We start from the raw sequence: 56,114 nt of genomic DNA, 5'->3' as shown, positions 1-56,114 counted from the left end.
CGGCGTTCGCATCGTTGGGCGGCGCTGTCCGCCGTCATGCTGGCTGGAAGTGCAAATGCGGCCGTCGCGGCCGATAGTGTGAACCTGGTTCGCGAACTTGCCGGCCGTGTCGGTCCGATCCTTGGTTCGTCCCAAGCCTGCACGAGCATCCCGTCACGTCGCGTTCAGATCATCCTGGTCAAGTTTCAACAGGCGATCCGCGAAGCCTCGACCAATCCGAACGAGCTCAACGAACTGGCCCGGGACTTCGAACGCAACCTCGCCGAAGGTCGCGCTGCGGTGAACGGCGGTCGGGCCGACTGCAGGCTGGTCGAGCGCCAGTTGACGGAGCTCGAGCGTAGCGTCAACGCGCCGCCCGCGGCGGTATCGGCGACCGTCGCGCCGTCGGCGGCCGCTGCCGCGCCAAGCCCGATGAGATCCGCGGCCGCGTCCGGCAGCGTGCGCGGCGTGACGGATCAGGAAATCCGCTTCGGAATGGTGATCCCGTATACCGGCAGCGCCAAGGAGAACGGGCAGAGCTACAAGCGCGGCATCGAGGTCGCGTTCGCGCGCGTCAACGCCGCCGGCGGCGTTCATGGACGGATGCTCAAGCTGATCGCGGCCGATGACGGCTTCGAACCGACGCGAACGCCGGACGCGATGAAGCTGCTCTGGGAGCGGGAGCAGGTGTTCGGATTCGTCGGCAATCTGGGCACGCCGACCGCAGCCGTCGCCGTGCCGTTCGCGCTCGAACGCAGGGTGCTGTTCTTCGCGCCGTTCACCGGCGGCAGCGTGGTGCGGCACGACCCGCCCGATCGTTACGTCTTCAACTACCGGCCAAGCTTCGTCGAGGAGGCCGACGCCGCGGTGCGCTACCTCCTGAAGATGCGAAAGATCAGGCCGAATCAGATTGCGGTGTTCGGACAGAACGACGATCTCGGCGAGCAGGGCTTTGCCGGCGTCGCCAGGGCCTATCGCGCAGCCGGCCTCAACGACAAGGCGATCGTGCGGCTGCTCTACGCCCGCAACTCGATCGACATGGACGAGGCGGTCAACCAGCTCAAGGCGCAGAAGGTGCCGATCAAGGCCATCGTAATGGTCGGCACGACGCGCCCGGCGGCAAAGTTCATCGAGAAGACGCGCGATCTCTATCCCGGCATGATCTACACCAACATGTCGATCGTCGGCGCGACCGCGCTGGCGCAGGAGTTGATGCTGCTGGGTCCGCGCTTCACCGAGAACGTCATCGTGACCCAGGCGGTGCCGGCCGTGTCGGGCTATTCGAGCACAGTGCTCGAGTTCAAGACGGCGCTGGCGCAAGTCGCGCCTGGCGAGGTTCCGGACTACATCTCGCTCGAGGGCTACATCGCCGCCAACCTGCTGATCGATGCGCTGAAGCGCTGCGGGCCGCAGCTCGACACCGAGCGATTGGTCGAGGCGCTGGAGAACACGCGTAATCTCGACATGGGACTCGGCACCCCGCTCAATCTGAGCCGCGGCGATCATCAGGCGCTGCACAAGGTCTGGGGCACCCAGCTCGACAGGTCCGGTGTCTACCAGCCGATCGATCTGGAATGATGCTCTCGCGCGCCAGCGCGGGAGCGGAGACGGCGCCGGCCGGCATCCGGCCAAGCCGCCGCGCGTTTCGTGTCGGCCGGACTTGATCCAGAACAAGCGCGGGGAGGGGTGCGCTTGTTACACGCTGTTGCAGGTCCCGCGGCATTGATCATCTTCGATCGCGCCGTGGCGCTGCAACGCGAGTGCCCGACATGGAATCCGATCCGAACGCCCGCAAGCAGGCTATTGCCGTCGGCTATATCTTCCTGGCCGGCGTCGGCATGCTGCTGCTGCAATGGCTGCTCACGACCTACAACACCGTCGAGACCATTCCGTACAGCCAGTTCGAGCAACTCGTCGTCGACGGCAAGATCGCAGAAGTGTCGGTCAGCCAGGACACCATCCAGGGCAAGTTCAAGGACAAGCAGGCGGACGGCAAGACAGCCTTCGTCACGGCGCGGGTCGATCCGTCTCTGTCGGAGAAGCTGGCGGCCAAGGGCGTCACGGTCACCGGTGTTCCGTCGGGCGGCGTGATCCAGACCTTGCTGTCCTGGGTCGTGCCGGCGCTGATGTTCTATCTGATCTGGGTCTTTCTCGGCCGCAAGGTCATGGACAAGCAAGGCTTTGGCGGCCTGATGTCGATCGGCAAGTCGCGCGCCAAGGTCTATGTCGAGACCGATACCAAGGTGACCTTCGCCGATGTCGCCGGCGTCGACGAGGCAAAGTTTGAGCTGCAGGAGGTCGTGCAGTTCCTGAAGGACCCGAAGAGCTATGGCCGGCTCGGCGCGCACGTGCCGAAGGGGATCCTGCTCGTCGGCCCGCCCGGCACCGGCAAGACGCTGCTTGCGCGCGCCGTGGCGGGCGAGGCCGGTGTAGCCTTCTTCTCGATCTCGGGCTCCGAGTTCGTCGAGATGTTCGTCGGCGTCGGTGCGGCGCGCGTGCGTGATCTGTTCGAGCAGGCGCGCAAGGCTGCGCCCTGTATCATCTTCATCGATGAGCTCGATGCGCTCGGGCGCAGCCGTTCTGCCGGAGCGCAGTTCGGCGGCTATGACGAGAAGGAGCAGACGCTCAATCAACTGCTGGCCGAGCTCGACGGCTTTGATCCCAGCGCGGGCGTGATCCTGCTCGCCGCCACCAACCGTCCGGAGATCCTCGATCCCGCGCTGCTGCGTGCCGGCCGCTTCGATCGCCAGGTGCTGGTCGACCGGCCCGATCGAAGCGGACGGCTCGCGATCCTCAAGGTCCATGTCCGCAAGATCACGATGGCCGGCAATGTCGATCTCGACAAGGTCGCGGCGCTCACCGCAGGCTTCACCGGCGCCGATCTCGCCAACCTGATCAACGAGGCCGCGATCGCCGCGACGCGCCGCAAGGGGCACGAGGTGACGTTCGACGATTTCACCGTCGCGATCGAACGCATCGTCGCCGGCATCGAGAAGAAGAGCCGCGTGCTCAGCCCGGCCGAGCGCCGCCGCGTCGCCTATCACGAGATGGGGCATGCGCTGGTCGCGGCCAATCTCGCCGGCGTCGATCCGGTGCAGAAGGTCTCGATCATTCCGCGCGGCGTCGGCGCGCTCGGCTACACCATGCAGCGGCCGACCGAGGACCGCTTCCTGCTCGCGGTCAGCGAGCTTAAGAGCCGCATCGCCGTGCTGATGGGCGGCCGGGCCTCGGAGCAGTTGATCTTCGACGGCGACGTTTCCACCGGCGCCGCCGACGACCTGCAGCGCGCCACCGAAATCGCCATCGAGATGGTCACGAAGTACGGCATGGACGCGACCGTTGGCCAGCGCACCTACGCGCCGCGGCCGCAGGCGTCGTTCCTGCAGCCGCAGGACCAGATCGTCTCGGCGGCCGAGGTGACCGGGCGCGAGATCGATCTCGCCGTGCGCGACCTGATCGCGGAGGGCGGCGCCCGTGCGCGCGCGATCCTCGAAGGCCACCGCGAGGACCTCGAACGTGGCGTCACGCTGCTGATCGCGAAGGAGACGCTGACCGCCGAGGAGTTCGCGCCGCTGCGATCGGCAGCCTCTGCGATTCCTGCGCCGGAGGCCGCGGCCGCGAGCTGATCCGGGTTTCTACGGGGCCCGTTCGCAACCGAACCCTAACCATGCCCTGCTCAATTCATCGGCAGTCAATCTTGACAAACGATGACAATGATCAGGGTGGAGTTCGCTGCGTGCTGCTGAATAACATGAAGATTGCGCCCAAGCTCGCCATCGTGGTTGGCGTCGCGCTCCTGGGCCTCGCCGCAGCCGGAACCTTCGCCGCCAATCTGATGCATCGGGAGATGGTCAACGCCCGCATCGAGCAGTGCCGGGCGATCGTCGAGACGGCGCGTAACATGGCGCTGGGCCTGATCAAGGAGGTCGACGCCGGCAAGATGACGAAGGAAGCCGCGCTCGACGAGTTCGTCAATCGCGGCCGGAGCATGACCTTCGACAAGGGCATGGGCTATCTGTTCGCCTACACGATGGACGGCACCGTCGTGATCTCGCAGGACATGAAGCAGCGCGGCTCGAACGTGATCGACTTCGAGCTCAACGGGCGCAAGCTCGTCGTCGAATTGCGCGACGGCGTTGCCAAAGACGGCGAGGTCACGCTGCGTTACGAATATCTCCGCCCGGGTCAGGAGCAGCCGACCCGCAAGATCTCCTACGCGATGGCGATCCCCGGCTGGAATATGTTCGTCGGCACCGGCGTCTATGTCGACGATCTCGACGCCAAGCTGCAGCCGTTGAAGTGGATGATGTGGCTGGCCTGCGCCGGCATCGCGGTCATCGCCGGCGCCATCGCCTGGCTGATCAGCCGCAGCATCAGCATTCCGCTCAATCGTCTCGGCAACCGCATGCAGGAGATCGCCGACGGCCGGCTCGACGGCGAGATCCCCGGCGTCGGCCGCGGCGACGAGGTCGGCGCCATGGCGGCCACGGTGCAGATCTTCAAGGACAACGCGCTGCGGATGCGCGAGCTCGAGCAGGCGGAGGCTGCGACCAAGCAGCGGACGGAAGCCGAGCGGCGCGCCGCGATGCAGAACCTTGCGGCCGATTTCGAGCGCAGCGTGAACGGCATCGTCCGCTCTGTGGCCTCTGCGGCCGAGGGCATGCAGCACACCGCGCAGTCGATGACGGCCACGGCGAGCGACGCCAGCGTCCGCGCCTCGACCGTCAGCAACGCCACCCAGAGCGCGAACGACAACGTCGGAACGGTCGCGGCCGCGGCGGAGGAGCTGTCGAGCTCCGTCAGCGAGATCTCGCGCCAGGTCGCCCGCTCGACCGAGATCGCGAGCAAGGCTGTCGGCGATGCCGAGCGCACCAATGCCACGGTGCAGGTTCTCTCGACCGGCGCCGAGAAGATCGGCGAGGTCGTCAAGCTGATCCACTCGATCGCCGCGCAGACCAACCTGCTGGCGCTGAACGCCACGATCGAAGCGGCGCGCGCCGGCGAGTCCGGCAAGGGCTTTGCGGTCGTCGCCTCCGAGGTGAAGGCGCTGGCCAACCAGACGGCCAAGGCGACCGAGGAGATCTCCGCGCAGGTCGCGGCGATGCAGACCTCGACCCAGGATGCTGTCGCGGCCATCACCGGCATCACCCAGACGATCGCGCAGATGAGCGAGATCACCAACTCGATCTCGACCTCGATCGCGCAGCAGGGCGATGCAACGCGCGAGATCGCCCGCAACATCCAGTCGGTCGCGGCCGGCTCCAACGAGATCAGCGCGCATATCGGTGGCGTCACCAAGGCCGCTGAAGCGACCGGCACCGCTGCGTCCGAGGTGCTGTCGAGTGCCCGCGAGCTCGACAGCCAGTCGGGCCTGCTGCAGCAGGCCGTCGACGGCTTCATGGCCAAGGTGCGGACGGCCTGATCGAACCGTCGCCGTTGCCCTCGGGGACAACGGCGACGCTCACGATGGTGAGGCGTTTACTTCGCCTTCAGGAAGTCGCCCACCTCGAGCAGCACGAACTCGTTGTCGTCGGCCTTGTTGGGATCGCGGCTCGACGAGAACGGCAGGTTGTTGTCGTTGCCGACGATGATGTGGGTGTCGTCGACGCGATCGACATTCTCGATCGTGAAGAACGGGAAGGCGAGCACGCCGTCATTCAGCGGCTTGCGCGCCTTCTTGTCCGGATCCCTGATCTTCATCAGGTCGATATAGGCGATCTTGCGGACCGGCTTGCCGACATTGGCGTCCGACAGCTCGATCTTGTAGACGCGCTTGAACTTGGCCAGGTCAGGGAAGCAGTTGTCGCCGCGGGTGCCCTGCGGGCAGGCCTTGTCAGCGGTGCCCTCGCCATTGTCACGCTCGATGATCAGGCCCTGTGTCGGGTCGATCATGTTGAAGTCGCCGATTGCGTTGCCGTTCTGCTCGAACACATATTGCCAATAGCGGCCAGTGAACTTTTCCGCGGCGACGTCGAATTCGAGGATGCGCGAGGCTTCCTTGCCGTCGACCTTCTCCCAATCCTTCTTCTCGGCGTCCCACAGCGGCCCTTCCAGCAGGCCATAGATGAACTTGCCGTCGGTGGATGCCGCGAAGCCCTCATAGCCCTTCGAGCGCCGCAGATTGACGTTGGTGTAGCTCGCGCCGGGCGCGCCGGGGGACTGGACCGCCCAATGGTCGGGCGAGCGCACCGGCTTGCCGTCAGCAACCGTCTCGAATACGGCGAGCACCTTGCCGCTCTTGTCCGCCTTGATAAGGTAGGGGCCGAACTCGTCGCCGATCCAGATGTGATCGCCGATGATCTGGAAGCCCTCGGTGTCGAAATCGGCACCGGTCAGATAGCGCTTGGCCGTATTCTCGTGGACGATGCGGAACGGCACCTTCCTGTCGGGATCGTGCAGGAAGATGGTCTCGAGCCGCTCCACCTTGCCGGCGGCCCAGTCGATCTTGTGATGATTGAGATAGAGCATCGAATCCGGCGAGTTGTAGCGCGAGCCCATGCCGTTGTCGGTCAGCACCCAGAACGTGCCGTCGGCCATAGTCTTGATGCCGGAATGCCCCTGCAGCGGCTGTCCCTTGAACGGCAGCGATACGCCGGTCGGCCGCTCATAAGACTTGCCCATCACGCTGCCGATCGCCTCGACGCGCTTGCCAGTGGTGTATTTGCCGGAGGTCTTGAGATCGTCCGGAGCGTCGGCGGGCGCGTCGATGAAGGACTCGGCTGGCAGCACGGCGTGGCCAGCGAGCTTGGCGGGGAATTCGCCTTCGCCCTGGGCGAGCGCGGCGCCGGTGCTGAGGGCCAGAGCGGCCACGGTGGTCAGAAAAAATCGATGCATGGAAAGCCTCCTGAGCTTGAACCACGCGTGGTTCTGAACAGGCGCCCTGACGCTCCGTTGACAGTTCCATGACAGCCGGATGATGCGCGCTGTTCGCCCTGGGGCGTGTTGCCGCACGCTTAGTTCTTGGGCGCCTCTCCGGCGGTGCGGGGCTGCTTGAGCGGCACGCGCGAAGCAATGATCACACCGACGATGACCAGCGCGTAGCCCGCGAGATGGAACAGCTTCAACTCTTCGCCGAGCAGCAGGATCGCCAGCACCGAGCCGAACAGTGGCACCAGATGCAGGAACGGTGCGGCGCGGTTCGGTCCGATCAGGCTGATGCCGCGATTGAAGAACAGATAGGCGAGCGTCGAGGCGAACACGATCACGTAGCCGAGCGTCAGCATGGAGAGCAAGTCCAGCCTCAGCACGAATCCAGAGCTGTACTCCCAGGCCGCGAGCGGCAGCAGCAGCACGGCGCCGGCCGCCGTGCAGGATGAGATCAGCGACAACTGGTGCACGGCGGGCTTGCGGGTCATGGCCGCCGAGTAGAGCCCGAACACCCAGAGCGCGCCGGCGAACATCAGGTCACCCCGATTGAATTGGATGCCCGCGAGCGCACCGAGATCGCCACGCAGCAGGATCACCAGCACGCCGACAAGCGACATCGCGATGCCCGCGAGTTGCCCCCAGGTCAGCCGCACGCCGAACAGCAGCAGCGACCACAGCGCCACGAATAGCGGCGTCGACGATTGGATCAGCAGCCCGTTGAGCGCCTGAGTATATTGCATCGCCCAGTAGGACAGCGCGTTGTTGATCGCAAAGCCGGTGAGCGCGAACAGCAGGATCAGCGGCCAATGCGCGAGCAGGGTACGCCAGTCCTTCGCCAGATGCTCCCGCGCGAACGGCCATAGCATCAGGAAGGTTCCGATCCAACGAATGCACGACAAGGTCAGCGGCGGCACGTGGCCGGCGACATAGCGCGCCAGCACGATGTTGCCCGCCCAGAACAGCGAGGCCAGCGTGAGCAGCAGATAAGGCTGGTTGTTGAGCCAGGCGACCGGCGATGTGGACTGGGATGGGGCGGGCAAGGATTCGGCTTCTGTTGCGCGGGCCGAGTTGTGCCCGAAAGCGCGGCGGAGACAAGAGCGCCCGGCGGATTGCCGCCATGCCGAAAGGCGGCAGAACGTCCCCTCTTTACAAAACGAATATTCGTTTTGTATGGTGATTGTGCTCGAAGGCGATTGGTCGCTCGGCCAGGAGGTGCGCATGCCGAAGCTGAAGCCGGCGACGATGGCCGCCCGCCGCGAAGAAATCCTGCGCGCCGCAGCGGCCTGCTTCGCGCGTCAGGGCTTCCACCAGACGACGATTGCCGACGTGATCGCCGAGTCCGGCCTCAGTGCCGGCGGCATCTACGGCCATTTCGCCAGCAAGGAGGAACTGATCCAGGCGATCGGTGAGCATCGCCATGCCCGCGATGCGGCGCTGCTCGCGGCCGCGCGCGACAGTCAGGACCCGCTCGAAGGCCTGCGCGCGATCGCGCGCGCCTCGCTGGCGGACATGCAGAAGGAGGAGGGGCTGCGCAGCCGACGGATTGCCCTGCAGCTCTGGGCCGAGGCGCTGCGCGACGATGCCGTCCGCGATCAGGTCGTGGATGGCGTCCGCAAGCCGATCGCGGTCATCGCCGAGCTTCTGCAGCGCGGCCAGCGGCTCGGCGTGATCGACCGCGCGGTCAACCCGCGCAGTATGGCACGCACCATGGTCGCGATGTTCCAGGGCTTCGTGCTGCAGCGGCTGTGGGGCGAGCCGTTTTCGCCGGCCGAGGCGCTGGCCAGCTTCGAGGTGTTGCTGGCCGGGCTCGCGCCGAAACGATGATGCCCGCGACGTTGCCGAAGTCTCCCGGGAGGACGAGATGATGAGCGAACTCGATCTCCTGGGCGGCCTCGGCACCGGCTTGGTGGGCGGATTCACGTCCGGCCTGCTCGGCGTCAGCCCCGGCGGCGGTCTCGTGGTTTTCGCCGTGCTGCTGCTCGGCGCCGAGCAGCACGTCGCGCAGGGACTCTCGCTGGTCGCGCAGGTTCCGCCGACCAGTGCCGCCGGCCTCAAGCGCTATTGGGACGAAGGCAGCCGGGCGCCGCTGCGCGTGCTGCTGTGGCTCGGGCTTGGATTTGTCCTCGGCGGTGCGATCGGCGCGCTCCTGGCCAACGGCACGGCGTCGGCGATCCTGCGATGGGCCTACGTCATCTATCTGCTGCTGCTCGATGTCCTGCTCCTGCGCCGCTCATCGAAGCGAGGTGCCGTCGAGACCACGGTTTGCGCAGTCGATCCGAGCGGATTTGCGCTGCTTGCGGTCGGCAGCGCAGCGGGTGTGTCGTCCGGCTTTCTCGGCATCGGCGGCGGACTGGCGACAGTCGTCGGCTTGAGCGCGGTCCTTGGCATGGCGCAGCACCGCGCGCAGATGATCAGCCTGGCGCTGACGCTGGTGCCGACGACGATTCCGTCAGCCTGGATCTATTGGCAGCACGGTGCCTTGCCGTCCTGGCCCACCTTAGTCGCCGTGATCGTCGGACTGGCCGCCGGCACCGATCTCGGCGCGCGGCTCGCGACCCGCGTTTCGCCCGAGCGGCTGCGGATCGTGCTGATCGGCTTCGTCTCGCTGATGACCATCGCCATGGCGCTCAAGGCCATCGGATAGCGCGCCTCCGGCAATGCCTCAGGTCGCCTGCTTGCGCGAGGCGACGTAGACACCGCCGAGCACCAGGACGAAGCCGATCAAATGAAAGATCTGCGGCTGCTCGCTGAGGAAGACGAACGCCATGATCGAGCCGAACACCGGAACTACGTGAAAGAATGGCGCGGCACGGTTGGCGCCAATCAGCAGTACGCCGCGATTGAAGCAGAGATAGGCGATGGTCGAGGGGAAGATCGCGACGTAGAGCAGCGACAACAAATTCTGCGTATCGAATGCCATCACCGGGCGGGCATTGAGCTCCCAGATCAAGAGTGGGATCAGGCTGGCCGCGCCGCAGCCGAAGGTGAAGGCGACCATCGACAGGCCGTGGATCTGCGGACGCTTGATCGTCAGCACCGAATAGAATCCGAACACCGCCATCGCCAGCAGGAAGATCAGGTCGCCCTTGTTGAAGCTGATGCTGGCGAGCGCGGTGGGATGGCCGCGCGTCAGGATCAGCAGCACGCCGACGAGCGACAGCACGATGCCGATCGCCTGCGCCAGTGTCAGGTGGACGCGCAGCAGCAGCATCGACCACACCGCTACGATCAGCGGTCCCGCGGATTGCAGCAGCAGCGTGTTGAGCGCCTGGGTGTATTCGAGCGACCAATATTGCAGCGTGTTGAAGGCGCCGATGCCCGTCACCGACAGCGCGATCATGATGCCGAGCTTGGAGCGGATCGCCGGCCAGTCCTGGCGCAACTGTTTCCAGGCGAGCGGCAGGATCAGCAGGAACGCCAGCGACCAGCGCAGGAACGACAAGGTCACCGGCGGGATGTGGCCGGCAGCGAGCCGGCCGACGATCGAATTGCCGGCCCAGCACAGCGCGGTGATGCTGAGCAGCACATAGGGCTGGTTCGCGATCCAGGCCCGCGCGGGCGCGGCGGATGCTGGGGGATCGGCGGCGGACATCAGCGGTGTTAGACCCGGTTCGGTGCGCCGCGGCATTCGACCCGGTGTGTCCGGGCCGCGGTTTCCTCCCCGGCCCGGTCGACAGACACCAATTGGTGCTGCCTATCAAGAGGGCAGATGCATCGCGACTATGCAATGATGACCGTCATCGGGGCCTCGCGCGGCGATGAGGGTTCCGAGGATCGCCTTGGATCGCGAACGCCTTGAGTCGTTCCGCGCTGATCAGATAGGCGACGACGAGCGCGGCAATCGTGGCCAGCAACGGCACGGGCGGCGCCACGAAGCCGAACCAGGCGCCGATCGGCGTGAACGGGATGATGAGCGCGGCGGCCAACGCGATCAGCGACGAGGCCGTCAGCATCGGATCGGCGCGGTTGCTCCACGGCCGTCCATTGGTGCGGATGATGAAGATCACGAGGATCTGCGTCGCCATCGACTCCAGGAACCAGGCGGTCCGGAACTCGTCCGGCGTCGCGTGGAAAAGATAGAGCAGGGCGCCGAAGGTGAGGAAATCGAACAGCGACGAGAGCGGTCCCATGATCGCTGCGAAACGCAATAGCCGTTTCATGTCCCAGCGCTGCGGTCGTGCGGTCGCTTGCGGGCTGACGCGATCGAAGGGGATACCGAGCTCGGACAGATCATAGAGCAGGTTGTTGAGCAGGATCTGCGTCGGCAGCATGGGCAGGAACGGCAGCATGATCGAAGCGACCGCCATCGACAGCATGTTGCCGAAGTTCGAGCTCGCGCCCATCCGCACGTATTTCAGGATGTTGGCAAAGGTGCGCCGTCCTTCCTCGACGCCATCGGCGACGACCTCGAGATCGGAGGCCAGCAGGATCATGTCGGCCGCGGATTGCGCCACACCGGTGGCGCCATCGACGGACAGCCCGATGTCCGCGACCTTCAGCGCCGGCGCATCATTAATGCCGTCGCCGAGGAACCCCACCACCTCGCCCGAGGCCTGCAGCGCCTTGACGATGCGCGATTTCTGATCGGGCGCGAGCCGGCCGAAGGCGTCGGCCGAACGGACCTGCACCGCCAGCGCATCGTCGCTGAGCTGGGCAATATCGTTGCCGGACAGCACGCGGTCGGCCTTTAATCCGACCAGACCCGCAAGCCGCTTGACCACGACAGGATCGTCGCCGGAGAGGATCTTCAGCGCGATGCCGGCGCGCGCCAATTGAGCGATCGCGGCTGCCGCCGTCGGCTTGGGCGGATCGGCGAAGGCGCACAGGCCCTCGAAGATCAGGTCCTTCTCATCCTCGGTCTCGATCTCGCGCGGCGCGCCGCTCCACGGCTTCGAGGCGATCGCGACCGTGCGCAAGCCGTCCTGCGCCAGCGCGTGAACGCGCGCGCGCATCTCGGCGCGAGCATCCTCGTCGATCGCCGCGATCGTGCTGCCTTGCCGCCGCTGGGTACAGAGCTCGATCACAGCTTCCGGCGCACCTTTCACGATCAGGAGCTGATCCAGTCCTTTGATGGCCAGCACCGAGCCAAGCCGGCGCGAGAAGTCGAAGGTCTGCTGCCCGCCCAGGATCCAGCCCGCCGCGGCATGATCGGCGCCTGCGATCAGCGCCGTATCGAGCGCGCCGCGATCGCCTCCCAGCGCTGCGGCGATGGCGCCGAGCTCCGCCGCGCGCGGATCGTCGCGTCCATCGGGCGCGATGCTGCGCGCGAGCGTGATCTCGGCGGACGTCAACGTTCCCGTCTTGTCGGTGCACAGCACGGACATCGCGCCGAGATCGTGAATGGCCGCGAGCCGTTTCACGATCACCTTTCGCTTGGCCATGCGCAGCGCGCCGCGTGACAAGGTCACTGTCGTGATCATCGGCAGCAGTTCCGGCGTCAGTCCGACCGCGAGCGCCACCGAGAACAACAAGGAGTCGAGCACGTCACGCCCGAACACGACGCGCACCGCGAGCACGATGACCACGAGCGCCAGCGTCAGCCGCGCGATGACCAGGCCGAACTCATGCAGGTCGCGCTCGAACGGCGTGCGCCTCTGCGCTTCCGCCAGAGCCGATGCGGCTGCGCCGAACATCGTGTTCGCGCCGGTATTGATGACGAGGGCCGTGGCCTCGCCGGTCTGTGCCACCGAGCCCCGGAACAGCGCATTCGACGTGTCGTCTGCATCGGTCGGAAGGGCAGCCTGCTTGGTCACGGGGTAGGGCTCGCCCGTGAGCGCGGCCTCGCCGGCCGTGAAGGCCTTGCTCTCGATGATCAACGCATCGGCAGGAACGATGTCGCCGGCGCGCACGCGCAGGACGTCGCCGGGCACGACCAGGTCGACGTCGATCTCGCGATAGGCCCCGTCGCGCCTGACCTCGGCCGTCAAGGCCACCGAGCGCCGGAGCTCCTCGGCGGCCCTCACGGCATGTCCTTCCTGAACGGTATCGAGTCCGATCGACAGCGTCAGGATCAGCACGATGATCGCGCCGCCGATCACGTCGCCGGTCGCCATCGAGATGATGCCCGCGACGAGCAGGATCAGCGACAGCGGCTCGAGTAGCCGGCGCAGGACAGCGCGCAGGGGACCTACGATGTGTGACGGCGAGTCGGTATTGCGGCCGTAGCGCTGCAGCCGCTCCGCGGCGCTGGAGTCGCCGAGGCCGTTGAGGTCGCAGTCCAGCGCTTGGGCGGCCTGCGGGGGCGCAAGACGCCAGAACTGATGCAGGCCGGAGGTCGTTTCAGTGGTCACGCGCGTCGGCCGTTATGGCTGATGAGGTCCTTGGCATCGCGCCTCCTTTGCACGACGGCCCGCCGGGCGGTTGACCTGCCGCAATGTCCGCCGCCCGCGGGCATGGCGCCCGGCCGGCTTGGAGTGGTGGCTTGGCCTGAACGCTCATTGAGGTTGTCGATCCCGGGACATCGCGAGACGTTGAGAAATCGCCGATGTGCAGGGTTTGCGGCATTCGATCGTAGATTCGCCGCCGTTGCAGTGCTCAATCCGGCTGCCAGGACCAGGACGCCGCCAGAAGCGCCGGGCCGGGCATCCGGGCCACGGCCGGGGTGGCTTGAAATTTTGGGGCTTATCAAAGGCTTGGTGGCGCTGTTGTGTGCTCCGGGGGCCCGTTCTTGCTTGCCTAGCCCGGCGGCTTCCTTTATCCGGTGGGTCGCCTCGCAAGCGAGCGGTCCCGGCCGCGATTTGGGCTGGGCGCATGGTTGGCCAGGCTGGCCCCTCATCGGAAGCGATATCGACTGAGCCGATCGTGCTGTTTTGGATCTTGGCAGAGGAAAGAGCTGCGAATGGCTAACGTCGTCGTCGTCGGCGCCCAATGGGGCGACGAGGGGAAGGGCAAGATCGTCGATTGGCTGTCGGAGCAGGCCGACATCGTCGTGCGCTTCCAGGGCGGCCACAATGCGGGCCATACGCTTGTCATCAACGGCGCGACCTACAAGCTGGCGCTGCTGCCATCCGGCGTGCTGCGCGCCGGCAAGCTGTCGGTGATCGGCAACGGCGTCGTATTCGATCCGCAAGCCTTCCTCGACGAGGTCAGCAAGCTGCAGTCGCAGGGACTGTCCATCAGCCCGGACAATCTGCGCGTCGCTGAGAACGTCACGCTCATTCTGCCGCTGCACCGTGAGCTCGATGCGTTGCGCGAGTCCGCGAGCGCAGCGACCGCGATCGGCACCACCCGCCGCGGCATCGGCCCGGCCTATGAGGACAAGGTCGGCCGTCGCGCGATCCGCCTGATGGACCTCGCCGATCTCGACACGCTGCCGCACAAGATCGATCGCCTGCTCGCCCACCACAATGCGCTGCGCCGCGGTCTCGGCCTCGAACTGATCGACGGCAAGGTCATCCTGAACGAACTGACTGCGCTGGCGCCGAAGCTGCTGCCTTATGCGGAGACGGTGTGGCGGCTGCTCGACATCAAGCGTCGCGAGGGCAAGCGCCTGCTGTTCGAGGGCGCGCAGGGCGCGCTGCTCGACGTCGACCACGGCACCTATCCTTACGTGACCTCGTCCAACACGGTGGCGGCGCAGGCCGCGACCGGTGCCGGCCTGGGGCCGGGCGCAATCGGCTATGTGCTCGGCCTGTGCAAGGCCTACACGACCCGCGTCGGCCAGGGACCGTTTCCGACCGAGCAGGACAATGAGATCGGCCGCAAGATCGGCGAACGTGGCCGTGAATTCGGAACGAATACCGGCCGGCCGCGTCGTTGCGGCTGGTTCGATGCCGTCCTGGTCCGCCAGGCGGTCCGGACTTGCGGCATTAACGGTCTTGCGCTGACCAAGCTGGACATTCTCGACGGTTTCGACACCATCGAGGTCTGCACCGGCTACAGACTGGACGGCAAGGAGATCGATCACTTCCCGGCCGGCGAAGGCGCCCAGGCCCGGGTCGAGCCGATCTACGAGACCATCGAAGGCTGGAAACAGCCGACGGCGAATGCGCGATCCTGGGCCGATCTTCCTGCCCAGGCCATCAAATACGTTCGGCGCATCGAGGAACTGGTGGGTTGCCCGATCGCGCTGCTTTCCACCAGCCCCGAACGCGAGGATACTATCCTGGTCCAGAATCCCTTCGAGGCGTGACGGGACCTGACAGCGAAGCGCGCGAATTGAGTTGATATGGCCGACTACTACCCGCTGATAGCCCGTGCCATTGCCGGATTGGACCCCAACGCTCCCGGCGAAAGCCGGCGCGCGCTTTACGAGCGGGCTCGCGCGGCGCTGATCGCGCAACTGCGCAGTGTTCAGCCGCCGCTCAGCGAATCCGAGATCACGCGCGAGCGGTTGTCGCTCGAGGAGGCCGTCCGCAAGGTGGAGGCCGAAGCGGCCCAGCGCGCCCGCGAAGCGCAGCGGGCCGCCAGCGGCGCGGGGCGTCCGGGAGATGCGTTGCGGCGTGCCGGGGCGCGCAATCCCGAGGCGCCTCCGGCTCCAGCGGAAAAGCCAGGTCCCGCGTCGGATCAGCCGGCGCCTGCTCCCCCCCGGCCGCGGCCGGCAGCGGCACCCGCGCCGGCCCGGGCGGAGCGCCCGCCGCTCGGCGGCGAACCCCTCGAGCCGCGGCCGCCGCGCAATCCGCGTCCGGATGCCCCGCCGCCTGTCGCCGGCGCGCCGGCTGCTCCGCCGCGGTCGCAGCCGCCCCAGACGCCTCCGCAGGATGCACCGCCGCCCGTGCGTGAGCGCCCGGCCGCGCCCCGTCGCGGCGCCCAGGACAACGGCAATCCGGCAACGCCCCCTGCGATGCGCGGCTTTCGCGATATCACGGCGGATGTCGACGATCTCGGCAAGGCCACGGCCCAGGCCAACCGCGCCGCCCGGAAGACCTACGCCAACGTGCCGGCCACGGATCTCGACCGGCTCGAGGACGATGACGATCGGCCGCCGCTGCCCGAGCCGGCGTACTCCTATGACGAGTCGGTGCAGGAAGCGGAGCGTTACGCGCTGCCGGCCACCTCGACCCGCCAGCGCGGCGGTCCGGCCGAGCGCGAGGCCAAGAAGAAGCCGGAGCGCAGCGGCTCGACCTTCCCGTTCAAGGCCGCGATCGCGGCCGGCATCGTGCTGATCCTGGTCGGCGCCGGAATTCTGTGGGGCCGGCCGCTGGTCGGCGTCGTCTCGGGTCTGTTCAAGTCGAACGCGACAGTCGAGGCGCCGAAGGACAATGGCGCGCCGCTGAGCAAGCCGAAGATCACCGACCGCGTCGGCCAGGCGCCGTCGTCCGATCAGATCGCGCCGGTCGCCCAGCGCGTGGTGCTCTATGACGAGGACCCCGCCGATCCCAAGGGCAAGCAGTATATCGGCTCGGTGGTCTGGCGGACGGAGCAGATCAAGGCGAGCGGCACGCAGAAGGCGGACATCGCCGTGCGCGCCGACATCGAGATTCCTGATCGCAAGTTCAAGATGACGATGTCGTTCCGCCGCAACACCGATACGTCGCTGCCGGCGAGCCACACCGCCGAGCTGACCTTCATCCTGCCGCAGGACTTCTCCGGCGGCGGTGTCGGCAACGTGCCGGGCATCCTGATGAAGTCCAACGAGCAGTCGCGCGGCACGCCGCTGGCGGGTCTTGCGGTGAAGGTCACCGACGGCTTCTTCCTGGTTGGCCTCTCCAATGTCGATGCCGACCGGACCCGCAACGTGCAGCTCCTGAAGGAGCGCTCCTGGTTCGACGTCCCGCTGGTCTACAGCAACCAGCGCCGGGCGATCATCGCCATCGAGAAGGGAGCTCCGGGCGAGCGCGCCTTCAACGATGCTTTCGCAGCGTGGGGTGACTGACCGGGCGGCAATCGCCTCGCGCGCTCGACGGAGCGGCGGGGCAGGAGGTTGGGCATGAAGCGATATCTGATCTTCGTTGCCGTGGGCCCGGCGCTGGGCGGCTTCGCGCTGCTGCTCGTCACCACCTATTTGTCCGGCTATTGGACCGACACCAGCGCCGGCGAGGTGGCCAAGCTGTTCAAGGTCTTCGTCACCTCGCTGCAATACAGCTATCTGTTCGGCTTCCTGCCGGCGCTGATGATGTGCGCGATCGACGACATCCTGTTCCATGTCCGGCGGATTCCCTCGACGGCCCGCATGCTGATCGTCGGGGGCGTCGGCTTTTTGCTCGCCGGCTTCAACTATGCCTCGCATGGCTCCGACTACGGCGCCCTGCAGTGGATTCTCTACGGGCTCGTCGGCTTCATTCCGGCGACGGTGTCGTCCTGGCTGGTGCACAGATTCGTCGATGAAACCCCGCCCGGCACTCCGGCGGCGCAGCCGAGCGAGCACGGCGCGTGACGGCGTGACGCAACTTGCGCCGCGGTGCCGCGTTTCTATGTGATGGGCATGCAAGACCAGGTCTCTCCCTCCCGCCGCGCTTCCGGACGCGCTTCCCAGGCGAATTTCAGCGCCAAGGAGGCGCGCGGGCCGATCATCGACCAGGACGGGCGGGAGATCCCGCAAGGCGGGCCGTTCCAGTCCTCGTTCAACGGCGCTTTCGCCGGCCCCGGCGGCGTCCGCTTCGACTTCCAGGGTGCCAACCCGTTCGGCAACCTCACGCGAGAGCAGCGCATCGCCCGGCTCGAGGCCGTCGCCAAGCTGCTCGACGTCGCCTTCGTCGTGCCCGGCACCAACATCCGCTACGGCATCGACGGCATCATCGGCCTGATCCCGGTGGTCGGCGATCTCATCGCCACCGCGCTGTCGCTGTGGCTGGTGCGCGAGGCCCGGGCGCTCGGCGCGCCCTGGCATGTCATCACCCGCATGCTCGGCAATGTCGCCGTCGAGGGCGTGATCGGCATGGTCCCGGTCGCCGGCGACGCGTTCGACGTGCTGTTCCGCGCCAACATGCGCAACGCTAAGATCCTGCGGCGGTGGTTGGATACCCAGCCGCGGTGAGCCCCGGCAAAAGCGATTAAAAGCACCTCCAGAAAAAAACTGCCCCGCACTGGGCGGGGCAGGGTGTCGTCGGATGGTTGGGCTGCCGTCAGGCCGCATCGGCGTCGGGCGCCTTCTCCTCGACGGCCCGGCGTGGCAACGGGAACGCCTCGCTTTCATACAGGGTGCGGATGCCGTTCTGGTCGAACCGGGCCTCCTCGACCTGCAGATAGGCGCCGTTGAGCGAATCCGCCGGCAACTCCTCCATGGCGAAGCGCACGGCCTCGGCCGCGGTGCCGAACCGCCGATAGGCGAAGCCCGCCCGCTTCTTCTTGCGAATGGCGGCGGGGAACAGTTCGGCAGAGGTGTTGAAGTTGAACGGACGCAGTGGACGCATGGTCTGAGACCTCTTCTTGTCGGCTAAGAGCGCTGACGCGAGCTTTCGAACGATCAAGCTTGGCAATGACGCCAGCGATTGCGGGTGTGGAGGGCGGTATCTTTGCCGCTCCAGGCGGCCCAGCCCTGCATGTCAGTTACAGCCCCTAATATAGGCCGATTTGACAGAAATGCGAATCCTGCCGGCTCACATCGTAAATCCGGCCTGCCCGCAGCTCTCTCGGAAAATCCTCTTTTTTCAATAACTTAATTGCTCTGCAACTTGTGAATGCAAGAGAGCTCCATGCGTCCAGCGAAAATCTGGGCTGTTGTGGCCGATTTCGGTCCCGCGGGACCCCCGAACCGGGGGCTGCCAGCCCCCGGATACCATCAATGCAACGGCACCGAAGGGCCGGCTCGCGATGTCAGCGCGGCTTCAGCTTCAGCGCCGCCGAGTTGATGCAATAGCGCAGGCCGGTCGGCCCCGGACCGTCGGGGAACACGTGGCCGAGATGGCCCGAGCATTTCGAGCACAGCACCTCGGTGCGGACCATGCCGTGGGTATAGTCCGTCTCCTCGTCGATATGGCTCTCTGCCGCCGGCTGGGTGAAGCTCGGCCAGCCGCAGCCGGAATCGAACTTGGCATCGGATTCGAACAGCGTCTGCCCGCAGCCGGCGCAGACATAGGTGCCGGTGCGATGCTCATGCTCGTATTCGCCCGAGAACGGCCGCTCGGTCGCCTTCTCGCGCAGCACGGCGTACTGCATCGGCGTGAGCTCGCGGCGCCACTCCGCCTCGCTCTTGACGACCTTGTCGGTCGTCCGCGGGTCACTCGTCTTCGTGTCGCTCATCCTCTTGATCCTCCGGCGGACCCGTGCGGTCCGCCCCTGTCATTGCGCTGGTCGGGCTGTTGCCAGGCCTCGGTTCGTCGCCTCGGTTCGTCGCCTCAGTTCGTGGCCTTGGCGTCCCTGACGAGCGTCGGCTTGTCGATATAGTTCTCGGCGAAGATCTTCTTCAGATTGTCGATCTTCGGCAGGTCGTTGTAGGCAATATAGGGTTGGTTCGGGTGCAGCGTCAGGTAGTCCTGGTGATAGTCCTCGGCCGGGTAGAACGCCTCGAGCTTGCCGACCTTGGTGACGATCGGCTTGCCGAACACCTTGGCCTTGTCGAGCTGGGCGATATAGGCCTCCGCCACCTTCTTCTGCGCCTCCGAGGTCGTGAAGATCGCCGAGCGATATTGCGGGCCGGTGTCCGGGCCCTGCCGGTTCAACTGGGTCGGATCGTGCACGACCGAGAAGAAGATCTGCAGGATCTTGCCGTAGGAGACCTTCTTCGGGTCGAACTTGATCTGGACGGACTCGGCATGGCCGGTGCTGCCGGTCGACACCATCCGGTAGTCGGCCGTGGCCTTGGTGCCGCCGGCATAGCCGGAGACGGCGCTGACGACGCCCGCGGTGTGCTGATAGACGCCCTGGACGCCCCAGAAGCAGCCGCCGGCGATGACCGCGGTCTCGATGCCATCAGCGGCCGGCTGATCCTGCGTCGGCGGCGGGATCACGACCGCCTCTTCGGCGGCGTGCAGCGGCTGCCACGCCACGATACCGGCCACCGCGAGGGCGCCGAGCACGGCTGTCTTGACGAAATGGGAGCGGGTGAGGCGCATCTGTCGGATCCTCGCTTTGGTGATTGTCTCATGTCGCCGGCCGGAACAGTGGCCCGGCCCGGCCTCTGTCGCAAGATACGTCGGCGGCCTGCGGGCGTTACAAGGGCAGCCACACGACTGCGTGAACGATGCGCCGGCGGATCTGGATGGGTCCCTTGGGCCTCTCCTTGGGCCTTTCTCGTCGCCGCGCTGGTCTCGGCCGAACCGCGGCGATATTCGTTCGACACATGATCGACCCCGCCCGTCACGCGAGATCCGTCCCGGACATGCCGCGCCTCCTGCTGTCGTTCCTCCTGCTGATCGCAACCCATGTCGCCGGCCTTGCCGGCCCCCTGCTGAGCGACGACCTCGCGGTCTGCCGCAGCCGTCAAGGCGAGCTGCCGGCCCGCGCGGAAGCCTGCGAACGGCTGCTCGACGGCGGCAACCTGACCGGCAAGGACCTTGCCCTGGCGCTCGACATTCGCGGCCTCGTCGCGCTCAACAAGCGGCAGGACGACAAGGCGATCGAGGCGCTGACGGCCGCCATCGCCGCCGATCCGGACAATGTCGCCATTCTCAACCGGCGCGGCTACGTCTATGAGCGCAAGGGCAAGGACGAGCTGGCGCTGGCCGATTACGATGCGGCCGTGCAGAAGCGGCCGACCTTCGGGATCGCCTTCAACAATCGCGGCACCATTCATCTGCGCCGCGGTGCGTTGCAAAGCGCGCTCGACGATTTCAACGCGGCCATCCGTGCCGTGCCGACGCTCTATCTCGGCCATGTCAATCGCGGCCGGGTGCGCGCCCTGATGGGCGACTATGATGGGGCGCTTGCAGATCTCGACCAGGCCGAGAAGATCGATGCGGCCGGGCCGCTGACGGCGATCTACCGCAGCGAGACGCTGTCGATGATGGGGCGCAGCGATGAGGCGATCGCAGGCTGGAGCGGCATCATCGAACGATCGCCGAAACATCAGTTTGCCATGGTCGGTCGTGCCGACGCCTATCTGCGCAAGGGCGATCTCGATGCCGCGCTGAAGGATCTCAACGCGGTCCTGGCCATGAATCCGAACAACGTCCACGCCCATGCCAGCCGCGGCCAGCTGTTCGAGAAGCGCGGCAACCTCGCCCAGGCGCGCGCCGATTACCGTGCGGCCGCCTTCGCGCTCACCACCTACGATCCGTTCGATGTCGCCCGGGCGCGCAAGCTTGCCCAGGAGCGGCTCGCGTCGCTGACGCCCCAGACCGCGGGCGCCGCGTCCAACACGCGCCGTGTCGCGCTGGTGATCGGCAATGGCGGCTACAAGTCCGTGCATCCCCTGCCGAACCCGCCGCGCGACGCCAAACTGATCGCGGATACGTTGCGCAATACGGGCTTCCAGTCGGTGACGCTGCTGAATGATCTCTCCCGCGACAGTTTCTTCGAGGCGCTGCGCAACTTCGAAGCCGAGGCCGAGAAGGCGGACTGGGCCGTGATCTACTACGCCGGGCACGGCTTCGAGATCGGCGGCGTCAACTATCTCGTGCCTGTCGATGCCCGGCTCGTCGCCGACAAGGACGCCGAGACGGAAGCCGTCGCGCTCGAGCAGGTGCTGGGCGCGGTCGGTGCCGCGCGCAAGCTGCGCCTGGTCATCCTCGATGCCTGCCGCGACAATCCGTTCGCGCCGGGCATGAAGCAGACCCTGGCGCTGAAGCTGGTCGACAAGGGCTTCTCCAACATCGAACCGGGTGCCGGCATGATGGTGGTCTATGCCGCCAAGCACGGCGCCACCGCGCTCGACGGCGATACCGGCAACAGCCCGTTCGCGACCGCGCTCGCCCGCACCATCAAGGAGCCGCGCCTCGAGGTGCGCAAGCTGTTCGACATCGTCCGTGACGATGTCTGGGCCGCCACCAAGCAGCGCCAGCAGCCCTTCACCTACGGCTCGCCGCCGGGACGAGAGGATTTTTTCTTTGTCGCGGCGAAGTGAGCGCGGTGCGGGTTGCGTGCATCGTATCGGTCGCGAATGGGACGCGTGATGTCTGCTCCGTCGTCCCGGGCTTGACCCGGGACCCATACGCCGCGGCGGGCGTGGTGGAAACGAGATGGCCGCCATTTGCGCGTCAAACCACGGCCGGTGGTTATGGGTCCCGGCGTTCGCCGGGACGACACTGTTAGTTGTAGCGCGACCTCACCAGACATGACAACTGTTTCAGATATGACGACTCGTTCTCGCGGCCTGCTCGGCCCGAGTGATGCTCGATCCTTGTCCCTCCTGAATCGGAGGGCGCAGGGAAGGCCGGGTGCCGACCGACACCCATGGTCCGCGTGCAACACATAAGCACGCGGCAGAACCACAGGTTCAGCCGGATCATCCCGGCCTTCCCTGCGCGATGGTGTTAACGCTTATACGTGCTCTCCCCGGGGACCGGCTGTCTTGCCCCCGTCGCGCGCGGATCATCACCGCCCGTTTGGCCTCAGCGTCGGGAGGCCAGGACCACACGCTTTCGCCGTCCGCGCCATGCTGTTCGTCCGCAGGTCGAGACCCGCTGCAACACGTCGCGTCCATCGCTCCCCAGCCCAACGTTCGTGACGATCGCGAAGCGCCCCTCCTGGCGGGCCGGGATGCGCCAGAAGGTGCCAGTGATTTGCCCGACGACACAAGGCCCGTCGGGTTGCGACAAAGTAACCCGACGGGCAACGGGGTGGCGCTCATCAGCTATCGTCGCGCCGACGCGCGCGACATGCAGGAGAGAAACCGTCCACTTGGCTGCTACGGCTTCATCGCCGTTGCGCCCGGCACGCGGAACAGATCGATCAGCTGCTTCGATTGGCGCGGATAGGCATCGAACAACTGAAAGTCCAGATCCTTCGAGCCTGCGAACTTGCCGTGGCAGTTGATGCAGCCGTTCGGCTGCTGCGGGGTCTGGAGATAGGTCTCCAGCGTGGTGTTGGCGAGGAAGGGCGGCTGGCTCGGCGTACCGATCGGCACGCCCTTGCCGGCCCATTGCGCATTGACTAGCCGGTAGTACTGCCAGACGTTGTCCGACCGCAGTGTCTTCAGCGCCGTCTGATAGAGCGTCGTCTTCTGCGCCGCGACGTCGTCGAGCGGGATCACGCGCATAACCTGGGTCGGCGTCGTCGAGCCCTTGGCCGGCGGCTGATTGACCTTGCAGTCGGTGCAGCTCGGATTGAAGAAATTGTACTTGGCGCCCGTCGGGATCGGCTGGTTCTGCGTCGGCGCGTTGTCGACCTGCTCGAACGTCGCCCATAGCCATTGCGGCAATTGGTCGGTCTTGATGACGATGTGCAGGCCGACGAGCCCGAGCTTCCTGACGTCGCAGCGCTTGGTGTCGGGATCGAACACCAGCGCGTCGGTGGTGTAGAAGCGGGTCGCGTCGTCAGGCTGTTTGCTGCCGGGGCCGCTGATCACCTTCCACGCCGCCTTGACCTTCACGGTCGCTGCACGGTCCGTGGTGTTGGAGGATGCCGGAAACGCGATCTTGGCGCCGCTCTGGTTGCGGCTGTCGTAGAACTTGTTGGTCACTACGTAGTCGTAATAGACGCGGTTGAGCTTGACCTCGTACCAGACGTTCTGGCCATTCTGGTCGACGAGGCGGTTGCCGTCGGCCTGCTTGTCGCCGGCGATCAGGACATCGCTGATCTTGGCGGTGCGCACCAGCGTGCGGCGCGCCGCAGCCGGATTCTCCCTGGCCTGGATCAGGCATTGCGGAGGGACACGCTCAGCGGCGTCGAACGGCGCCGGCTTGACCGGCGGGTTGAGATAGATGTCGTCGGAATCCTTGTAGGTCTCCCACACCACCGGTCCGGTCGGCATCGTCTTGGGGCCGCCCTCGGTCCTGTAGGTGAAGCCGCCGATCACGTTCTCGCGGTCGGGCACGCCGCGCTCGACGATCGGGTTCGGCGCCGGCCAGTTGAGCGCGATGAAGGAATCCCAGGCCATGTTGTCGACATAGACCTGCAGGCCGATGGCGCCGACATTCTGGGTCACAATATCGGCCGGAATGTCCGGGCTGAACACGTAGTAGGGCGGCGTGAACTGGCGGCCGTTGACCGTGGGCCCGGCCGCCATGTCGGTTTGTTGAGCCTGGGCGACCGCGCTGGGCAGCAAGACCAATGCGGTCCATGCAATGAGCTTTTGTCTCAAATTGACCTCCATCGACGGGAGCTTCGTGAATCAACCTAGAGGTTAATATCATAGAATAATCGCGCAAAAGATGATCTGGTTCACATTTGCTCGCATCCTTTCCGCGCGTGCCCCTTGGTGCCCGGGCTGGACAGCAGCGGTCGTGACGATGCGATGTGATCGGCCGCCAGCGCGCAGCGCCATGACGGTCGCGACGGCGAATGGCCGTCGGATCGCGCAGTCGTGATTGGGGAGCTGCTTTCGCCTGCCTACATCATCTCCAGCGCGCTGGTGCGCAGCAGGGGGAGCCTCATCATGATCGCATCCAGGAGCCTGGCGGCCGCGATGCTGATGTCGGCATTGACGGCCAGCGCGGCGTCCGCGCAATTCTCCGAGCCGGCGGCCTATGAGGCCATGCATCCCGACCGCGACGTGCTCAATGGCGGCGCGCTGACGCCGGCGGGGCAGGCGGAGCTCGTCCGCCGTGGCGCGTCCGCTTTTCCGAATGCAAATGCGGCGGTCCCGCCGGCCGATCCCGTGAGGCCGCCTCGGCGCCATCGGCGCTGAGCGCGGCGAATGCGACGAGTGATTGAGTAGGGTGGGCAAAGCAGCCGCCGTCAGGCGGCAGCGTGCCCACCGTCGGGCGGCGTTCGCGGCGAGACCGTGAGCACGGCGCCATCACGATCGTGCGCGTCGAAAGGGCAGTGGCGCGCCTTTGTCCACCCTACACGACTGCGACTTCGCATCAGCTCGCATGCTCCTCGCGCTCGTGAATCACGCTGGCGCGGCCGACGATGAGGTCGTCGACATGGCCGATGCGCGAGACGTCCTTGCCGGCATAGGGCAGGGAGTGCAGCACGCAGCGCATCGCGTTCAGCCGCGCGCGCTTCTTGTCGTCGGACTTGATCACTGTCCACGGGCAGTCGGCGGTGTCGGTGGAGAAAAACATCGCCTCCTTGGCGCGGGTGTAGTCGTCCCATTTGTCGAGCGAGGCGGTGTCGATCGGCGACAGCTTCCACTGCTTCAGCGGATGCGCCTCGCGCTCCTTGAAGCGCCGGCGCTGCTCCTCGCGGCTGACCGAGAACCAGAACTTGATGAGATGCATGCCGCTACGCACCAGGTTGCGCTCGAACTCCGGCACCTGGCGCAGGAACTCGTCATATTCGGCCTGCGAGCAGAAGCCCATCACGCGCTCGACGCCGGCGCGGTTGTACCAGGAGCGGTCGAACAGCACGATCTCGCCGGCTGTCGGCAGGTGCTCGACATAACGCTGGAAGTACCATTGACCGCGCTCGACGTCGCTCGGCTTGTCCAAGGCGACGACGCGCGCGCCGCGCGGGTTGAGATGCTCCATGAAGCGCTTGATGGTGCCGCCCTTGCCGGCGGCGTCGCGGCCTTCGAACAGCAGCACCAGGCGCTGGCGCGCGTCCTTCATCCAGTTCTGCAGCTTGAGCAGCTCCGTTTGCAGGATGAACTTCTGCTCCTCATAGTCCTTGCGGTACATGCGGTATTTGTAGGGGTAGCCGCCCTGGCGCCAATTGTCGGCGAGTTCGTCGGAGGTGTGACGCTTGTCGCGCTTGGCCTTGCCGTCGATCAGCGCCTTCATCAGCTTGGCGTCGTCGGGCGCGGCGCCGTCGAGCATGGCCTTGATCGGCGCGCTATCGGCATCGAGCGCCGGCGGCCCGTTGAGCACGCTCTCGAAGGCCGACAGCGACGTGATCTGCGCCGCCTGCATCGACTCGTCGACCAGCGACTGCGCGACCGGATCGAGCGTCGCGGCGGACTGTCGGCGGGCCACATGCGCCGTGGCACTGGCGCGCCTGGTGCGCTGCCCGTTGGTAGCCTTGCCCTTGGTCGTGTTCTTGGCCATGCGACTCCGCCCCGCCTGTTGGTGATGTACAGACATGTGAATCGTTTTTTATCCGCCAAGCATGCTGCGGCAGGTTGACCTGGATCAATGGGTCGCGGGAACAAGGCAGGGCGATACCGTTCTCGGTTAAATTCGTCTTGAGCGAAGACCGCCGTCATTCCCAGGGCTATCGCATATGGGTAGGACGTCGCGACGAACGAACAAGCAAGTTAGTGACTCGGTCATGCCCGGGCTTGTCCCGGGCATCCACGTGGTTCTCAGCATGCCGAACGACGTGGATGGCCGGGACAAGCCCGGCCATGACGGCGTTGTGAGAGGCGAGAACAAAACTGCGGTCGCCCTATGCAATTGCCCTGCTGTCATTCCGGGGCAAGGCCGTAGGCCTTGAACCCGGAATCTCGAGATTGTCTTGCGTTTTTTGCTAACAAGCTCGGGATTCCGGGTTCAATCGTCAGAGCGCGATCGCGCTCTGACGATTGCCCCGGAATGACGATAGGTGCTGCCTGCGAGGGCGCAGCGGGCTCACACCACGATGCTCAGCCGCTTCGCGGCCCGCGTGATGCCGGTGTAGAGCCAGCGTGCGCGGGCTTCCTGGAACGCAAAGCTCTCGTCGAACAGCACGACGTCGTCCCATTGCGAGCCCTGCGACTTGTGCACGGTCAGCACATAGCCGTAGTCGAACTCGTCATAGGGCTTGCGCTGCTCCCAGGGGATGTCCTCGATGCCGCCGGCGAAGCACTCGCCGCGCACCGAGACCTTGGTGACCTTGCGGCCGAAATCCTCGTCGGGCGCGACCCGCATCGTCACGATCTTGGACTTCGAGGTCGCGCGTGACTTCACCCGCCACAGTCCGCCATTGAACAGGCCCTTCTTGCGGTTGTTGCGCAGGCAGACCAGCTTGTCGCCGGCCACCGGCAGCGCGTCCTCGATGTCCAAGCGCTGGCGAAAGCGGTTGTTGTAGGCGCGGCGGGTGGCGTTGCGGCCGACCAGCACCTGGTCGGCCTCCATCACGCGGGACGGATCGAGCTCGCGGCGCTCCACCACCTCGCTCTCGCCATAGCGGCCGATGTCGAGCGTGTTGCCCTCGCGCACGTCCATCGACATCCGCACGATCGGATCGTCCTGCGCCTGGCGATGCACCTCGGTCAGCATCACATCCGGCTCGCTGTCTGTGAAGAAGCCGCCGCCCTTGACCGGAGGCAATTGCGCGGGATCGCCGAGCACCAGCAGCGGGCAGTCGAAGGAGAGCAGGTCGCGGCCGAGATCGGCGTCGACCATCGAGCATTCGTCGATGATGATCAGCTTGGCCTTGGACGCCGGCGCGTCGTCCCACAATTCGAAGTTCGGCTGCTCCTCGCCGCTTTCCTGGGCGCGGTAGATCAGCGAGTGGATGGTGGAGGCGTTGTCGCAGCCTTTGCTCCGCATCACCAGCGCCGCCTTGCCGGTGAACGCGGCGAACTTCACCTCGCCATCGACCCCCTCGGCGATGTGGCGGGCGAGCGTGGTCTTGCCGGTGCCGGCATAGCCGAACAGCCGGAACACCTGCGGCGTGCCGTTCCGGCCGGGCTTTTCCTTGAGCCAGTCGGCGACGGATTTCAGCGCGGAATCCTGATGCGGGGAAAAGGTGGTCATGGCTCAAAATGAGACATTATAATGTGGTAATCAAGCATCGAAGCGCATCGTGCTCGGCTTAGCTTGGTCAGCGAGTTTCGGTTCTCAGCGAACGATCTTCTTGACGATTGGCCAGCCGTCCGAAAGAGGCGCCTGGGAAAAGTCAGAGAAAATGTTGGGAGCGTCTTGCTTCAATACATCCAAGAGTAAGGCGCTGACGCGTCGCATTTCGACGTCCCCTTCTGTAGCGCCTCTTACTTCGAGGAAATGTCGCCAAGAGCGAGCATTTGCGGTAACAGCTATGACGGCTTCAACACAGTTTGGCAGCACACTTCGTGCCGCGGAACGCATCGACCGAGTTTTTTCTCGCGACTTGAAAGGCGACGGCAATCGATTCAAAGACTCTACAAGCTCAATGTAAGCGCCTCTTTGAGCAAGTACGGTACTCTTCCAGGAAGCGAGCAAATCTGGCTGGTCGAGAATCTCAGCAGGTACTACAAAGCGGATCGCTCGGTGATCGACGTATTGCTGGGATAGCTGGCTGTAAGAAAAGCCGGCGCGGTGCCTCACCAACTGGTGCGTGAACGCTCTAGAGACGCCAGAGAGCAAAAAAGTCCATGACACGTGCTCCAGGACGCTCTCATGGCGTTGATTAACGAGGTTCGCGATGTACTCGCCCGTATCCCGACCAGAGGGGTTCGCGAACGAAAGATAGCAAGTTCGGCCAGCGATCTCGACGACACGTTCAATTGGGTAAGGAACGTTTTCGGCGCGGGGGAAAGATCCGAATCGAGAAAAAATATCCTCGTCCGACAATGAAAGTTGGGATCGCGCCAAAACAGACAGCTCTGGAGTGTATACAAAGCTTGTGTCGTCTGAGAATTGTATCTTCGGGACTCGTGTATTCATCTCTTTTATCTATTTCTTCTGCTCCAACTTTTCAATTCGGGCTGTAAGGTCTTTAACAGAAAGGGATTTTTCGAGTCCCTCAACTTTGGTGCGCAGTTCACTCACGCCACTTAACCACGAGGCAGTGATGCTGGTGATGATGGTCAAGATCACAGCCGAAAGGGCGCCTATAATTGGCAAGCCAAACTGGGCTTTCCACAAACTGGCCGTGACGCGGTCCTGAATTCGCTCGTTGACGTTCAGGAAGTCTTTGGAAAGCGTCGCGAGCAATGATCTTTCCGATGGAGCTTCCGGCTTCTCGGTCGAATCTAACTGGTCGTAGGCAAAATCGGGCGCGTCGATTGCAAAGAAAAGCAGCGTACAAATGGGGTGACCACTGACAAGTTGAATCGGCTTTTTTCCCAGGTTGATGACAGTGAACTTGAGACGCCCCGAGAATCCTGGATCGATATGTCCAGGATTTGTCATTAGTAGGCCTGCGCGAGAGACATTCGCCGGGGGGAAACCGATTGCGGCCAGGGTTCGTGGCATCGAAAGATACTCATGAGTCTCCACAACAGCCGTTTCCCCTTGATCAAGCGACAAGCTTGTCTCCGCATGAACAGCTTCGTCCGAAGTATCGTCGATCGGCAGAAGTATACGACCAATCGTTAGATCAAGAGATGCAGGTTGGATTTTCGAGTTCCACTTGCCGACTTCGATGCTTGTTGCGCTCGCTAGCGGAGCAACTCTGCCTTGTTTCGGATGCACGGCAGGCGCCGCAGCAATAAGTTGTCTCAGGTTTCGATCAACAATAAGCGGCATCGCGGGTCCTTCAGCAAAATTGGCTGGGAACCCTTACATTACAGCTTAAGGTTTACAAGGCCACGTTGCTGCTGTCGCTTAAACAGAGGCAGGAGATTTTCATCTTTAAAGAGATGGGGTGATTCCAGCGGAAGAGGCAACTGGGGAGAAGGAGGCCCTGAGGCCTACTTCCGCCGCCGACGGTCGCTGTCCGATTGCCGCCTGTAGGGTGAGCAAGGCCTACTGCCAGCCCGGCACGCCCCGCATGTCCGGCAGGTGGTGCGCGATGCCCTTGTGGCAGTCGATGCAGGTTTTTTCGCCGGTGAAGAGGAAGCGCTGGTGGGCCTCCACGGCGCGCGGCGACTGCTTGGTGATGTCCATCGACTGCGCGCTGTGGCAGTTGCGGCACTCAAGAGAATCATTCGCCTTGAACCGCGCCCATTCGTGCAGCGCCAGCTCCAGCCTTCGGTCGGTGAACTTCTCGCGGGTGTCGATCGAGCCGAACAGGTGGCCCCAGACCTCCTTCGAGGCCTGCATCTTGCGCGCGATCTTGTCGGTCCAATTGTGCGGCACGTGGCAGTCCGGGCAGGAGGCCCGCACGCCGGAGCGGTTGGAGAAGTGCACGGTCGTCTTCAGCTCGGCGAACACGTTGTCTTTCATCTCGTGACAGCCGGTGCAGAATTTCTCGGTGTTGGTGATCTCGAGCGCGGTGTTGAAGCCGCCCCAGAAGATCACGCCGGCGACGAAGCCGGCGAGCACCAGCACCCCGAGCCCGAAGATCGAGCTCGGCTTCAGCAGCACGTCGATCAGATCGAGCAGGAATTGCCAGGCGCGGCGGACGAGGCCGAGCCGTTTCTCGGGGGCCGGCGTTCCCGTCCCCTGCGGGATGTCGGCGCTGCTCATCGCTTGGCACCCGGTTTGTCGTGCGATAGCACGGTGTCGATGTCGACGAAGTCGTTGCTGACCGGGGGCGTGGCTGTGCTCTGCGGCACATGGCATTGCGTGCAGAAATAGCGCCGCGGCGACACCGAAGCGAGGAACTGGCCGTCGCGATCCATGAAGTGGGTGATCGACAGCATCGGCGCCTTGGATTCAGCGGTGCGCGCGCGGGCGTGGCAGGACAGGCATTTGTTGCCCTGCATGTCGACCTGATAGCCGTCGATGGAATGCGGGATCACCGGCGGCTGCTCCGGATAGTTACGCACCTCCTTCTCGGCGGTGTTCTTGGTCGGCTGCATCGGCGGCGCCGGGCCTTCGTCATTCAGCGGCGTGGGGCCGCGCAGCGACGACGAGACGCTCTGGGCGAGCAGGGCGCTCGAGCCGGCCGCCAGGCTGGCCGCGAGCAGCATCATGGCAAGTTTCCTGATCATGGTGGTCACACCCGCTCGATGCGCACGGCGCATTTCTTGTAGTCGGTCTGCAGCGAGATCGGATCGGTAGCGTCGAGCGTCACCTTGTTGATCAGCTTGGACTCGTCGAACCACGGCACGAACACCAGCCCGCGCGGCGGCTTGTCACGGCCGCGGGTCTCGACGCGGGCGCGAATGAAGCCACGCCGCGAGGCGACCTTCACTTCATCGCCGCGCCTGAGGTTGGCCTCCTGCGCATCATCGGGATGCATGAAGCAGACGGCCTCGGGGAACGCCTTGTAGAGCTCGGGCACGCGGCGGGTCATCGTGCCGGAATGCCAGTGCTCGACGACGCGCCCCGTCGACAGCCAGAACGGATAGTCCTTGTCGGGCGATTCCGCCGGCGGCTCGTAGGGCAGCGCGAAGATGCGGGCCTTGCCGTCCGGGAAGCCGTAGAACTGCACGCCAGTGCCGGCCTTCACGTAAGGGTCGGAGCCTTCGCGGAAACGCCAGCGCGTCTCCTTGCCGTCGACCACCGGCCAGCGCAGGCCGCGTTCCCGGTGATAGGTCTCGAACGGCGCAAGGTCATGGCCATGGCTGCGGCCGAACTCGGCGTATTCCTCGAACAAGCCCTTGTGGACGTAGAAGCCGAACGCCTTGGATTCGTCGTTGGCGTAGCCCGGCTCGATCTGGTCGAGCGGGAACTTGTCGACCTTGCCGTTCTTGTAGAGCACGTCGAACAGCGTCTTGCCGCGGACGTCAGGCTTCTTGGCGATCAGCTCCTCGGTCCAGACTTCCTCGATCTTGAAGCGCTTGGAGAACTCCATCAGCTGCCATAGATCCGAGCGCGCCTCGCCCGGCGCGGCGACGAGCTGATGCCAGAACTGCGTGCGCCGCTCGGCATTGCCATAGGCGCCTTCCTTCTCCACCCACATCGCCGTCGGCAGGATCAGGTCGGCGGCGAGCGCGGTGACTGAGGGATAGGCATCCGAGACGACGATGAAATTGTCGGGGTTGCGGAAGCCGGGATATGTCTCCTCATTGGCGTTGGGACCGGCCTGGAGATTGTTGTTGACCTGCACCCAATAGGCGTTGAGCAGGCCGTCCTTCAGCATCCGGCTCTGCAGCACGGCGTGATAGCCGGGCTTGTCGGGAATGGTGCCTTCCGGCAGTTGCCAGATGTGCTCGGCCTTGGTGCGATGCTCCTTGTTGGTGACGACCATGTCGGCGGGCAGGCGATGCGAGAAGGTGCCGACCTCGCGCGCGGTGCCGCAGGCCGAGGGCTGGCCGGTCAGCGAGAACGGACTGTTGCCGGCCTCGGCGATTTTGCCCGTCAAGAGATGGATGTTGTACACGAGGTTGTTGCACCAGACGCCGCGGGTGTGCTGGTTGAAGCCCATGGTCCAGAACGAGACCACCTTGGTCTTGGGATCGGCATAAAGCTCGGCCAGCGCCTGCAGCCGGTTCAACGGCACGCCGGACATCTCGGCCGCCTTCTCCAGCGTGTAGTCCGAGACGAACTTGGCATACTCGTCGAAGCTGATGTCGGTGGCGTCGTTGGCTTTGGCTGCACCCGTCGCCTTCTTCTGCAGCGGATGCTCGGGCCGCAGGCCGTAGCCGATGTCGGTCTGGCCCTTCTTGAACACGGTGTGCGCCTGGACGAAGTCCTTGTTGACGCGGCCTGTCGTGATGATGTGGTTGGCGATGGCGTTGAGGATGTAGAGGTCGGTCTGCGGCTTGAACACCATGCCGACATCGGCGAGGTCGAACGAGCGGTGCTCGAAGGTCGAGAGCACGGCGACCTTGACATGCGGCGCTGACAGCCGCCGGTCGGTGACGCGGGTCCACAGGATCGGGTGCATCTCCGCCATGTTCGAGCCCCACAGCACGAACGCGTCGGTGGCCTCGATGTCGTCGTAGCAGCCGGCCGGCTCGTCGATGCCGAAGGTGCGCATCATGCCGGCGACGGCGGAGGCCATGCAGTGCCGCGCATTGGGATCGATGTTGTTGGTGCGGAAGCCGGCCTTGAACAGCTTCGACGCCGCATAGCCTTCCCAGATCGTCCACTGGCCCGAGCCGAACATGCCGACGCCCGAGGGGCCGCGCTTCTTCAAGGCGTCCTTGAACTTCAGCGCCATGATGTCGAAGGCTTCATCCCACGACACCGGCGTGAACTCGCCGTTCTTGTCGTATTTGCCGTTCGTCTTGCGCAGCATCGGATGCGTCAGGCGGTCATGGCCGTACATGATCTTGGACAGGAAATAGCCCTTGACGCAGTTGAGGCCGCGATTGACCTCGGCCTTGATGTCGCCATGGGTGGCGACGACGCGATTGTCCTTGGTCGCGACCATGACGCTGCAGCCGGTGCCGCAGAAGCGGCAGGCGGCCTTGTCCCATTTCAATTCGGTGGCCTCGCGCTCGGTGACGAGGTTCGCGGCGCGTGCGGCCGCGGGCATGCCGGCGGCGGCCGCGGCAATCGCGGCGGCTTCCAGCTTCAGCATCTGGCGGCGGTCGATCTTCATGTCGGTCATGGTAGTCCCGTGGTGTTAGCCGGCGTCGATGGCGTGGAAGACGAGGCAGGCGGAATGCACGTGGGGCAGCAGACCGATGCGGTTCATGGTGGCGCCGAGCGCGCCGGCATCGGGCGCATCGACGACGACGATCAGCTTGCCCTTGATATCGCGCGCGTGGATCTCGCAGCCGTCGAGCGCGAGAATGTCCGAGGCGACGCGATCGAGCTGATCGGGCCGGGTCTGCACGATGATGCTGGCGATCTCGCCGGCCGGCGGCGTGACCACGGGCTCGGCTGTCAGGACGCGGCCGGTGATCAGGGCCCGGCGATCGAAGGAGGTGCGGTGATTGAGCATGGGAGACGTCCTTCCGATCAGTGTGCGGCGGGCGGGCCGGGAGGGCCGGCCATCATCTGGTAGACCCACACCGCCAGCCCGTAGGAGCCGACGGTGGCGACCGCCAGCGCGGGCATGATCACGGCGGTGAGGAACAGGAAGGCAAAGACTTCCATGCGTCTGCGACGCGCACGCGCGTTCGCATCGCTGCCGACGAGCGACATGAGAGAATTCTCTGTGATGTGTGCGGGGGGAGGGTTTGCGGCATCCGGGCCGCGCCTGTTGCCAAATTAGCGGATACCGCGGAACCGGCGTTGACGTGGATCAAGGCGGGAACTTGCGCTCCTGACCGGCCACTCGTCACAGCGGATTCGCCAGCTCTCTGTTTGCGATCGTGGTTGATGCCGCGTGAAGATGCGTGATTGCGTCGCAGGCGCCTGAGAAAATATGCTGCTTTGGCTTGCCTGCTTGAAACAAACATCCCCTGGGATTGCGACCGGAGAGGACCGGCATCGCTATTTTTCCGGGGTGCTCGACACCCGTTCGGCCCGCCACCATCATCCCTTGCATCGCATCAACGCGGATGCGCGAGCGGAGCGGAGAGGGCAATGGAGCGTCGTGATTTTCTGAAACTGTCATTGGCATCGGCTGCGGTGATGGCCTGCGCGGCGCCGCTGCGGGCTCAGGACAAGCCGAAGGAAATCCGCATCGGCACCCAGAAGGGCGGCTTCTTCCCGGCCGTGCGGGCACGCGGCACGATCGAAAATGCCTTCAAGGCCGATGGGATCAGCGTCGTTTGGGTCGACTTCCAGTTCGGTCCGCCGCTGCTCGAGGCGATCAATGTCGGCAGCGTCGATTTCGGCTATGTCGGCGACGCACCGCCGATCTTCGCGCAAGCCGCCAATGCCAAGATCCGCTATGCCGCGGCCGTCAAGCAGAACGGCAGCACCCAGGCGATCATCGTGCCGAAGGACTCGCCGATCAAGACGCTGGCCGACCTGAAGGGCAAGCGCATCGCCTTCGGCAAGGGCTCGAGCGCGCACAACCTCCTGGTCGCGGCGCTGGAAAAGGCCGGCATCGCCTGGAGCGACATCACCCCGGCGCCGCTCGCGCCCGCCGATGCGACGGCGGCTTTCGTCAAGGGCTCGGTGGACGCCTGGTCGATCTGGGATCCGTATCTCGCGCTCGCCGAGATCAAGGAGAATGCGCGCGCCGTCGTGTTCGACAAGGACATCCACAAGCCGAACTCGTTCTACATCGTAGGCTCCGACTTCGTCGAAAAGTATCCGGCCGTCGTCGCCAAGCTCAATGCCGCCTTCGCGGCCGAGGGCATCTGGGCCAACAGCCATCACGAGGAGGTCGCCAAGGCGCAGGCCGAGGCCACCGGCGTCGACATTGAGGCTGTCAAGCGCTTCGTCGACCGCTCGGTCTACAGCGTCGTGCCGCTCGACGACGAGATCATCAAGAGCCAGCAGGCGGTGGCGGATCGTTTCGCCCGCGTCGGGCTCATTCCGAAACAAGTCAACGTCGCCGACATCGTCTGGAAGTGGACGCCGTCCACCTGACCCGAGATCGCGACATCAGTTCGAAAGACAATGATATGAGTTCCGCTTCCAAGCCCAACGTCCTCTGGTTCCTGCCGACCCATGGCGACGGCCGCTATCTCGGCACCTCCGAAGGCGGCCGCGAGGTCAATTTCAACTATCTGCGCCAGATCGCGCAGGCCGCCGACCAGCTCGGCTATTATGGCGTGCTGCTGCCCACGGGCCGCAGCTGCGAGGATTCCTGGATCGTGGCTTCCGCGGTGGCGCCGTTCACCGAGAGGCTGCGCTATCTCGTGGCGGTGCGGCCCGGCCTGCAGTCGCCAAGCGTCGCCGCGCGCATGACCGCGACGCTCGACCGCGTCAGCAACGGCCGGCTGCTGATCAACGTCGTCACCGGCGGCGATCCGGTCGAGAACAAGGGCGACGGCATCTTCCTGTCGCATGAGGAGCGCTACGAGGTCACCCGCGAGTTCCTCACCGTCTACAACAAGCTGCTCGAAGGCGAGGCCGTCAACTTCGCCGGCAAGCACATCACGGTCGAGGACGGCCGCCTGCTGTTCCCGCCGGTGCAGTCGCCGCGCCCGCCGCTGTTCTTCGGCGGCTCGTCGGATGCCGGCATCGACGTCGCCGTCGACACGGTCGAGAAATATCTGACCTGGGGCGAGCCGCCGGCCGATGTCGCCGCCAAGGTCGCCAAGGTGAAGGCGGCCGCCGACAAGCGCGGCCGCAAGCTGTCGTTCGGCATCCGGCTCCATGTCATTGTCCGTGAGACCAACGAAGAGGCATGGGCTGCCGCCGATGATCTCATCAAGCATGTCACCGACGACACCATTGCGTCGGCGCAGAAGATCTTCGCGCGGATGGACTCGGTCGGGCAGCAGCGCATGTCGCAGCTGCATGGCGGCCGCCGTGACAAGCTCGAGATCAGCCCGAATCTGTGGGCCGGCGTCGGCCTGGTTCGTGGCGGTGCAGGCACCGCGCTGGTCGGCGATCCCGACACGGTGGCGGCGCGCATCCGCGAGTATCAGGACATCGGCATCGATACCTTCATCCTCTCCGGCTATCCGCATCTCGAGGAAGCCTATCGCTTCGCCGAGCTGGTGTTCCCGAAGCTCGGGCTGAACACGGTGGAGCAGGGCGGCAACGTCACGAAGCTCCGCGCGAATACGGGTCCGTTCGGCGAGACCATCGCTAATGAGCATCGTCCCCTGCAGCGGGCGTCGCAGTCATGAGCCTGATCGACAGCCTTCCCAAAGTCCGCAAGCTGACCGTTCCCAAGGCAGACGGATTGCTGCCCTGGCTCGTCCCGCTCGCGATCCTCCTGGTCTGGCAGGCGGCCTCGGTTGCAGGCTTCGTCTCGCCGCGCGTGCTGCCGGCGCCGAGCGATGTCGCGCGCGCCGGGTGGAAACTGTTGTGGTCGGGCGAGCTCGGCCGCAACATCTGGGTGAGCTTCTGGCGCGCCTCGATCGGCTTCCTGATCGGCGGCAGCATCGGCTTCGCGTTCGGCCTCGCCAACGGCCTGTCGCAGCTGTCCTCGAAGCTCACCGACACCACCTTGCAGATGGTGCGCAACGTGCCGCATCTGGCGCTGATCCCGCTGGTCATCCTGTGGTTCGGCATCGACGAGAGCGCGAAGCTGTTTCTCGTCGCGCTCGGCGTGTTCTTCCCGGTCTATCTCAACACGCTGCACGGGATTCGCACCGTCGATCCGCAACTCATTGAAATGGGCCGCGTCTACGGCATGACGGACGGCGAGCTTTTCCGCCGCGTGATCTTCCCTGGCGCCCTGCCGTCGATCTTCGTCGGCCTGCGCTTCGCGCTCGGCATCATGTGGCTCACCCTGATTGTCGCGGAGACAATCGCGGCGTCCTCAGGGCTTGGCTACATGGCGATGCAGGCGCGCGAGTTCATGCAGATCGACGTCGTCGTCCTCTCCATCCTGATCTACGCCCTGCTGGGCAAGGTCGCCGACAGCGCCTCGCGGCTGCTGGAGCGGCTGACGCTGTCCTGGCATCCGGCGTTCAGCACGCATTGAGGTCTGTAATGCAGCAAGTACTCCGGCTTCCCGTGTCCAATGCCCAGGCGATCGACGCTCCCGAGGTGATCGGGCATGCTGAGGCTTCCCGTCCTTACAGGAAGCCCGGCGTGACCTCAGCCCCATCAGAGACGCGCGGCTTGCCGCTGGTGATCCGCGATCTCCGCAAGGCGTTCGGCGACAACGAGGTGCTGCGTGGCATCGACCTGGAGATTCCGGCCGGTCAGTTCGTCGCCATCGTCGGCCAGAGCGGCTGCGGCAAGAGCACGCTGCTGCGGCTGATCGCCGGCCTGGACAAGCCGACCTCGGGCACGATCAGCTTCGGCGAGACGGAGGCACGCGCGGAGGACGTCCGCGTCATGTTCCAGGAGCCGCGGCTGCTGCCCTGGGCGCGGGTGCTGGCCAATGTCGAAGTCGGCCTCGGCCGGGAGCGCAAGACAGCCGGCGCGCATGAGCGCGCGCGGCAGGCGCTGGAGGAGGTCGGTCTCGCCGAGAAGCGCGACCAATGGCCGGCGGTGTTGTCCGGTGGCCAGAAGCAGCGCGTGGCGCTGGCGCGCGCGCTGGTCAGCGGGCCGCGCCTGCTGGCGTTCGACGAGCCGCTCGGCGCGCTCGACGCGCTGACCCGGATTGCGATGCAGCGGCTGCTGGAGCGGGTCTGGGCCGACCAGATCTTCACCGCAATCCTGGTCACCCATGACGTCGCGGAAGCTGTCGCCCTGGCTGATCGGGTTTTGGTGATCGAAAATGGGCAGATTGCTGAAGATATCATCGTTGACCTGCCGCGCCCGCGCCAGCGCGGCTCTGCCGAGCTTGCCGCGCTGGAAGGTTCGATCCTGGGCCAGTTGCTAGGACCGGGCACGACAGGTTAGGAAAGATCAACGCAATGAACTTCGTCGCCCGTCACATGTCTGATGCCCCGGCGCCTGCGCCTGATTTCCGCTCCGCGATGCGCCAACTGGTCGGCGGCGTCAGCGTCATCACCGTCGGACGGGGTGACGAGGTCACCGGCATGACCGTGAGTTCGCTGTCCTCGCTCGCGGTCGACCCGCCGTCGATCATCGTCAGCCTCAATCGCAACGCCTCGTCGTGGCCGATCCTGCAGCGGGAGCGCGTGTTCGGCGCCAATCTGCTGGCGGCGGACCAGATCGGCGTGGCCGAGCGGTTCGCGGGCAAGGGGGGCTTGCGTGGCGCCGAGCGTTTCGCCGGCGCCGAGTGGCGCAAGCACGTCACCGGCGTGCCGCTCCTGGTCGGGGCACTGGCGACGCTCGACTGCGAGGTCGAGGAGATCATCGAGCGCCATTCCCATGCCATCGTGATCGGCCGCGTGGTGCACGTCGCCGTCGCGCCGCAATCGGCGGCCCTGGCGTATTGGCATGGCAGCTATGTCACCGTCGATCGCGACGACGACGACCTCGGCCGGCTCGCCGCGCTGAGCGTGCCCGATCCGCGGGCAACCCCCTGACGTCTCGAACCGTCGGGCCTGCGCTGGCGTCGGTCGGCCAGGCGCCGTAAAAGCCGTTGTCGACGTCGGCAGCGGATATCATGAAGCGGATCGGAACCTGGGCTCTCTACGTGGTCGGCACGGCCGCGATCCTGTATCTCGCGCTCTATGCCTATGCCGCGTTGACGCAGCGCACGTTCACGCCCGGCGATCCCATCCACATCTTCCGTAATCCCGAGGCGCCAAGCTATTCGTAGAGCTGATGTGTTCTACGGAATCGTATCTGGTCGCCTTGCGCACGTTCCCGCGTCTTCGCCCGGAGCTTGCGGGTCAGCCCGCTGTCCCCCTCCAGGGCAGGGCAATCGCCTATGACCAGTCTGAGTTTGTCGCGAAACTTTAGCCACATCGTCATGGCCGGGACGGAGCCAGGCCATGACGACGTGGAGACAGACGGGCGCAACACTTCGATCGTCAAATGCGATTGCCCTGCCCTCCAGGGGAGGGTGAGAGTGAGATCGCCGCTCGCGACCGTCCTCATCGGCTTTTTGTGATCATCGCGCAGAGCCGTCGCCAAGCCCTGTCCTAATCGTCTGTCAAAGTGCGGGCTGCGCGGCGCCGCTGTTGCGGCGGCTCGCGCACCCAAGGGTCTGTCGCCTGTTCGCAACCCTGCAACTGCATCCAGTCAGCCGACAGAAATTGCACCCGGCAGCGGCGCCAGACGCGCGTCTGCGTCTTGCCGTCCGGCGAGGTCTCGATGTCGGACAGAGACAGATAAGGTGGCCGCCAGCGATAGCGGCGCTCATTGTCCCAGCCGTCGCAGCCGCCTGTCCCGCACGCGAGGGTGCGCGAGATCAGCTTGCCCTTGCTGGCAAAGCACCAGCTGCGCGCGCCCCATTCCTCCCGGGAGGATGGCTTCACCAGCGGCGCGTGCGACGTCTGCTCCCAGCAGCCGGCCGGCACGCCGCGTGTCTCGGCCATGGCCGTTGAAATGAAAAGCGGCGCGCTCGGCGTGAGCGCGCCGCCAACAAGCAGCGAGAGAATGCCGGCCAGGCTACACCGCGCTCGGCATGCGCGGCGTGTCGCCGGCGCCCGGCGGCGGGATCGGCACGCCGCCATCGGCATATTCGTTGAGCTTGTTGCGCAAGGTGCGGATCGAGATTCCCAGAATGTTGGCCGCATGAGTCCGGTTGCCCAGGCAGTGCTTCAGGGTTTCGAGGATCAGGTCGCGTTCGACATCGGCGACGGTGCGGCCGACGAGGGCGCGCGTGACCTGCTCGGCGGCCATCGTAGCATGGGCGACGGCGGGTTGCGTCTTGCCGATGTCGAGCCGGGCGCCATCGGGGGTGAGGATCGCATCCGGCCCGATTTCGTCGCCCTGCGCCATCAGCACGGCGCGGTGCATCGTGTTCTCCAGCTCGCGCACGTTGCCCGGCCAGCGGTTGGTGGTGAGGATGCGCTTGGCTTCCGGCGAGATCGGCCGCAGCGGCACGGCGTTGGCATCGGAGTATTTGCGCGCGAAGTGCTGGGCCAGTTCGAGGATGTCGGCCGGACGCTCCCGCAGCGGCGGGATCTTCAGGTTCACGACGTTGAGCCGGAACAGCAGATCCTCGCGGAAGGTGCCTTCGCGCACGGCGTCCGCCAGGTTGCGGTTCGAGGTCGCGATGATGCGGATGTCGACCGGCACCGGGCGGGTGCCGCCGACGCGATCGATCACGCGCTCCTGGATCGCGCGCAACAGCTTCGACTGCAGCCGCACGTCCATCTCGGAGATTTCGTCGAGCAGAAGCGTGCCGCCATTGGCCTCCTCGAACTTGCCGACGCGGCGCGCGACCGCGCCGGTGAAGGCGCCCTTCTCGTGCCCGAACAGCTCGGATTCCAGGAGATGCTCGGGGATCGCGGCGCAATTGATCGAGATGAAGGGACGCTTGGCGCGGGCCGAGCGGGTGTGGACGTAGCGCGCCAGCACCTCCTTGCCGGTGCCGGATTCACCGGTGATCATCACCGAGGCGTCGGAGCCGGCGATCTGCTGCGCCAGCTTGATCACCTTGGCCATCGCGTCGTCGCGGTAGACGAGGTCGCGGCTGTCATTGGCGACGGCGGCGAGCACGGCGGCGATCAGCTCCGGATCCGGCGGCAGCGGAATGTATTCCTTGGCGCCGGCGTGGATGGCGGCGACCGCGGCGCGGGCGTCGCTGGTGATGCCGCAGGCGACGATCGGCACGTGGATATGCTCGGCGTCGAGCCGCATCACGAGGTCGCGGATGTCGAGCGCGACGTCGACCAGCAGCAGGTCGGCGCCCTTGCCGCCGCGCAGCACGCGCATCGCCTGCTCGTTGTCCTCGGCATGGGTGACGGTGGCGCCATTCTCCATGGCGATCTTGGTGGCCGCGGTCAGCTGACCCTTCAGCGTTCCGACGATGAGAAGCCGCATGGTGGTCTCCTATTCGGTCGCGCCGCTCTCGGTCAGCGCGCGGGGATCGTGTCCGTCAGTTGCGGTCGGATTTGATGATTTCGGTCATGGTTACGCCGAGCTTGTCCTCGACCAGCACGACTTCGCCGCGGGCGACGAGACGGTTGTTGACGTAGATGTCGATGGCTTCGCCGACCTTGCGGTCGAGCTCGAGCACCGTGCCGGGCCCGAGCTTCAAGAGCTCGCCGACATCCATCTTGGAACGGCCGAGCACGGCGGAGACCTGGACGGGAACGTCGAACACGGCTTCCAGGTCGGCCGCGATGCGCGAGGCGTGCTCTTCCTCGTTGTAACCGACGTCGCCGGTGAGCGGCGGAGCGTCGGCCGAATTCAGGTCCGGAAGCGGGATCTCGTTGTCGCTCATGACTTAAACTCCATGGCCATTCGTGGCGGCCTAGTTCTTCCGGGACGCCATGTAGCGTCCGACCAGTTCGTTGATCTTGGCGTCAATCGCGGCGCGCTCCAGCACGACGCCGCCATCCGCCCATTCGATGCGGCAGTCGCCGGTCGCGATCTCCGGCTCGGCGAGAATGACAAGGCGCCCCTCGAAGCCGCTCTGCTTGGCGAGCCTCTCGATCTTCTCGCGGGCGAGCTCGTAGAGGGAGTCGTTGATGCGGAGCACCAGATGCGGCGTGGCCACCAGATGCGCAAAGCAATCGTGCACGAGACCGGTGATCTCGCCGAGCGGCTCCGCGTCGATCAGCGCCGCGCACAGCTTGCGCGCCACGGCCACCGCGACATCCACCGCTTCCGTCTCCATCTTCGATTCGATGCCGGCGAAACGGGCGGAGATGCCCTGCAGCTGGATATTGATCTGCTCCAGCGCCGATGCGACACGGCGGTCGGCCTCGACCTTGGCCTCGCGCTGCGCCGCCTCGTAGCCGTTGCGATAGGCGGCGGCTTCGGCGGCTGCGACCTTCTGTGCGATCTCGGCGGCCGAGGCGCCGCGCTCCCGCGTCTTCTCCGGCGCGGCGAAGTCGGTATCGAACAGGAACTTCGCGGGCTGAGCCATCAATACACCAGTTCGTCGTCAGCGCGGTTCTTGCTGAGCATGATCTCGCCCTTGGCGGCGAGGTCCTTGGCGAGGTTGACGAGCAGGGCCTGCGCCTCGTCGACGTCGCGCAGGCGCACCGGTCCCATCGCGGCCATGTCGTCCTGCAGCATCTTGGCGGCGCGGGACGACATGTTGCCGAAGAAGAAGTTGCGCACCTCCTCGTTGGCGCTCTTGAGCGCCACGCCGAGCTTGTCCTTGTCGACGTTGCGCAGCAGCGTCTGGGCGGAGGCGGAGTCGAGCTTGATCAGGTCGTCGAAGGTGAACATCAGCGCCTTGATGCGCTCGGCGGATTCGCGGTTCTCTTCTTCGAGCGAGGTGATGAAGCGGGTCTCGGTCTGGCGGTCGAAATTGTTGAAGATCTCGGCCATGACCTCGTGGGCGTCGCGGCGGCGGGTCTGCGACAGGTTCGACATGAACTCGACGCGGAGCGTCTGCTCGACCCGCTCGATGACTTCCTTCTGCACCGCTTCCATGCGCAGCATGCGGCCGATGACGTCGAGGGCCATGTCCTCGGGCAGGATCGCGAGCACGCGCGCGGCATGCTCCGGCTTCAGCTTGGACAGCACGACGGCGATGGTCTGCGGATATTCGTTCTTGAGATAGTTCGCCAGCACCTCTTCCTGGACGTTGGAGAGCTTCTCCCACATGTTGCGGCCGGCGGGACCGCGGATCTCGTCCATGATGCCGGAGACGCGCTCCGACGGCAGATATTGCTGCAGCAGCCGCTCGGTGGCGTCGAAATTGCCCATCAGCGCGCCGGAGGCCGACATGCGCGAGACGAACTCGAGCATCAGGTCCTCGACGACGTCGGCTTCGACGGTGCCCAGCGTCGACATCGCCAGTGACAGCTCGCGCACCTCGTCGTCGTCGAGCTGCTGCCAGATCTTGCCGCCATACTGCTCGCCGAGCGCCAGCATCATCACGGCTGCCCGCTTCGGGCCGCTCAGCGGCTCGGTCTTCTCGCGCTGCGCCTGACGGCTTGCCAGCGTCGCGATGACGGTGGAGATGTCGGCGGTGTTGGCGTTGGCGTTCTGGGTCTGCGGAAGCGACATGGCGATCTACGTTCGATTCGGTTGCTACGGTTCAGACGGAGCGGATCATTGCTGCTGCGGCTCGGCGAGCCATTGGCGGATGATGGAGGCGGCTTCGCCCGGGTTGCGGTCGGCAAGTTCGCCGACGCGGTGGACCGACTGGGCGTGGACCTGGCCCTGCACCTGGGCGACGTCGATCATGGTCGCGGTCTGCTGAGCGTGGGCGACCTGGGCCTGGGTCTCGTCGGTGATTGCCGGCACGCCGCTGGTCAGGGCTGCGATCTCCTCCGTGGCGATGATCTTCTTCACCAGCGGCCGCACCACCATGAACACGACCACGATGCCGAGCAGCATCATCACCGCGAGCTCGATGACGTACATCACGTCATCCTTGGTGAAGTGGAGCATGCCGAGGAAGCCGGTGGGCTCGTTGATCTGCGGCACGGCCGGAGCGTCGGCGAATTTCAAATTGACCACTTCGACCTGGTCGCCGCGCTTCTGGTCGAAGCCGATGGCGGAGCGGACCAGGGCCGCGATGCGGTCGAGTTCTTCCTTGCTGCGCTCCTTGTAGACCAGCTCGCCCTTCTCGTTCTTGGAGTAGGCGCCGTCGACCAGCACCGCGACCGAGATGCGGTTGACCCGTCCGGCCTCGGTGACTTCGGTCTTGGTGGTCCGGGAGATCTCGTAATTGTTGGTCTCTTCGGTCTTCTTGCTCTGGTCTTTTGGCTGCTGCGGCGGCTGGTTCTGCTGGTTGCCCGGCAGCTCGTTGTTGACCGAGACCTGACCGTTGCTTTCCGACGTCGCCGACTGCTCTTCGCGGGTCTGGCTGGAGCGGAGCACCCTTCCTTCCGGATCGTAGCGGTCGGAGGTCTGGGTGATGCGGTTGAAGTCGAAATCGGCTGACAGTTGCACCCGGGCGCGGCCGGCGCCGACGACGGAGGACACGATGTCCTCGACCTGCTTGCGCATCCGCTTCTCGAAGCTGTTGCGCCGCTCGTCGCCGACCTGCTGGTCGATGTCGGTCTGGGTGCCGTCGGCGAGCAATTGGCCCGCCTCGTCGACGATCGACACCCGCTGCGGCTTCAGGCCGTTCACGGCCGAGGCGACGAGGTGGCGGATGGCGCGGATCTGGTTGGCTTCGAGGGCGCCGCGCACGCGCACGACGATCGAGGCCGACGGCTCCGGGGTCTCGCGCGAGAACAGCGGCCGCTCCGGCAGGACCAGATGGACGCGCGCCGCCTGGACGCGGTCGATGGCGCGGATGGTGCGGGCGAGCTCGCCCTCCAGGGCGCGCAGATGGTTGATGTTCTGGACGAAGCTCGTGGTGCCCAGCGCGTCCGACTTGTCGAAGATCTCGTAGCCGACGCCGCCGCCCTTGGGCAGGCCGCCCTCGGCGAGCTTCATGCGCAGCCGGGTCACCTTGTCCTTGGGGACCAGGATGACGCTGCCTTCATTGCGGATCTCGAACTGGATGCCCTGCCGCTCCAGATCCTTGATGATGCTGGAGGAGTCGTCCATGCTCAGGTCGGTGAACAGGGTGGTCATCTGCGGCGCCGTCACGCGCATGATGACGAAGCCGAAGAAGCCGACCAATGCAGCCGTGACCGCCACCATCGCGGTGAGCCGCGCGGCGCCCAAACCCTTCAGGAAGTCCAAGAGACCTTGCAAGCAACTGCCCCATAGTTCGGCATTCGACGGGTGGCTGCTGAAGGGTGTGATTGGAGCTTCGCGGGCCTTTACGGCCGGTTGCAGAGATCGCGAAATTCAATCCTTAAACCTTCACCGACACCCGCATTCCAGGTGGTGACCCGATGCCTGCCTCTGCGTTCGCCGTTCGGGACGTGCCGCGGAGGTTGAATCGAACCACTGGGCAATTATTGCCTATGGGAAGGTTTCGATATGGTTAACGATCGTTAAAGGGTCCTAACAAAGTGTCGACATGCAAAAAATCGGCTTGGCGGAGCCAAGCCGATTTTCGAAGAATCCCGTTCGCGTCGTTAACGCTTTATTGGCGATATTGTTGAATTCGGGTGGTGCGCAGCCCGGCGAGACCATGCTGGTCGATCGAGAACTGCCACGACAGGAATTCGTCGACGGTCAGGGTGTAGCGGCTGCACGCCTCTTCCAGGGACAACAATCCGCCGCGGACCGCAGCGACGACTTCGGCCTTGCGGCGAATGACCCACCTCTTGGTGCCTGGCGCAGGCAAATCCGCGATGGTGAGCGGGCTGCCGTCAGGCCCGATGACGTATTTCACCCTCGGGCGATGGGGTTCTGTCATGGCGTACTCACAAACTCTTAACCACTGAACTCACGGTAAGACCCTACGCCGCCTCGCTTAAAATTTGCCTAAGCAAAGGGCGGGAATCCGGCGCTCTTTGCGAACGCCGGCTCGTCCGGCGGCCAAAGGCCCCGGGAACGAGATCGTGGTAAATGATTGGTTAAGAATTTCCGGCGGTTACGCCGGTGTGCCGCCATCGTGGCTGAGCTTGATGTTCAAGCTCAGCTGCAAGCGTATCCGCTGTCTTAACTGTCGGACGAGCCCTTGAGGGCTAGTTAACGATCCGCTGGATCTGGTTCACGGTATAGGTCTGGCCGCCGATCGACAGCATGGGCGGCTGCTGGGTCAGATCGACCGAGGTGACCGTGCCCTTGACCTGGGTCGAGATGGCCACCGGCGCGCCGTTGGTCGCATCGGTGCCGACCACCGTGATCTTGTACTGCCCGTCCGGCCATTGCGTGCCGTCATTGCCCTGGCCGTTCCAATTATACGTCTGGTTGTCGCCGGCGCTGGCCGAATATTTGCCGCTGAAGACGGTCTGCCCGACGCTGTTGGTGATGCTCACCGTCAGGTTGCTGTCCTTCGGGATGCTGAGATCCCAGCTCGCCTTGGCGTCGGTCATGGTCGTCGTCGCGCCGTTCACGACGGCGGTCTTGCCGACGAAAGCCAAGGCCTGGGTCGCCTGCGTCGTCTGCTGCATCGAGATCAGCGACGACAGCTGGTCATTGGTCTTGAGCTGCTGCTCGACGCCGGCGAACTGGACGAGCTGCTGGGTGAACTGGTTCGTATCCAGCGGATCGAGCGGGTTCTGGTTCTGCAGCTGCGTCGTCAGCAGCGTCAGGAAGGTCTGGAAGTTGCCCGCGATGGTCGAGCCCGCGGTCGAGCCGAGGCTGCTGTTGGATCCGGTGGTGGATGTCTTGGTCGTGCCCGAGACTGCCGGGCTTGCCGTGATTGCGTCGCCGATTGCCATGGAAGCCTCCTGTTAGACCCTGATATCCACGCCGCCCTGCGCGCCGAACATCCGTCCATAGGACCGTCCGGCGAGCTGGACCGGGACGTTTTCGTCCTCGGTCACGATGAGGCGGTGGGAATTGGCGTTCTGTTGATTGTCGCCGCCGTTCTGGCCGGACGAGTTCTGGTCGCGCAGCGAGAATTGCAGCCCGCTGTCGTTGCTCTTGAGGCCGGCGTCCTGCAGCGCCTGCTGCAGTTGCGGCGCGGTCTGCTGCAGCATCGCCAGCGTCTCCGGCTTCTCGACCCGCAGATGCGAGGTGACCTGGCCGTTGCGGTCGACGTCGATGCGGACATCGATGCGGCCGAGCTCGGCCGGATCCAGCCGGATCTCGAAGCGGCTCTTGCCGTTGAGCGCGGACGCCGCGATCTCGACCGCGAGCCCGTGCAGCGGCACGCTGGCCGTCGTCTGGGCGGTCGCCGTGAGGTTGGCCGCGGTGAGCTGGGGCGTTGTCGAGGCCGGGGTCGAGAGCTGCGGCTGCAGGACGTTGGCGGCCTGGGCGCTCGGGTCGGGCAGCGGCGCATTGGCCGAGGCGTTGGTTTGGCCCGCGCCGCGCTCATGCGTGGCCGGAGCCGGAGCATTGCCGTTGGCCTTGGCGGAAGCGTCGATCTCGCCACCGTCTGTCTTGGCGCCGGCCGTCGGCTGCTGGGTGAGACCCGCGCCGTGGTTGGGCTGGGGCGCGCCCTGCGCGGCCGGATTGCCCTGGTCGGCAATCTTGCCGGCTTCGCCGGCCGTCAGGCCGGTCTTGGATTGTGCACCGGGCTTGCCGGCTGTCTTGGTGCCGCCGGGCGTGGCGGCCTCGAGCGCCGTCGTGAATGTCTGATCCGTCGCGGCGGCGGCTTCGCCGGCCGGAGTCGTGGTCCCGTCGGATGCGGTGGCCGCCGCGGCCGATCCGTCGGCCGCCTTCGCGCCGCCGTTCACCTTGGCCGTTGCCGCCATCAGGCCGGCAGCGGCATCGACCGCGCCATTCGGCCCCACCCCGGCCACTCCCACCGGTGCCGTTGCGGCGGAAGGCGTGGCTGATCCATCGGTCTCCGGCATGGCCGTGCCAGCCGCGGCGTTGGCGAGCGCGACCTCGGAGCGAATCGCGACCGCCACGGGCGAGGTCGCTGCCGCGGACTGATCGGCGGCGCCGGAGGCGGCGGTCGTCTCCGTGCCGGCGGTGTCGCCGTCCTTCTTGTCGCTGGCGGTGCCGTCGGCATCCGCCGTATCGGCCGCAGCCTTGTCGGTCGTGGTCTTGTCGGACTTGCCGGTCGCGGCGTCGGCCGCCGTATCCGAACCGCTCTTGTCGGTGCGCGGCGTGCTATCGTCGGCCTTGTCCGGTGCTCTGGCCTTGCTGGTGCGATCCATGTCGCTGCGCGCCGAGTCGCGGCTGCTCGTCGCGGCTGTGCTCGCCCGTGGCGCCGGTGTCGAAGCTGGCGACAGCGACGGACTTGGCACGTCCGGCGGAGTCGCGGCATCGACCAGCGCCGAGAAGCTGTCGGACAGCTGCGAGGCGTCCTGGCGGGACGGCTTCGGCGCCGTGGTCTTGAGAGCCGGGCCGGCCTGGATGTCTGACGTGACGCTGAACACCTTGGAACCTCTCGCAATGAAACTCGACGAGGCAGGTCAGCAAGGAGCGGGCCAGAGCGGAATGAATCAAAAAACTAAGTAATATCAATTATTTGAAAGGTAGGTGCGGACGCGCCGTCACGGCGGCGGCCCCGCCATTTCTGCCCGCCCGGCAAGATTTGCCGCTGGCCTCCGCGGCGAGCGCGATTGCTTCGCAGGACATGCGCCTATATTAAAGACCGATGCTTCTCATGTTGTTTCCGACCAGGAGACCGTGTCCGGAGACCGCTGAAAGCAAGCCATCCGCAAAGACGGCGCATGCTGGGCGTTCCCGCGCCGGGAACCTCTTGCCTGACGCCGCGATCGCAGTGACCTGACCATGCTCAACAGTCTCGATCTCGAAGGCCGTCCTGAGGACACCAGGGTCGTCGTCGCCATGTCCGGCGGCGTGGACTCGTCGGTCACGGCTGCGCTGTTGAAGTCGGAAGGCTACGACGTCGTCGGCATCACCCTGCAGCTCTACGATCATGGCGCCGCCACGCATCGCAAGGGCGCCTGCTGCGCCGGCCAGGACATCCACGACGCGCGCAACGTCGCCGAGCGGCTCGGCATTCCGCATTATGTGCTGGACTACGAGGATCGCTTCCGCGAGTCGGTGATCGACAATTTCGCCGCCAGCTACGCCTCGGGCGAGACGCCGGTGCCGTGCATCGAGTGCAACCGCGCCATCAAGTTCGGCGATCTCCTGAAGACCGCGCGCGAGCTCGGCGCCCAGGTGCTGGCGACCGGCCATTACGTCGCCTCGCGCCGCCTGGCGAACGGTTCGCGCGCGCTCGTTTGTGCCGCGGATGCCGATCGCGACCAGAGCTATTTCCTGTTCGCAACCACGCGCGAGCAGCTCGACTATTTGCGCTTTCCGCTCGGCGACATGACCAAGCCGGAGGTGCGCGAGCTCGCGCGCCGCTTCGGCCTGGAGGTTGCCGACAAGCACGACAGCCAGGACATCTGCTTCGTGCCGACCGGCCGCTATACCGATATCATCGGCAAGCTGCGTCCGAACGCGATGGAGCCGGGCGAGATCGTCGATCTCAACGGCCGCGTATTGGGCGCGCATCAGGGCATCGCCAACTACACGATCGGCCAGCGCAAGGGTCTCGGCATCGCCGCCGGCGCGCCGCTCTATGTGGTCAAGCTCGACGTCGCGACCCGTCGCGTCGTGGTCGGCCCGCGCGAGGCGCTGCGCACGCATCGAATCACCTTGCGCGAGGTCAACTGGATCGGCGACGGCGCGCTGGACACCGCCGTGCGTGACGGCATCGAGCTGTTCGTCCGCGTGCGCTCGACCCGTGCACCGCAGCCCGCCTGGCTGCGCGGCGCGGACGGTCATTACGAGGTCGAGCTCGTCGGCGGCGAGGAGGGCGTGTCGCCCGGCCAGGCCTGCGTGTTCTATGACGCAGCTTCGGGACGCGCGCGCGTGCTCGGCGGCGGCTTCATCCAGAGCGCCGAGGCGGAGAGCCGCAGCGCGGGCGGCATGGTTCGGCCGCAGCGCGTGGCCGAGCCGGTTCGCGGCTGATCAGCATCCAAAATTCAGGGCAGGGGCATGGGGGACATCGACCGCGCGGGGGTCGAAAAGGCCTACGAGCGCTGGGCGCCGGTCTACGACCTGGTGTTCGGCAAGGTCTTCGATCAGGGCCGCCAATCGACCATCGCGGAAGCCGATCGCATCGGCGGCCGCATTCTCGATGTCGGCGTCGGCACCGGCCTGTCGCTGTCGGACTATGCCCGCACGACGAAGATCTGCGGTGTCGACATCTCCGAGCCGATGCTGCGCCGGGCGCAGGCGCGTGTGCGCGAACTCAAGCTGTTGAACGTCGAGACGCTCGCGGTGATGGATGCGAAGCATCTCGCCTTCCCGAACGATTTCTTCGATGCGGTGGTCGCGCAATACGTCATCACCGCGGTGCCGGATCCCGAGGCCACGCTCGATGATTTCATCCGCGTGCTGAAGCCGGGCGGCGAGCTGATCCTCGTCAATCATATCGGCGCCGAGAGCGGACCGCGCCGCCTGTTCGAACTCGCCTTTGCGCCGATCGCGCGTAGGCTCGGCTGGCGGCCGGAGTTCCCCTGGGCGCGGCTGGTGAACTGGGCGGCGAAGCACGGCGGTGTGACGCTCGCCGAGCGCCGGCCGATGCCGCCGCTCGGGCATTTCTCGCTGATCCGCTATCGCAAGGGCTGATCCGAGGATCGTCCGATGTCACGCCTGCGCGCTGTTGGCGCGGGAACGCCAGCGCGGTCGTCGCGTTGCTCCGCTATGAGCATCAGGACATCAGTGTTCCTCTCTTTCGCGCTGGCATCGGCCGCGACGGCGGTCCTCGCCCAGGCGCCCCCCACACCGGCGACGCCGCCACAGGCGACCGCGCCGGCCCCCAATGCGAATGCCGCCTGTGCGCCGAATGCGCGGGCGACTCCGACGCCCGACGGAATCACCACCGGCCGCGCCGGCGAGCCCTTGGGCGACAAGCTCGCCAAGACCAACGGCGTGCTGTGCCCGCCGAGCGGCGTCGATCCGGAGATGCACGCGCCGACGCCCGACGCGGGCACGACACCGGTGATCCCGCCGCCCGGCAGCCCCGGCGGCAATCCAAACGTGCAGCCGAAGTGAGGTCTTAGCCGCTGGACGACGAGGTGTGCCCTGCGGACGGATCCGCTCCGCAGCACGCTCACGAATCGTGCAAGCGATTGAGTTCCGGCGACAAAAATCGGCCGCCAGGAAAACCGTGGCTCGGCGCGACGTTTGCTTGACAGGGCAGGGAACGGCTCCTTATATGCCGCCCGTTCGCAGGGTTTCGCCGCGCTCTTTGACCGGCTTCACTCTTGATCGAATGCCGTGGCGGGGTAGCTCAGCTGGTTAGAGCACGGGAATCATAATCCTGGGGTCGGGGGTTCGAGTCCCTCCCCCGCTACCAACGGTCCCCACACTCCCCTCACTCTGCTCAGGCATGCCTCACCGCCGTTCAGCGAGTTGAGACGGCCTGCAATTTCGACACAGATCCCGTCCGGGCGTGTGTCATCTCTCGACACCGTCACCGTCTCGACAAGCTCTCGGATTGCTTCGGCAGCCTCGTCGTCACCTGCGCTCACACCTTTGCCGAGCGCGTTTTCGAGCCGCACCAATTGCTCTTCGTGTCGCCTTAGTAAGGAGGGGATGGAGCGAGATCGGCTGCGGAGCGGCTGGTGGCTTGGCAATTCAGCCATGATCCGCTTCCAATCGGCAAATCCTGTCCCGGGTGTGGTGCAACTCGGCAGACGTTCGAGGCGCAGGGCGGAGCCGGGTCGCCCCTCCCACGTTTCCGTGCCGAGCATCGTCAGGAGCGACGCCACGCGTGTTCGCCCGATGTCGCAAAACCGATCTCGACCACGGAGAGGAGTATGTAGTTCAACAATCCCAAATGCGTGAGGTCGAACGAGAAGCGGCCGCAAGCCACTTGATTTGTGTTGATGTGATGGGCTGGGTGCCGGTCAGGATGTCCGCGATCCGCGACTACATGTCGACGCTGCCGCTGTGCGTTCACCCCGAGGACGGTCGCGACAACGAAGTAGGAGGGGTGAGGTCGAGAAAACCGACCTCGCCGAGCGCATCCATGAGTCCGCGCTCAGGTTCATGGCGACGACGAGCAGCGCAAGCTTGACGTCCAGAACGCTGCTGCGCGCGAACGGTTCAGCGCCGCATTGGACGATGCCTTTGCATCCATCCGGGCCCGCATGGACGTAGAGCACGCCGCTTTCATGATCAACCTGACCAAATTCCGGAATCCGCCATCCCCCGGCTGCAATCCATCGACCGCCCCCTAGACGACAGTCCACACGTGACGTCATCGGCTGGCGCGCCTCGAACGCAAGGCCGCTTTGGTCGTTGGACTACCACGCCGCATGCTCTGGTAACATGGTAGCTATGCGAAAATACCGCACTGCACAACCCTCGGGCGTAGCTGAAGTTCAGTCGAGACGCTGAAAATTGTGTTTGTTCGCCTATCAAACGACACATTTTCGCCACTCGGCATTTGAGCAAGCGAGGTCGACGTTGCAATTCTAGGTAGTGTTCAGCGGCTTCGCGGAGGTAATCGGTTAAGTTTTTTATTACGGGCAGGGGCGAAACTCGTTTCCAGTCGGGTTGAAGTTTATTTGTATTGCAACCCGAGGGTGTGGGGAAGATCAGCAATGCAAGATACAATCGAGTCGCGGCGATCGCTGCGGCTCCCGGCTGATTGCAGCATCGCGGCGATACGCGGCGTGCATGATCAGATCCGAGAAGCGTTCGATGGGCAGCGCCCGCTCGAGATCGATTGCTCCGATGTCGTCAAAGCCGATGTGACGTCGATTCAGCTCCTGCTCTCCACCACGATGACCGGCGCGGCGCAAGGTCGATCGGTGATCCTGACCTCGTTCTCCCAAAACCTTCGGCGCATCCTGCAGCGCGCGGGCGTTCTGCGCGCGGCGCCGCCGAAACATGTCTCCAAAGATAAGGCTAGCACCTGATGGCGATCGTCCTGACTGTCGACGACTCCCCCAGCATCCGGCAGATGGTCAAGGTGACGCTTGAGCCAGCCGGGCATCAAGTGATCGAAGCCGGCGACGGCGTCCAGGGACTGGCGAAGGCGCAGACCAGTCGTCCCGATATCGTCATCACCGACCTCAACATGCCGGCGATGAATGGACTCGAGTTGATCCGCGCGCTGCGCAAGGAGCGCACCCTGACCGGGATGCCGATCCTGTTCCTCACCACCGAGTCCAACGATGCGGTGAAGCAGGAGGCCAAGAGCGCCGGGGCCACCGGCTGGATCACAAAACCCTTCAAGCCCGAGCAGCTGCTCGCCGTGGTCGGCAAACTGGTGCGGGCATGAACAGCGTGGACCCTGTCGAGGTCTTCCGGCAGGAAGCCTCCGAATTGTTCGAGACCCTCGAAGGCGCGCTGCTCGATCTCTGCCAGCGCCCCGACGACCGCGAGCTGATCGACGCCGCCTTTCGCGCCCTGCACACGATCAAGGGCTCAGGCGCCATGTTCGGCTTCGACAAGGTCGCCGCGTTCACCCACGAGTTCGAGACGGCCTTCGAGCTGATCCGCCGAGGTGAAGTCAAGCCGACCCAGGAACTCATCTCGGTGGGGCTCGCGGCCAAGGACTACATCCGCGCCCTGATCCACGCGCCGGAGACTGTCGATTCCATCATCGGCGACGCCATTCTGGACGAATTGAAGCAGCTCGTCGCGCCCGGCATCCCGGCCTTCGAATCCACGCCGGACAGGCCTGCGGCGGTGCCGTCCGAGCACCATGCGGCGGGCTGGCTGCTGCGGCTGGAATTCGATGCGCAGATCCTGCGCAACGGCTCCAATCCGCTCGACATGCTCGAAGATCTGGCCAAGCTCGGGCCTTGCTTCGCCGTGCCGATCACCGCCGACATTCCCCTGCTCGACGCCCTCGAGCCCGAGGACTGTTATCTCAAATGGGAGGTGACGCTGTCCTCCGATTGCGACAAGGCCGCGATCGAGGATGTCTTCATGTTCGTGCTCGACGAAATGAAGCTGGGCATCACCCCGCTGGCCCGCGTCGAACTTCCGGAGTTTGCCCCCTTGCTGCAGGAGGCGGACAGCGAGCCGCCGTCGTCTGCGACCGTGCCCGTGTCTGCCCCGCCGGATGCTGCGGCCGCCGAGCGGCCTGCTCTACCCGCCGAGCCCCGGCGCGAGGAGCCGAAGCGCAGCGAAGAGCGCGGCATCGCGACCGTCCGGGTGCAGGCCGAGCGGCTCGACGAACTGATGGACCGGGTTGGCGAGCTCGTGATCGCCCAGGCACGGCTGAGCCAGCTCGCGGCGACGGGCTCCGACCTCTCGATCAAGCTGATTGCCGAGGAGATCGAGCGTCTCGCGGCAAGCCTGCGTGACACCACGATGGGCGCGCGCATGGTGCCGATCGGCTCGTTGTTCGGGCGCTTCCGGCGCCTCGTGCACGATCTGTCGCGCGAGCTCGCCAAGCCGGTGGAGTTCGTGACCACCGGCGAGGACACCGAACTCGACAAGACCATGATCGAGTGCCTCGCCGATCCGCTCGTGCATCTGATCCGCAACGCGATCGATCACGGCATCGAGGATGCCGGACGGCGTGCCGCGGCTGGCAAGCCCGCTCAGGGCCGCATCGAACTGTCCGCCGTTCATGCCGGGGCGCAGGTTCTGGTGACCGTGAGCGACAATGGCGGCGGCCTCGATACCCGTCGCATTCGGGCCAAGGCAGAGGAACAGGGACTGATCGCGCCGGGTGCGGCGCTGACCGATCATGAAATCCATCAGCTGCTGTTTCATCCTGGATTCTCGACCGCGCAAACGGTGTCCGCCCTGTCCGGGCGTGGTGTCGGCATGGATGTGGTCAAGAAGACCATCGAGAACATGCGCGGCTCGATCGATCTGATCACGAGGCCCGGCGAGGGGACGACGGTCACGCTGAGGTTGCCGCTGACGCTGGCGATCATCGAGGGACTCCTGATTCGAGTCGGCGCCGGCCGCTACATCATTCCGCTGTCGGCGGTCGAGGAATGCGTGGAGCTGACGGCGGCCGATCAGCGCTCGCGCGGCCGCAGCTTCCTCAATGTGCGCGGCGGACTGGTGCCGTTCCTGCGGCTCCGGGAGGTGCTGCAGATGGACGGCGCGGCCGAGGAGCATCAGAAGACCATCATCATCTCGACCGGCGACACCTGCGTCGGCCTGGTCGCCGATCAGATCATCGGTAACCACCAGACCGTCATCAAGTCGCTGTCCAAGCTGCATTCCGATGTGACCATCTTCTCCGGTGCGACCATCCTGGGTGATGGCACCGCGGCGCTGATCCTCGATGTCGGGCAGCTCGTCGCGCTCGCGCAGTCGCAGGCCGAGAAACTGCAAATGAACGAGGCCGCCTGATGACTGCATCACCGACGCAGCCAGCCGGAGCCCATGCCGCCAGCGCCATGCAGGTCGTCATGATCGGTCTCGGCGAGGAGAAATTCGCACTCGACGCCGGCCTGGTGCGCGAGATCATCGATCCCGTGCCGGAGACCAAGGTGGCGGGCGCCAAGGCTTACGTGCCGAGCCTGATCAATGTCCGCGGCAATGTGATTCCGCTGGCCGACCTGCGGATCCGCTTCGGGATGCCGCCGACCGAACATTCCGTCGACAGCCGGATCGTCGTGATCGAACTCATGCTTGACGGCGAGCCGGTTCTGGTCGGCGTGACTGCGGACAAGGTCTACGAGGTCACCGAGATCTCGCAGACCGACGTGCAGCAGACGCCGCGTGTCGGCATGCATTGGAAGCCGGAGTTCATCCGCTTCATCACCAAATGGCGTGAAGAGTTCGTCATCGTTCCGAACATGGAACGCATTCTGAACTGAAATACGTCTCGGGGGCGAGACGCGAGGGGCTGAAGATGAGATTCACCGTAAAGGCAAAGCTGGCGGTCGCGTTCGGACTGATTATCGTGTTGTCCGCCACCGCGAGCGTCATCGCCTACATGAAATTGGCCGATCTGACCGCCGTCTCGGAAGCCATTGTCCTTCGCGCCGGGCGCATGGAGAAGGCTGCGGAGATCGAGATCGAAATCCTGCGCCAGGTCCGCGCCGAGAAGAATGCACTGTTGACGACCGGCGCCGAGTCCGAGCAGTTCATCGCCGACATCGGCCCGGCGCGCGAGCTCGTGTTCAAGTCGAAGGACGCCGTCTACGCGATGGCCAGCGAGGGCGGCAAGAAGCTGCTCGAGGCTTTCGCCGCGACCTACGCCAAGATGAATGCGTTCGAGGACGAGACCATCAAGCTGTCGAGGATCGACAGGGCGGCGGCAACGGATCGATCGGTCCGTGAAGGCAAGAAGCTCGTCACCGATACGCTGGACGCGGCGGACGCCTACATTACTTACACCAGAAAGGGCATGGCGGACCAGGCCGCTCAGGCTCGCGAGGAGGGCGCCCGTGCGCAGTTCCTGCTGACGGTTCTGGCTGCGGCCTCCACACTCATCGCCGTTGCCGCGGCGCTCTGGATGTCGCTCACGATCAGCCGCGCCCTTGGCCGCGCCGTCGGCCTTGCCGGCGCCGTCGCCAACGGTGATCTCAGCCAGACCATCAGCATCTCCAGCAATGATGAGATCGGCGATCTGGTCAAATCTTTGAATGCGATGGTCGAGAAGCTCCGGCAGATCGTCGCCGATGCGCTGTCCGCCGCGCACAACGTGTCGGCGGGCAGCCAGGAGCTGTCGGCGAGTGCCGAGCAGCTGTCGCAGGGCGCGACCGAACAGGCCTCGTCGGCCGAGGAGGCCTCCTCGTCGATGGAGGAGATGGCGGCGAACGTGAAGCAGAACGCCGAGAACGCCAGCCAGACCGAGAAGATCGCGGCGCAATCGGCCAAGGACGCGGAAATGAGCGGCGCAGCGGT

General features: G+C 65.4%; 51 protein-coding genes and 1 tRNA gene (1 of these 52 running past the window's edge). 26 read left to right on the top strand and 26 right to left on the bottom strand.

Annotated features, from left to right (window positions below; all coding sequences use genetic code 11):
- From ACQR1L_RS24430 to ACQR1L_RS24420, 3 genes are all read left to right on the top strand, one after another.
- Positions 1 to 1,557, top strand: the 3' portion of a protein-coding gene (locus ACQR1L_RS24430; RefSeq protein ID WP_434860472.1) for an ABC transporter substrate-binding protein. The gene continues 33 nt to the left of window position 1, outside the view; the window shows 1,557 of its 1,590 coding nt (coding positions 34-1,590); its start codon lies off the left edge, out of view; it ends in the stop codon at positions 1,555 to 1,557.
- A gap of 191 nt (positions 1,558 to 1,748) precedes the next feature.
- On the top strand, positions 1,749 to 3,605 hold the full coding sequence (ftsH, locus tag ACQR1L_RS24425) for an ATP-dependent zinc metalloprotease FtsH (protein ID WP_434860471.1): 1,857 nt from the start codon (positions 1,749 to 1,751) through the stop codon (positions 3,603 to 3,605).
- 110 nt (positions 3,606 to 3,715) lie between these two features.
- Positions 3,716 to 5,401, top strand: coding sequence for a methyl-accepting chemotaxis protein (locus ACQR1L_RS24420; RefSeq protein ID WP_434860470.1), 1,686 nt, complete (start codon positions 3,716 to 3,718; stop codon positions 5,399 to 5,401).
- 56 nt (positions 5,402 to 5,457) lie between these two features.
- On the opposite strand, the gene ACQR1L_RS24415 is transcribed toward ACQR1L_RS24420, so the two are convergent.
- Positions 5,458 to 6,813, bottom strand: a complete 1,356-nt coding sequence (locus ACQR1L_RS24415) for an esterase-like activity of phytase family protein (protein WP_434860469.1) — start codon at positions 6,811 to 6,813, stop codon at positions 5,458 to 5,460.
- A gap of 119 nt (positions 6,814 to 6,932) precedes the next feature.
- Positions 6,933 to 7,886: a DMT family transporter gene (locus ACQR1L_RS24410; RefSeq protein WP_434860468.1), complete on the bottom strand. Its 954-nt coding sequence runs from the start codon at positions 7,884 to 7,886 to the stop codon at positions 6,933 to 6,935.
- On the opposite strand from ACQR1L_RS24410, the gene ACQR1L_RS24405 reads away from it, so the two are divergent.
- Together ACQR1L_RS24405 and ACQR1L_RS24400 are read left to right on the top strand one after the other, a co-directional pair.
- Positions 7,843 to 8,670, top strand: a complete 828-nt coding sequence (locus ACQR1L_RS24405) for a TetR/AcrR family transcriptional regulator (protein WP_434860467.1) — start codon at positions 7,843 to 7,845, stop codon at positions 8,668 to 8,670. The two genes, ACQR1L_RS24410 and ACQR1L_RS24405, sit on opposite strands and share 44 nt — an antisense overlap.
- A gap of 40 nt (positions 8,671 to 8,710) precedes the next feature.
- On the top strand, positions 8,711 to 9,490 hold the full coding sequence (locus ACQR1L_RS24400; protein WP_434860585.1) for a sulfite exporter TauE/SafE family protein: 780 nt from the start codon (positions 8,711 to 8,713) through the stop codon (positions 9,488 to 9,490).
- An 18-nt stretch (positions 9,491 to 9,508) separates the two neighbouring features.
- Here ACQR1L_RS24400 and ACQR1L_RS24395 read toward each other — a convergent pair whose 3' ends face one another.
- Together ACQR1L_RS24395 and mgtA are read right to left on the bottom strand one after the other, a co-directional pair.
- Positions 9,509 to 10,438 carry a DMT family transporter gene (locus ACQR1L_RS24395; RefSeq protein ID WP_434860466.1) on the bottom strand — a complete coding sequence of 310 codons (930 nt, stop codon included), beginning with the start codon at positions 10,436 to 10,438 and terminating at the stop codon, positions 9,509 to 9,511.
- Positions 10,439 to 10,583: 145 nt separating this feature from the next.
- Positions 10,584 to 13,136 (bottom strand): magnesium-translocating P-type ATPase, encoded by a 2,553-nt coding sequence (mgtA, locus tag ACQR1L_RS24390; RefSeq protein WP_434860465.1) that lies wholly within the window; start codon positions 13,134 to 13,136, stop codon positions 10,584 to 10,586.
- Between the two features lie 548 nt (positions 13,137 to 13,684).
- On the opposite strand from mgtA, the gene ACQR1L_RS24385 reads away from it, so the two are divergent.
- Genes ACQR1L_RS24385 through ACQR1L_RS24370 form a run of 4 tightly spaced genes read left to right on the top strand, consistent with a single transcriptional unit; the run spans position 13,685 to position 17,761 of the window.
- The gene (locus ACQR1L_RS24385) at positions 13,685 to 14,977 is read left to right on the top strand and encodes an adenylosuccinate synthase (RefSeq protein ID WP_434860464.1); all 1,293 of its coding nucleotides are present in this window, start codon (positions 13,685 to 13,687) and stop codon (positions 14,975 to 14,977) included.
- 36 nt (positions 14,978 to 15,013) lie between these two features.
- On the top strand, positions 15,014 to 16,660 hold the full coding sequence (locus ACQR1L_RS24380; RefSeq protein ID WP_434860463.1) for a hypothetical protein: 1,647 nt from the start codon (positions 15,014 to 15,016) through the stop codon (positions 16,658 to 16,660).
- Positions 16,661 to 16,714: 54 nt separating this feature from the next.
- A complete protein-coding gene (locus ACQR1L_RS24375) occupies positions 16,715 to 17,161 on the top strand; it encodes a DUF5413 family protein (RefSeq protein WP_434860462.1) in 447 nt (148 codons plus the stop codon).
- A 48-nt stretch (positions 17,162 to 17,209) separates the two neighbouring features.
- Entirely contained in the window at positions 17,210 to 17,761 is a 552-nt protein-coding gene (locus ACQR1L_RS24370; RefSeq protein ID WP_434860461.1) for a DUF4112 domain-containing protein, read from the top strand.
- 88 nt (positions 17,762 to 17,849) lie between these two features.
- Here ACQR1L_RS24370 and ACQR1L_RS24365 read toward each other — a convergent pair whose 3' ends face one another.
- The 3 genes from ACQR1L_RS24365 to msrA all read right to left on the bottom strand — a co-directional run bounded on the left by ACQR1L_RS24365 (position 17,850) and on the right by msrA (position 19,778).
- The gene (locus tag ACQR1L_RS24365; RefSeq protein WP_434860460.1) at positions 17,850 to 18,137 is read right to left on the bottom strand and encodes a hypothetical protein; all 288 of its coding nucleotides are present in this window, start codon (positions 18,135 to 18,137) and stop codon (positions 17,850 to 17,852) included.
- Between the two features lie 403 nt (positions 18,138 to 18,540).
- Positions 18,541 to 18,966 carry a peptide-methionine (R)-S-oxide reductase MsrB gene (gene msrB / locus ACQR1L_RS24360; protein WP_434860459.1) on the bottom strand — a complete coding sequence of 142 codons (426 nt, stop codon included), beginning with the start codon at positions 18,964 to 18,966 and terminating at the stop codon, positions 18,541 to 18,543.
- A 95-nt stretch (positions 18,967 to 19,061) separates the two neighbouring features.
- A complete protein-coding gene (gene msrA / locus ACQR1L_RS24355; protein WP_434860458.1) occupies positions 19,062 to 19,778 on the bottom strand; it encodes a peptide-methionine (S)-S-oxide reductase MsrA in 717 nt (238 codons plus the stop codon).
- A 266-nt stretch (positions 19,779 to 20,044) separates the two neighbouring features.
- On the opposite strand from msrA, the gene ACQR1L_RS24350 reads away from it, so the two are divergent.
- On the top strand, positions 20,045 to 21,727 hold the full coding sequence (locus tag ACQR1L_RS24350) for a caspase family protein (RefSeq protein WP_434860457.1): 1,683 nt from the start codon (positions 20,045 to 20,047) through the stop codon (positions 21,725 to 21,727).
- A 783-nt stretch (positions 21,728 to 22,510) separates the two neighbouring features.
- Here the strand turns inward: ACQR1L_RS24350 and ACQR1L_RS24345 are convergent.
- Positions 22,511 to 23,830 (bottom strand): hypothetical protein, encoded by a 1,320-nt coding sequence (locus ACQR1L_RS24345; RefSeq protein ID WP_434860456.1) that lies wholly within the window; start codon positions 23,828 to 23,830, stop codon positions 22,511 to 22,513.
- 369 nt (positions 23,831 to 24,199) lie between these two features.
- Between ACQR1L_RS24345 and ACQR1L_RS24340 the strand changes: the two genes are divergently transcribed.
- Entirely contained in the window at positions 24,200 to 24,451 is a 252-nt protein-coding gene (locus tag ACQR1L_RS24340) for a hypothetical protein (protein ID WP_434860455.1), read from the top strand.
- A gap of 178 nt (positions 24,452 to 24,629) precedes the next feature.
- Here ACQR1L_RS24340 and ppk2 read toward each other — a convergent pair whose 3' ends face one another.
- The 9 genes from ppk2 to napE all read right to left on the bottom strand — a co-directional run bounded on the left by ppk2 (position 24,630) and on the right by napE (position 33,476).
- Positions 24,630 to 25,754, bottom strand: a complete 1,125-nt coding sequence (gene ppk2 / locus ACQR1L_RS24335; RefSeq protein ID WP_434860454.1) for a polyphosphate kinase 2 — start codon at positions 25,752 to 25,754, stop codon at positions 24,630 to 24,632.
- 522 nt (positions 25,755 to 26,276) lie between these two features.
- Positions 26,277 to 27,386, bottom strand: a complete 1,110-nt coding sequence (locus ACQR1L_RS24330; RefSeq protein ID WP_434860453.1) for an ATP-dependent DNA helicase — start codon at positions 27,384 to 27,386, stop codon at positions 26,277 to 26,279.
- 84 nt (positions 27,387 to 27,470) lie between these two features.
- Positions 27,471 to 28,274, bottom strand: coding sequence for an FAD-dependent thymidylate synthase (thyX, locus tag ACQR1L_RS24325; protein ID WP_434860452.1), 804 nt, complete (start codon positions 28,272 to 28,274; stop codon positions 27,471 to 27,473).
- Between the two features lie 9 nt (positions 28,275 to 28,283).
- Entirely contained in the window at positions 28,284 to 29,078 is a 795-nt protein-coding gene (locus ACQR1L_RS24320) for a dCTP deaminase (RefSeq protein WP_434860451.1), read from the bottom strand.
- Between the two features lie 219 nt (positions 29,079 to 29,297).
- Positions 29,298 to 29,960 carry a NapC/NirT family cytochrome c gene (locus tag ACQR1L_RS24315; protein WP_434860450.1) on the bottom strand — a complete coding sequence of 221 codons (663 nt, stop codon included), beginning with the start codon at positions 29,958 to 29,960 and terminating at the stop codon, positions 29,298 to 29,300.
- Complete coding sequence (locus ACQR1L_RS24310; protein ID WP_434860449.1) at positions 29,957 to 30,409, bottom strand: nitrate reductase cytochrome c-type subunit; 453 nt, start codon at positions 30,407 to 30,409, stop codon at positions 29,957 to 29,959. The genes ACQR1L_RS24315 and ACQR1L_RS24310 overlap by 4 nt, the downstream gene beginning before the upstream one ends.
- Before the next feature lie 23 nt (positions 30,410 to 30,432).
- Positions 30,433 to 32,937: a nitrate reductase catalytic subunit NapA gene (napA, locus tag ACQR1L_RS24305; RefSeq protein WP_434860448.1), complete on the bottom strand. Its 2,505-nt coding sequence runs from the start codon at positions 32,935 to 32,937 to the stop codon at positions 30,433 to 30,435.
- 15 nt (positions 32,938 to 32,952) lie between these two features.
- On the bottom strand, positions 32,953 to 33,273 hold the full coding sequence (locus ACQR1L_RS24300; RefSeq protein WP_434860447.1) for a chaperone NapD: 321 nt from the start codon (positions 33,271 to 33,273) through the stop codon (positions 32,953 to 32,955).
- A gap of 17 nt (positions 33,274 to 33,290) precedes the next feature.
- Entirely contained in the window at positions 33,291 to 33,476 is a 186-nt protein-coding gene (gene napE / locus ACQR1L_RS24295; protein WP_434860446.1) for a periplasmic nitrate reductase, NapE protein, read from the bottom strand.
- A 384-nt stretch (positions 33,477 to 33,860) separates the two neighbouring features.
- Here napE and ACQR1L_RS24290 point away from each other — a divergent pair, with 384 nt between their 5' ends.
- The 6 genes from ACQR1L_RS24290 to ACQR1L_RS24265 all read left to right on the top strand — a co-directional run bounded on the left by ACQR1L_RS24290 (position 33,861) and on the right by ACQR1L_RS24265 (position 38,529).
- The gene (locus tag ACQR1L_RS24290; protein ID WP_434860445.1) at positions 33,861 to 34,817 is read left to right on the top strand and encodes an aliphatic sulfonate ABC transporter substrate-binding protein; all 957 of its coding nucleotides are present in this window, start codon (positions 33,861 to 33,863) and stop codon (positions 34,815 to 34,817) included.
- A gap of 35 nt (positions 34,818 to 34,852) precedes the next feature.
- Entirely contained in the window at positions 34,853 to 36,028 is a 1,176-nt protein-coding gene (gene ssuD, locus ACQR1L_RS24285; RefSeq protein ID WP_434860444.1) for an FMNH2-dependent alkanesulfonate monooxygenase, read from the top strand.
- A complete protein-coding gene (ssuC, locus tag ACQR1L_RS24280) occupies positions 36,025 to 36,831 on the top strand; it encodes an aliphatic sulfonate ABC transporter permease SsuC (RefSeq protein WP_434860443.1) in 807 nt (268 codons plus the stop codon). Before ssuD ends, ssuC begins: the two co-directional genes overlap by 4 nt.
- A gap of 8 nt (positions 36,832 to 36,839) precedes the next feature.
- On the top strand, positions 36,840 to 37,700 hold the full coding sequence (locus ACQR1L_RS24275) for an ATP-binding cassette domain-containing protein (RefSeq protein ID WP_434860442.1): 861 nt from the start codon (positions 36,840 to 36,842) through the stop codon (positions 37,698 to 37,700).
- A gap of 14 nt (positions 37,701 to 37,714) precedes the next feature.
- Positions 37,715 to 38,293, top strand: coding sequence for a flavin reductase family protein (locus ACQR1L_RS24270; RefSeq protein ID WP_434860441.1), 579 nt, complete (start codon positions 37,715 to 37,717; stop codon positions 38,291 to 38,293).
- A gap of 80 nt (positions 38,294 to 38,373) precedes the next feature.
- Positions 38,374 to 38,529: a hypothetical protein gene (locus ACQR1L_RS24265; protein WP_434860440.1), complete on the top strand. Its 156-nt coding sequence runs from the start codon at positions 38,374 to 38,376 to the stop codon at positions 38,527 to 38,529.
- 325 nt (positions 38,530 to 38,854) lie between these two features.
- On the opposite strand, the gene ACQR1L_RS24260 is transcribed toward ACQR1L_RS24265, so the two are convergent.
- The 9 genes from ACQR1L_RS24260 to ACQR1L_RS24220 all read right to left on the bottom strand — a co-directional run bounded on the left by ACQR1L_RS24260 (position 38,855) and on the right by ACQR1L_RS24220 (position 47,689).
- Entirely contained in the window at positions 38,855 to 39,250 is a 396-nt protein-coding gene (locus ACQR1L_RS24260; protein WP_434860439.1) for a hypothetical protein, read from the bottom strand.
- Between the two features lie 73 nt (positions 39,251 to 39,323).
- Positions 39,324 to 40,703 (bottom strand): sigma-54-dependent transcriptional regulator FlbD, encoded by a 1,380-nt coding sequence (flbD, locus tag ACQR1L_RS24255; protein ID WP_434860438.1) that lies wholly within the window; start codon positions 40,701 to 40,703, stop codon positions 39,324 to 39,326.
- Between the two features lie 55 nt (positions 40,704 to 40,758).
- On the bottom strand, positions 40,759 to 41,106 hold the full coding sequence (fliN, locus tag ACQR1L_RS24250; RefSeq protein ID WP_434860437.1) for a flagellar motor switch protein FliN: 348 nt from the start codon (positions 41,104 to 41,106) through the stop codon (positions 40,759 to 40,761).
- Positions 41,107 to 41,136: 30 nt separating this feature from the next.
- On the bottom strand, positions 41,137 to 41,754 hold the full coding sequence (locus ACQR1L_RS24245) for a FliH/SctL family protein (protein WP_434860436.1): 618 nt from the start codon (positions 41,752 to 41,754) through the stop codon (positions 41,137 to 41,139).
- Entirely contained in the window at positions 41,754 to 42,848 is a 1,095-nt protein-coding gene (gene fliG / locus ACQR1L_RS24240) for a flagellar motor switch protein FliG (protein WP_006614920.1), read from the bottom strand. The genes ACQR1L_RS24245 and fliG overlap by 1 nt, the downstream gene beginning before the upstream one ends.
- A gap of 45 nt (positions 42,849 to 42,893) precedes the next feature.
- A complete protein-coding gene (gene fliF, locus ACQR1L_RS24235; protein ID WP_434860435.1) occupies positions 42,894 to 44,495 on the bottom strand; it encodes a flagellar basal-body MS-ring/collar protein FliF in 1,602 nt (533 codons plus the stop codon).
- Positions 44,496 to 44,832: 337 nt separating this feature from the next.
- Complete coding sequence (locus tag ACQR1L_RS24230) at positions 44,833 to 45,108, bottom strand: DUF1153 domain-containing protein (RefSeq protein ID WP_002714638.1); 276 nt, start codon at positions 45,106 to 45,108, stop codon at positions 44,833 to 44,835.
- Positions 45,109 to 45,379: 271 nt separating this feature from the next.
- Positions 45,380 to 46,078, bottom strand: coding sequence for a flagellar hook assembly protein FlgD (locus tag ACQR1L_RS24225; RefSeq protein WP_434860434.1), 699 nt, complete (start codon positions 46,076 to 46,078; stop codon positions 45,380 to 45,382).
- A 12-nt stretch (positions 46,079 to 46,090) separates the two neighbouring features.
- Positions 46,091 to 47,689: a flagellar hook-length control protein FliK gene (locus ACQR1L_RS24220; protein WP_434860433.1), complete on the bottom strand. Its 1,599-nt coding sequence runs from the start codon at positions 47,687 to 47,689 to the stop codon at positions 46,091 to 46,093.
- A 358-nt stretch (positions 47,690 to 48,047) separates the two neighbouring features.
- On the opposite strand from ACQR1L_RS24220, the gene mnmA reads away from it, so the two are divergent.
- The 9 genes from mnmA to ACQR1L_RS24175 all read left to right on the top strand — a co-directional run.
- Positions 48,048 to 49,241: a tRNA 2-thiouridine(34) synthase MnmA gene (gene mnmA / locus ACQR1L_RS24215; RefSeq protein ID WP_434860432.1), complete on the top strand. Its 1,194-nt coding sequence runs from the start codon at positions 48,048 to 48,050 to the stop codon at positions 49,239 to 49,241.
- 27 nt (positions 49,242 to 49,268) lie between these two features.
- Entirely contained in the window at positions 49,269 to 49,904 is a 636-nt protein-coding gene (locus ACQR1L_RS24210) for a class I SAM-dependent methyltransferase (protein ID WP_434860431.1), read from the top strand.
- 75 nt (positions 49,905 to 49,979) lie between these two features.
- Positions 49,980 to 50,330, top strand: a complete 351-nt coding sequence (locus tag ACQR1L_RS24205) for a hypothetical protein (protein ID WP_434860430.1) — start codon at positions 49,980 to 49,982, stop codon at positions 50,328 to 50,330.
- 227 nt (positions 50,331 to 50,557) lie between these two features.
- Positions 50,558 to 50,634 (top strand) — tRNA-Met (locus tag ACQR1L_RS24200).
- A 1,252-nt stretch (positions 50,635 to 51,886) separates the two neighbouring features.
- Positions 51,887 to 52,204, top strand: coding sequence for an STAS domain-containing protein (locus ACQR1L_RS24195; RefSeq protein ID WP_434860429.1), 318 nt, complete (start codon positions 51,887 to 51,889; stop codon positions 52,202 to 52,204).
- Positions 52,204 to 52,569, top strand: a complete 366-nt coding sequence (locus tag ACQR1L_RS24190; RefSeq protein WP_434860428.1) for a response regulator — start codon at positions 52,204 to 52,206, stop codon at positions 52,567 to 52,569. Before ACQR1L_RS24195 ends, ACQR1L_RS24190 begins: the two co-directional genes overlap by 1 nt.
- The gene (locus tag ACQR1L_RS24185; RefSeq protein ID WP_434860427.1) at positions 52,566 to 54,611 is read left to right on the top strand and encodes a chemotaxis protein CheA; all 2,046 of its coding nucleotides are present in this window, start codon (positions 52,566 to 52,568) and stop codon (positions 54,609 to 54,611) included. Before ACQR1L_RS24190 ends, ACQR1L_RS24185 begins: the two co-directional genes overlap by 4 nt.
- Positions 54,611 to 55,081 carry a chemotaxis protein CheW gene (locus ACQR1L_RS24180; RefSeq protein WP_434860426.1) on the top strand — a complete coding sequence of 157 codons (471 nt, stop codon included), beginning with the start codon at positions 54,611 to 54,613 and terminating at the stop codon, positions 55,079 to 55,081. Before ACQR1L_RS24185 ends, ACQR1L_RS24180 begins: the two co-directional genes overlap by 1 nt.
- A 35-nt stretch (positions 55,082 to 55,116) precedes the next feature.
- On the top strand, positions 55,117 to 56,114 hold a 998-nt coding region (locus ACQR1L_RS24175), incomplete at its 3' end, for a HAMP domain-containing protein (protein ID WP_434860425.1).

Origin of the sequence: Bradyrhizobium sp. HKCCYLR20261 (genome assembly GCF_051168435.1) — a bacterium.
In the GTDB taxonomy this organism is placed as follows: Bacteria; Pseudomonadota; Alphaproteobacteria; order Rhizobiales; family Xanthobacteraceae; genus Bradyrhizobium.
Note: the sequence above shows the minus strand (reverse complement) of the source record. Positions and strands in the feature narration are given on the sequence as shown.

What these genes read in the sequence shown, in the direction of transcription:
- ftsH (WP_434860471.1), top strand. Translation starts at nt 1,749, where the DNA reads ATGGAATCCGATCCGAACGCCCGCAAGCAGGCTATTGCCGTCGGCTAT.
- ACQR1L_RS24415 (WP_434860469.1), bottom strand. Translation starts at nt 6,813, where the DNA reads ATGCATCGATTTTTTCTGACCACCGTGGCCGCTCTGGCCCTCAGCACC.
- ACQR1L_RS24400 (WP_434860585.1), top strand. Translation starts at nt 8,711, where the DNA reads ATGAGCGAACTCGATCTCCTGGGCGGCCTCGGCACCGGCTTGGTGGGC.
- ACQR1L_RS24395 (WP_434860466.1), bottom strand. Translation starts at nt 10,438, where the DNA reads ATGTCCGCCGCCGATCCCCCAGCATCCGCCGCGCCCGCGCGGGCCTGG.
- ACQR1L_RS24385 (WP_434860464.1), top strand. Translation starts at nt 13,685, where the DNA reads ATGGCTAACGTCGTCGTCGTCGGCGCCCAATGGGGCGACGAGGGGAAG.
- ACQR1L_RS24380 (WP_434860463.1), top strand. Translation starts at nt 15,014, where the DNA reads ATGGCCGACTACTACCCGCTGATAGCCCGTGCCATTGCCGGATTGGAC.
- ACQR1L_RS24375 (WP_434860462.1), top strand. Translation starts at nt 16,715, where the DNA reads ATGAAGCGATATCTGATCTTCGTTGCCGTGGGCCCGGCGCTGGGCGGC.
- ACQR1L_RS24370 (WP_434860461.1), top strand. Translation starts at nt 17,210, where the DNA reads ATGCAAGACCAGGTCTCTCCCTCCCGCCGCGCTTCCGGACGCGCTTCC.
- ACQR1L_RS24365 (WP_434860460.1), bottom strand. Translation starts at nt 18,137, where the DNA reads ATGCGTCCACTGCGTCCGTTCAACTTCAACACCTCTGCCGAACTGTTC.
- msrB (WP_434860459.1), bottom strand. Translation starts at nt 18,966, where the DNA reads ATGAGCGACACGAAGACGAGTGACCCGCGGACGACCGACAAGGTCGTC.
- msrA (WP_434860458.1), bottom strand. Translation starts at nt 19,778, where the DNA reads ATGCGCCTCACCCGCTCCCATTTCGTCAAGACAGCCGTGCTCGGCGCC.
- ACQR1L_RS24350 (WP_434860457.1), top strand. Translation starts at nt 20,045, where the DNA reads ATGCCGCGCCTCCTGCTGTCGTTCCTCCTGCTGATCGCAACCCATGTC.
- ACQR1L_RS24345 (WP_434860456.1), bottom strand. Translation starts at nt 23,830, where the DNA reads ATGGCGGCCGGGCCCACGGTCAACGGCCGCCAGTTCACGCCGCCCTAC.
- ACQR1L_RS24340 (WP_434860455.1), top strand. Translation starts at nt 24,200, where the DNA reads ATGATCGCATCCAGGAGCCTGGCGGCCGCGATGCTGATGTCGGCATTG.
- ppk2 (WP_434860454.1), bottom strand. Translation starts at nt 25,754, where the DNA reads ATGGCCAAGAACACGACCAAGGGCAAGGCTACCAACGGGCAGCGCACC.
- ACQR1L_RS24330 (WP_434860453.1), bottom strand. Translation starts at nt 27,386, where the DNA reads ATGACCACCTTTTCCCCGCATCAGGATTCCGCGCTGAAATCCGTCGCC.
- thyX (WP_434860452.1), bottom strand. Translation starts at nt 28,274, where the DNA reads ATGAATACACGAGTCCCGAAGATACAATTCTCAGACGACACAAGCTTT.
- ACQR1L_RS24320 (WP_434860451.1), bottom strand. Translation starts at nt 29,078, where the DNA reads ATGCCGCTTATTGTTGATCGAAACCTGAGACAACTTATTGCTGCGGCG.
- ACQR1L_RS24315 (WP_434860450.1), bottom strand. Translation starts at nt 29,960, where the DNA reads ATGAGCAGCGCCGACATCCCGCAGGGGACGGGAACGCCGGCCCCCGAG.
- ACQR1L_RS24310 (WP_434860449.1), bottom strand. Translation starts at nt 30,409, where the DNA reads ATGATGCTGCTCGCGGCCAGCCTGGCGGCCGGCTCGAGCGCCCTGCTC.
- napA (WP_434860448.1), bottom strand. Translation starts at nt 32,937, where the DNA reads ATGACCGACATGAAGATCGACCGCCGCCAGATGCTGAAGCTGGAAGCC.
- ACQR1L_RS24300 (WP_434860447.1), bottom strand. Translation starts at nt 33,273, where the DNA reads ATGCTCAATCACCGCACCTCCTTCGATCGCCGGGCCCTGATCACCGGC.
- napE (WP_434860446.1), bottom strand. Translation starts at nt 33,476, where the DNA reads ATGTCGCTCGTCGGCAGCGATGCGAACGCGCGTGCGCGTCGCAGACGC.
- ACQR1L_RS24290 (WP_434860445.1), top strand. Translation starts at nt 33,861, where the DNA reads ATGGAGCGTCGTGATTTTCTGAAACTGTCATTGGCATCGGCTGCGGTG.
- ssuD (WP_434860444.1), top strand. Translation starts at nt 34,853, where the DNA reads ATGAGTTCCGCTTCCAAGCCCAACGTCCTCTGGTTCCTGCCGACCCAT.
- ssuC (WP_434860443.1), top strand. Translation starts at nt 36,025, where the DNA reads ATGAGCCTGATCGACAGCCTTCCCAAAGTCCGCAAGCTGACCGTTCCC.
- ACQR1L_RS24275 (WP_434860442.1), top strand. Translation starts at nt 36,840, where the DNA reads ATGCAGCAAGTACTCCGGCTTCCCGTGTCCAATGCCCAGGCGATCGAC.
- ACQR1L_RS24270 (WP_434860441.1), top strand. Translation starts at nt 37,715, where the DNA reads ATGAACTTCGTCGCCCGTCACATGTCTGATGCCCCGGCGCCTGCGCCT.
- ACQR1L_RS24265 (WP_434860440.1), top strand. Translation starts at nt 38,374, where the DNA reads ATGAAGCGGATCGGAACCTGGGCTCTCTACGTGGTCGGCACGGCCGCG.
- ACQR1L_RS24260 (WP_434860439.1), bottom strand. Translation starts at nt 39,250, where the DNA reads ATGGCCGAGACACGCGGCGTGCCGGCCGGCTGCTGGGAGCAGACGTCG.
- flbD (WP_434860438.1), bottom strand. Translation starts at nt 40,703, where the DNA reads ATGCGGCTTCTCATCGTCGGAACGCTGAAGGGTCAGCTGACCGCGGCC.
- fliN (WP_434860437.1), bottom strand. Translation starts at nt 41,106, where the DNA reads ATGAGCGACAACGAGATCCCGCTTCCGGACCTGAATTCGGCCGACGCT.
- ACQR1L_RS24245 (WP_434860436.1), bottom strand. Translation starts at nt 41,754, where the DNA reads ATGGCTCAGCCCGCGAAGTTCCTGTTCGATACCGACTTCGCCGCGCCG.
- fliG (WP_006614920.1), bottom strand. Translation starts at nt 42,848, where the DNA reads ATGTCGCTTCCGCAGACCCAGAACGCCAACGCCAACACCGCCGACATC.
- ACQR1L_RS24230 (WP_002714638.1), bottom strand. Translation starts at nt 45,108, where the DNA reads ATGACAGAACCCCATCGCCCGAGGGTGAAATACGTCATCGGGCCTGAC.
- ACQR1L_RS24225 (WP_434860434.1), bottom strand. Translation starts at nt 46,078, where the DNA reads ATGGCAATCGGCGACGCAATCACGGCAAGCCCGGCAGTCTCGGGCACG.
- mnmA (WP_434860432.1), top strand. Translation starts at nt 48,048, where the DNA reads ATGCTCAACAGTCTCGATCTCGAAGGCCGTCCTGAGGACACCAGGGTC.
- ACQR1L_RS24210 (WP_434860431.1), top strand. Translation starts at nt 49,269, where the DNA reads ATGGGGGACATCGACCGCGCGGGGGTCGAAAAGGCCTACGAGCGCTGG.
- ACQR1L_RS24205 (WP_434860430.1), top strand. Translation starts at nt 49,980, where the DNA reads ATGAGCATCAGGACATCAGTGTTCCTCTCTTTCGCGCTGGCATCGGCC.
- ACQR1L_RS24195 (WP_434860429.1), top strand. Translation starts at nt 51,887, where the DNA reads ATGCAAGATACAATCGAGTCGCGGCGATCGCTGCGGCTCCCGGCTGAT.
- ACQR1L_RS24190 (WP_434860428.1), top strand. Translation starts at nt 52,204, where the DNA reads ATGGCGATCGTCCTGACTGTCGACGACTCCCCCAGCATCCGGCAGATG.
- ACQR1L_RS24185 (WP_434860427.1), top strand. Translation starts at nt 52,566, where the DNA reads ATGAACAGCGTGGACCCTGTCGAGGTCTTCCGGCAGGAAGCCTCCGAA.
- ACQR1L_RS24180 (WP_434860426.1), top strand. Translation starts at nt 54,611, where the DNA reads ATGACTGCATCACCGACGCAGCCAGCCGGAGCCCATGCCGCCAGCGCC.